Source organism: Pseudonocardia halophobica, from assembly GCF_027922425.1.
In the GTDB taxonomy this organism is placed as follows: Bacteria; Actinomycetota; Actinomycetes; order Mycobacteriales; family Pseudonocardiaceae; genus Pseudonocardia; species Pseudonocardia halophobica.
On the sequence record NZ_BSFQ01000016.1, the window covers coordinates 1 to 56,445 of the forward strand.

54 protein-coding genes, 1 rRNA gene, 1 other RNA gene and 1 pseudogene (1 of these 57 only partly in view) are annotated in these 56,445 nt (G+C 74.3%); 27 read left to right on the forward strand and 30 right to left on the reverse strand.

From position 1 onward, the window contains the following. Positions 1–85: ribosomal RNA gene (rrf, locus tag PKE99_RS19040) — 5S ribosomal RNA — on the forward strand; the annotation flags it as partial. A gap of 342 nt (positions 86–427) precedes the next feature. Next, on the forward strand, positions 428–1,894 hold the full coding sequence (locus PKE99_RS19045; RefSeq protein ID WP_197040684.1) for a heparan-alpha-glucosaminide N-acetyltransferase domain-containing protein: 1,467 nt from the start codon (positions 428–430) through the stop codon (positions 1,892–1,894). A gap of 19 nt (positions 1,895–1,913) precedes the next feature. On the opposite strand, the gene PKE99_RS19050 is transcribed toward PKE99_RS19045, so the two are convergent. Further along, positions 1,914–2,132: a hypothetical protein gene (locus tag PKE99_RS19050; protein WP_037047389.1), complete on the reverse strand. Its 219-nt coding sequence runs from the start codon at positions 2,130–2,132 to the stop codon at positions 1,914–1,916. 287 nt (positions 2,133–2,419) lie between these two features. On the opposite strand from PKE99_RS19050, the gene PKE99_RS19055 reads away from it, so the two are divergent. Genes PKE99_RS19055 through PKE99_RS19070 form a run of 4 tightly spaced genes read left to right on the forward strand, consistent with a single transcriptional unit; the run spans position 2,420 to position 6,036 of the window. Further along, positions 2,420–3,067 (forward strand): ABC transporter permease, encoded by a 648-nt coding sequence (locus PKE99_RS19055; RefSeq protein ID WP_037047387.1) that lies wholly within the window; start codon positions 2,420–2,422, stop codon positions 3,065–3,067. Between the two features lies 1 nt (position 3,068). Further along, complete coding sequence (locus PKE99_RS19060) at positions 3,069–4,262, forward strand: ATP-binding cassette domain-containing protein (RefSeq protein ID WP_037047384.1); 1,194 nt, start codon at positions 3,069–3,071, stop codon at positions 4,260–4,262. Next, the gene (locus tag PKE99_RS19065; RefSeq protein WP_037047382.1) at positions 4,259–5,065 is read left to right on the forward strand and encodes an ABC transporter permease; all 807 of its coding nucleotides are present in this window, start codon (positions 4,259–4,261) and stop codon (positions 5,063–5,065) included. Before PKE99_RS19060 ends, PKE99_RS19065 begins: the two co-directional genes overlap by 4 nt. Then, a complete protein-coding gene (locus PKE99_RS19070; RefSeq protein ID WP_037047490.1) occupies positions 5,065–6,036 on the forward strand; it encodes a glycine betaine ABC transporter substrate-binding protein in 972 nt (323 codons plus the stop codon). Before PKE99_RS19065 ends, PKE99_RS19070 begins: the two co-directional genes overlap by 1 nt. Before the next feature lie 113 nt (positions 6,037–6,149). Here PKE99_RS19070 and PKE99_RS19075 read toward each other — a convergent pair whose 3' ends face one another. From PKE99_RS19075 to PKE99_RS19120, 10 genes are all read right to left on the reverse strand, one after another. Next, positions 6,150–7,730, reverse strand: coding sequence for an alpha/beta hydrolase (locus PKE99_RS19075; RefSeq protein WP_037047380.1), 1,581 nt, complete (start codon positions 7,728–7,730; stop codon positions 6,150–6,152). 35 nt (positions 7,731–7,765) lie between these two features. After that, a complete protein-coding gene (locus PKE99_RS19080) occupies positions 7,766–8,530 on the reverse strand; it encodes a 3-hydroxybutyrate dehydrogenase (protein ID WP_037047378.1) in 765 nt (254 codons plus the stop codon). A 21-nt stretch (positions 8,531–8,551) separates the two neighbouring features. Next, positions 8,552–9,220 (reverse strand): alkaline shock response membrane anchor protein AmaP, encoded by a 669-nt coding sequence (amaP, locus tag PKE99_RS19085; RefSeq protein ID WP_156067688.1) that lies wholly within the window; start codon positions 9,218–9,220, stop codon positions 8,552–8,554. Further along, positions 9,217–9,762 carry a DUF6286 domain-containing protein gene (locus tag PKE99_RS19090; protein WP_037047375.1) on the reverse strand — a complete coding sequence of 182 codons (546 nt, stop codon included), beginning with the start codon at positions 9,760–9,762 and terminating at the stop codon, positions 9,217–9,219. The genes amaP and PKE99_RS19090 overlap by 4 nt, the downstream gene beginning before the upstream one ends. Before the next feature lie 10 nt (positions 9,763–9,772). Then, positions 9,773–10,180, reverse strand: coding sequence for an Asp23/Gls24 family envelope stress response protein (locus PKE99_RS19095; RefSeq protein WP_063739786.1), 408 nt, complete (start codon positions 10,178–10,180; stop codon positions 9,773–9,775). A gap of 23 nt (positions 10,181–10,203) precedes the next feature. Beyond that, positions 10,204–10,383, reverse strand: coding sequence for a hypothetical protein (locus tag PKE99_RS19100; protein WP_037047373.1), 180 nt, complete (start codon positions 10,381–10,383; stop codon positions 10,204–10,206). Beyond that, complete coding sequence (locus PKE99_RS19105; RefSeq protein WP_051737623.1) at positions 10,380–10,718, reverse strand: hypothetical protein; 339 nt, start codon at positions 10,716–10,718, stop codon at positions 10,380–10,382. The genes PKE99_RS19100 and PKE99_RS19105 overlap by 4 nt, the downstream gene beginning before the upstream one ends. Beyond that, a complete protein-coding gene (locus tag PKE99_RS19110) occupies positions 10,715–11,074 on the reverse strand; it encodes a hypothetical protein (protein ID WP_051737622.1) in 360 nt (119 codons plus the stop codon). Before PKE99_RS19110 ends, PKE99_RS19105 begins: the two co-directional genes overlap by 4 nt. Further along, entirely contained in the window at positions 11,071–11,592 is a 522-nt protein-coding gene (locus tag PKE99_RS19115; RefSeq protein WP_037047371.1) for an Asp23/Gls24 family envelope stress response protein, read from the reverse strand. The genes PKE99_RS19110 and PKE99_RS19115 overlap by 4 nt, the downstream gene beginning before the upstream one ends. Before the next feature lie 114 nt (positions 11,593–11,706). Continuing rightward, entirely contained in the window at positions 11,707–12,441 is a 735-nt protein-coding gene (locus tag PKE99_RS19120) for a pyrimidine reductase family protein (RefSeq protein ID WP_037047369.1), read from the reverse strand. A 239-nt stretch (positions 12,442–12,680) separates the two neighbouring features. On the opposite strand from PKE99_RS19120, the gene PKE99_RS19125 reads away from it, so the two are divergent. The 4 genes from PKE99_RS19125 to PKE99_RS19140 all read left to right on the forward strand — a co-directional run bounded on the left by PKE99_RS19125 (position 12,681) and on the right by PKE99_RS19140 (position 16,649). Continuing rightward, a complete protein-coding gene (locus tag PKE99_RS19125) occupies positions 12,681–13,727 on the forward strand; it encodes a FecCD family ABC transporter permease (protein WP_425566522.1) in 1,047 nt (348 codons plus the stop codon). Next, on the forward strand, positions 13,727–14,836 hold the full coding sequence (locus PKE99_RS19130; RefSeq protein ID WP_051737621.1) for a FecCD family ABC transporter permease: 1,110 nt from the start codon (positions 13,727–13,729) through the stop codon (positions 14,834–14,836). Before PKE99_RS19125 ends, PKE99_RS19130 begins: the two co-directional genes overlap by 1 nt. Continuing rightward, entirely contained in the window at positions 14,833–15,681 is an 849-nt protein-coding gene (locus tag PKE99_RS19135; protein WP_037047367.1) for an ABC transporter ATP-binding protein, read from the forward strand. The genes PKE99_RS19130 and PKE99_RS19135 overlap by 4 nt, the downstream gene beginning before the upstream one ends. A gap of 119 nt (positions 15,682–15,800) precedes the next feature. After that, complete coding sequence (locus PKE99_RS19140) at positions 15,801–16,649, forward strand: polyphosphate kinase 2 family protein (RefSeq protein WP_037047364.1); 849 nt, start codon at positions 15,801–15,803, stop codon at positions 16,647–16,649. 36 nt (positions 16,650–16,685) lie between these two features. Here the strand turns inward: PKE99_RS19140 and PKE99_RS19145 are convergent, their stop codons facing one another. The 3 genes from PKE99_RS19145 to PKE99_RS19155 all read right to left on the reverse strand — a co-directional run bounded on the left by PKE99_RS19145 (position 16,686) and on the right by PKE99_RS19155 (position 19,562). Beyond that, positions 16,686–17,684, reverse strand: a complete 999-nt coding sequence (locus tag PKE99_RS19145; RefSeq protein ID WP_037047360.1) for an inorganic phosphate transporter — start codon at positions 17,682–17,684, stop codon at positions 16,686–16,688. Then, positions 17,684–18,322, reverse strand: a complete 639-nt coding sequence (locus tag PKE99_RS19150) for a DUF47 domain-containing protein (protein ID WP_037047358.1) — start codon at positions 18,320–18,322, stop codon at positions 17,684–17,686. The genes PKE99_RS19145 and PKE99_RS19150 overlap by 1 nt, the downstream gene beginning before the upstream one ends. Positions 18,323–18,407: 85 nt before the next feature. After that, entirely contained in the window at positions 18,408–19,562 is a 1,155-nt protein-coding gene (locus tag PKE99_RS19155) for an acyl-CoA dehydrogenase family protein (protein ID WP_037047355.1), read from the reverse strand. Positions 19,563–19,634: 72 nt separating this feature from the next. On the opposite strand from PKE99_RS19155, the gene PKE99_RS19160 reads away from it, so the two are divergent. The 6 genes from PKE99_RS19160 (at position 19,635) to PKE99_RS19185 (ending at position 26,913) form a co-directional block, all read left to right on the forward strand. Further along, positions 19,635–20,711 (forward strand): alpha/beta fold hydrolase, encoded by a 1,077-nt coding sequence (locus PKE99_RS19160; RefSeq protein ID WP_231498262.1) that lies wholly within the window; start codon positions 19,635–19,637, stop codon positions 20,709–20,711. 42 nt (positions 20,712–20,753) lie between these two features. Then, positions 20,754–21,734, forward strand: a complete 981-nt coding sequence (locus PKE99_RS19165) for an aldo/keto reductase (protein WP_037047354.1) — start codon at positions 20,754–20,756, stop codon at positions 21,732–21,734. An 85-nt stretch (positions 21,735–21,819) separates the two neighbouring features. Next, positions 21,820–23,220, forward strand: coding sequence for an FAD-binding oxidoreductase (locus tag PKE99_RS19170; protein ID WP_197040682.1), 1,401 nt, complete (start codon positions 21,820–21,822; stop codon positions 23,218–23,220). 2 nt (positions 23,221–23,222) lie between these two features. Beyond that, on the forward strand, positions 23,223–24,467 hold the full coding sequence (locus PKE99_RS19175) for a class I SAM-dependent methyltransferase (RefSeq protein ID WP_037047352.1): 1,245 nt from the start codon (positions 23,223–23,225) through the stop codon (positions 24,465–24,467). A 21-nt stretch (positions 24,468–24,488) separates the two neighbouring features. Continuing rightward, positions 24,489–25,922 (forward strand): WS/DGAT/MGAT family O-acyltransferase, encoded by a 1,434-nt coding sequence (locus PKE99_RS19180; RefSeq protein ID WP_037047350.1) that lies wholly within the window; start codon positions 24,489–24,491, stop codon positions 25,920–25,922. Positions 25,923–25,974: 52 nt separating this feature from the next. Continuing rightward, positions 25,975–26,913 carry a GNAT family N-acetyltransferase gene (locus PKE99_RS19185; RefSeq protein WP_051737620.1) on the forward strand — a complete coding sequence of 313 codons (939 nt, stop codon included), beginning with the start codon at positions 25,975–25,977 and terminating at the stop codon, positions 26,911–26,913. Between the two features lie 4 nt (positions 26,914–26,917). Here the strand turns inward: PKE99_RS19185 and PKE99_RS19190 are convergent, their stop codons facing one another. Together PKE99_RS19190 and PKE99_RS19195 are read right to left on the reverse strand one after the other, a co-directional pair. Further along, on the reverse strand, positions 26,918–27,724 hold the full coding sequence (locus PKE99_RS19190) for a fructosamine kinase family protein (protein WP_425566521.1): 807 nt from the start codon (positions 27,722–27,724) through the stop codon (positions 26,918–26,920). Between the two features lie 5 nt (positions 27,725–27,729). After that, positions 27,730–28,188 carry a low molecular weight protein-tyrosine-phosphatase gene (locus PKE99_RS19195; protein ID WP_037047348.1) on the reverse strand — a complete coding sequence of 153 codons (459 nt, stop codon included), beginning with the start codon at positions 28,186–28,188 and terminating at the stop codon, positions 27,730–27,732. A gap of 24 nt (positions 28,189–28,212) precedes the next feature. Here PKE99_RS19195 and cobC point away from each other — a divergent pair, with 24 nt between their 5' ends. Genes cobC through PKE99_RS19215 form a run of 4 tightly spaced genes read left to right on the forward strand, consistent with a single transcriptional unit; the run spans position 28,213 to position 31,916 of the window. Beyond that, on the forward strand, positions 28,213–29,331 hold the full coding sequence (gene cobC / locus PKE99_RS19200) for an Rv2231c family histidinol phosphate aminotransferase CobC (RefSeq protein ID WP_063739782.1): 1,119 nt from the start codon (positions 28,213–28,215) through the stop codon (positions 29,329–29,331). A gap of 20 nt (positions 29,332–29,351) precedes the next feature. Beyond that, positions 29,352–30,482 carry a Nif3-like dinuclear metal center hexameric protein gene (locus PKE99_RS19205; RefSeq protein ID WP_306470743.1) on the forward strand — a complete coding sequence of 377 codons (1,131 nt, stop codon included), beginning with the start codon at positions 29,352–29,354 and terminating at the stop codon, positions 30,480–30,482. Positions 30,483–30,507: 25 nt separating this feature from the next. Beyond that, positions 30,508–31,245 (forward strand): zinc ribbon domain-containing protein, encoded by a 738-nt coding sequence (locus PKE99_RS19210; protein ID WP_037047344.1) that lies wholly within the window; start codon positions 30,508–30,510, stop codon positions 31,243–31,245. Continuing rightward, a complete protein-coding gene (locus PKE99_RS19215; RefSeq protein ID WP_037047341.1) occupies positions 31,242–31,916 on the forward strand; it encodes a histidine phosphatase family protein in 675 nt (224 codons plus the stop codon). Before PKE99_RS19210 ends, PKE99_RS19215 begins: the two co-directional genes overlap by 4 nt. On the opposite strand, the gene PKE99_RS19220 is transcribed toward PKE99_RS19215, so the two are convergent. From PKE99_RS19220 to PKE99_RS19230, 3 genes are all read right to left on the reverse strand, one after another. Then, entirely contained in the window at positions 31,913–33,148 is a 1,236-nt protein-coding gene (locus PKE99_RS19220; RefSeq protein ID WP_037047339.1) for an SLC13 family permease, read from the reverse strand. The two genes, PKE99_RS19215 and PKE99_RS19220, sit on opposite strands and share 4 nt — an antisense overlap. Continuing rightward, entirely contained in the window at positions 33,148–33,909 is a 762-nt protein-coding gene (locus PKE99_RS19225) for a sulfite exporter TauE/SafE family protein (protein WP_081924233.1), read from the reverse strand. The genes PKE99_RS19220 and PKE99_RS19225 overlap by 1 nt, the downstream gene beginning before the upstream one ends. A gap of 817 nt (positions 33,910–34,726) precedes the next feature. Next, a complete protein-coding gene (locus tag PKE99_RS19230; protein ID WP_231498261.1) occupies positions 34,727–35,089 on the reverse strand; it encodes a hypothetical protein in 363 nt (120 codons plus the stop codon). Positions 35,090–35,227: 138 nt separating this feature from the next. Here PKE99_RS19230 and rnpB point away from each other — a divergent pair. Together rnpB and PKE99_RS19240 are read left to right on the forward strand one after the other, a co-directional pair. Then, an RNA gene (gene rnpB / locus PKE99_RS19235) (RNase P RNA component class A) lies at positions 35,228–35,621 on the forward strand. Between the two features lie 168 nt (positions 35,622–35,789). Next, positions 35,790–37,013, forward strand: a complete 1,224-nt coding sequence (locus PKE99_RS19240) for a glucuronyl esterase domain-containing protein (protein WP_051737618.1) — start codon at positions 35,790–35,792, stop codon at positions 37,011–37,013. A gap of 7 nt (positions 37,014–37,020) precedes the next feature. Here the strand turns inward: PKE99_RS19240 and PKE99_RS19245 are convergent, their stop codons facing one another. The 7 genes from PKE99_RS19245 to PKE99_RS19275 all read right to left on the reverse strand — a co-directional run bounded on the left by PKE99_RS19245 (position 37,021) and on the right by PKE99_RS19275 (position 46,506). Further along, positions 37,021–38,910: a helix-turn-helix domain-containing protein gene (locus tag PKE99_RS19245; protein WP_051737617.1), complete on the reverse strand. Its 1,890-nt coding sequence runs from the start codon at positions 38,908–38,910 to the stop codon at positions 37,021–37,023. A gap of 91 nt (positions 38,911–39,001) precedes the next feature. Further along, the gene (locus PKE99_RS19250) at positions 39,002–40,948 is read right to left on the reverse strand and encodes a helix-turn-helix domain-containing protein (RefSeq protein ID WP_037047334.1); all 1,947 of its coding nucleotides are present in this window, start codon (positions 40,946–40,948) and stop codon (positions 39,002–39,004) included. A gap of 134 nt (positions 40,949–41,082) precedes the next feature. Further along, a complete protein-coding gene (locus tag PKE99_RS19255; RefSeq protein WP_037047332.1) occupies positions 41,083–42,324 on the reverse strand; it encodes an LLM class flavin-dependent oxidoreductase in 1,242 nt (413 codons plus the stop codon). Then, positions 42,321–43,103, reverse strand: coding sequence for an SDR family NAD(P)-dependent oxidoreductase (locus tag PKE99_RS19260; protein WP_051737616.1), 783 nt, complete (start codon positions 43,101–43,103; stop codon positions 42,321–42,323). Before PKE99_RS19260 ends, PKE99_RS19255 begins: the two co-directional genes overlap by 4 nt. Positions 43,104–43,117: 14 nt before the next feature. Then, entirely contained in the window at positions 43,118–43,891 is a 774-nt protein-coding gene (locus PKE99_RS19265; protein ID WP_037047330.1) for an alpha/beta fold hydrolase, read from the reverse strand. Between the two features lie 40 nt (positions 43,892–43,931). After that, entirely contained in the window at positions 43,932–44,723 is a 792-nt protein-coding gene (locus PKE99_RS19270; protein WP_037047328.1) for an SDR family NAD(P)-dependent oxidoreductase, read from the reverse strand. A gap of 199 nt (positions 44,724–44,922) precedes the next feature. Beyond that, positions 44,923–46,506 (reverse strand): ABC transporter substrate-binding protein, encoded by a 1,584-nt coding sequence (locus PKE99_RS19275; protein ID WP_156067685.1) that lies wholly within the window; start codon positions 46,504–46,506, stop codon positions 44,923–44,925. Between the two features lie 176 nt (positions 46,507–46,682). Here PKE99_RS19275 and PKE99_RS19280 point away from each other — a divergent pair, with 176 nt between their 5' ends. After that, positions 46,683–47,351, forward strand: a complete 669-nt coding sequence (locus PKE99_RS19280; protein ID WP_037047322.1) for a TetR/AcrR family transcriptional regulator — start codon at positions 46,683–46,685, stop codon at positions 47,349–47,351. Positions 47,352–47,401: 50 nt separating this feature from the next. Here the strand turns inward: PKE99_RS19280 and PKE99_RS19285 are convergent, their stop codons facing one another. Beyond that, positions 47,402–48,631, reverse strand: a complete 1,230-nt coding sequence (locus PKE99_RS19285; RefSeq protein WP_438865909.1) for a CaiB/BaiF CoA transferase family protein — start codon at positions 48,629–48,631, stop codon at positions 47,402–47,404. Between the two features lie 81 nt (positions 48,632–48,712). Then, a pseudogene (locus PKE99_RS19290) lies at positions 48,713–49,746 on the reverse strand (CaiB/BaiF CoA transferase family protein); the annotation flags it as partial. A gap of 186 nt (positions 49,747–49,932) precedes the next feature. Here PKE99_RS19290 and PKE99_RS19295 point away from each other — a divergent pair. The 4 genes from PKE99_RS19295 to PKE99_RS19310 are packed head-to-tail and all read left to right on the forward strand — an operon-like array spanning position 49,933 to position 53,792. Next, the gene (locus tag PKE99_RS19295) at positions 49,933–51,045 is read left to right on the forward strand and encodes an acyl-CoA dehydrogenase family protein (RefSeq protein ID WP_271214897.1); all 1,113 of its coding nucleotides are present in this window, start codon (positions 49,933–49,935) and stop codon (positions 51,043–51,045) included. Continuing rightward, positions 51,042–52,208: an acyl-CoA dehydrogenase family protein gene (locus PKE99_RS19300; protein WP_037047320.1), complete on the forward strand. Its 1,167-nt coding sequence runs from the start codon at positions 51,042–51,044 to the stop codon at positions 52,206–52,208. Before PKE99_RS19295 ends, PKE99_RS19300 begins: the two co-directional genes overlap by 4 nt. 31 nt (positions 52,209–52,239) lie before the next feature. Beyond that, the gene (locus PKE99_RS19305; protein ID WP_037047318.1) at positions 52,240–53,409 is read left to right on the forward strand and encodes a thiolase family protein; all 1,170 of its coding nucleotides are present in this window, start codon (positions 52,240–52,242) and stop codon (positions 53,407–53,409) included. Next, positions 53,409–53,792, forward strand: a complete 384-nt coding sequence (locus tag PKE99_RS19310; protein WP_051737614.1) for a Zn-ribbon domain-containing OB-fold protein — start codon at positions 53,409–53,411, stop codon at positions 53,790–53,792. Before PKE99_RS19305 ends, PKE99_RS19310 begins: the two co-directional genes overlap by 1 nt. 22 nt (positions 53,793–53,814) lie before the next feature. On the opposite strand, the gene PKE99_RS19315 is transcribed toward PKE99_RS19310, so the two are convergent. Together PKE99_RS19315 and PKE99_RS19320 are read right to left on the reverse strand one after the other, a co-directional pair. Beyond that, on the reverse strand, positions 53,815–55,353 hold the full coding sequence (locus PKE99_RS19315; protein WP_037047316.1) for an ABC transporter substrate-binding protein: 1,539 nt from the start codon (positions 55,351–55,353) through the stop codon (positions 53,815–53,817). 88 nt (positions 55,354–55,441) lie between these two features. Then, positions 55,442–56,445, reverse strand: partial view of an ABC transporter substrate-binding protein gene (locus tag PKE99_RS19320; RefSeq protein WP_037047314.1) — the 3' portion only. It continues 550 nt past the right edge of the window; only the last 1,004 of its 1,554 coding nucleotides appear in the window; the start codon falls outside the window, past its right edge — the gene reads right to left on this strand; its stop codon occupies positions 55,442–55,444.

A 56,445-nucleotide genomic window follows, 5' to 3' on the forward strand; every position in this document is an offset into this window, starting at 1 on the left:
TCCCATCCCGAACCCGGAAGCTAAGCCCTCCAGCGCCGATGGTACTGCACTCGCCAGGGTGTGGGAGAGTAGGTCGCCGCCGACATCAAACCTTGGGGAAGGCCCCGGAACTTCGGTTCCGGGGCCTTTCTCGCGTTCTCGGCTCGATTCCCGTCGTGAGTGGCGATAGCTGCTATAGCGGCTATCGCCACTCACAGGGAATCAGGCTGTGTCGGTTCCGTCGACCGCGGTGGGGGCCGGCACCCGGGGGTCCGGGGGTCCGCCCCAGCGACGGGGCCGTCGGGCGTTGCCAGGCTCGATCCCCGAGGCGCGCCCCGGGCGGGGCGCCGACCATCGGGGAGGACTCACTGTGTCGACGTCGTTCGTCCGGGCCGGGCCAGCATGGGCCGAGGCCCCCACCGTTCCGCTCACAACCGATCCGCCGACGGTGCCGCTCCGGGCACCGCGGACGCGGCCGGACGGGCGGGTGGTCGGGGTCGACGCCGCGCGCGGCGTAGCGCTGCTGGGCATGTTCGCCACGCACGTGTTCCCGGTGTTCGGTCAGGACGGCTCACCGACGGCGGCGACCGTGATCGCGGCGGGCCGGGCGGTGTCGACCTTCGTCCTGGTGGCCGGGGTGAGCGTGGCGTTCCTGGCCGGCAGCCGCGTCGGTGGGCGTGGGGCGGCCGCGGCCGGGCTCGTCGTTCGTGCGGTGCTGATCGGCTTGCTGGGCCTGCTGTTCGGTTTCGTCGCCCCGCTGAACGGCGTGGACGGGATTCTGCCCTTCTACGGCGTCTTCTTCCTGCTCGCGGTGCCCCTGCTCTGGCTGGGCCCGCGCGCCCTGGCCGCCGTGACCGCCGTGGCGTTCCTGCTCGGCCCGGTCGCGTTGGTGGCGACCGCGGGGCTACCGCGCGCGGCCACCGACCCCACGCTCCTCACACTGGTCCAGGACCCGGGCGGCCTCCTCCTGCAGCTGTTCGTGACGGGGGAGTACCCGGCGATCGTCTACGTCGGGTACCTCGCGGCAGGGCTCGCGATCGGGCGGCTCGACCTGTCGTCGCGCCGGGTGGGCTGGGCCCTGGTCGGCGGCGGGCTGGTGCTCGCGGCCGGGTCGCGGATCGTGTCGTGGATCCTGCTGTACCCGCTCGGCGGGCTCGCGGAGCTCACGGCGATGGTCCCCGCCGGCGACGCGTCCTCCGCGGAGGTCGCGCAGCGGCTGCTGTGGGAGGCCTACCCCATGCCGACGTGGTGGTACCTCGCCCTGCCCACGCCGCACGGGCACACGCCCGTCGACCTGGCGCACACCCTGGGCTGCGCGATGGCGCTGCTCGGCGCGCTCCTGCTGCTGACCCGCGTCGACGCTGTGCGCCGCCTACTGTCGCCGCTCGCCGCGGCGGGCGAGCTCTCGCTGACGCTGTACTGCGCGCACCTGGTGGTGCTGGCGAGCGGTGTCCTGTCCGACGAGCCGGTGCTGCTGCTCGTCTCGATGATCGTGGGGGCGCTCGCGGCGGCGTTGGCGTGGCGGCGGACGTTCGGCCGCGGCCCGCTCGAGACGCTCGTGTCGGTGCCCGCGAGTGCGGCGCGACGGGCCGTCGGAGGCCGGCGCCGCGCACACGGCGCGCCTGCCGCGAAGCCGACGCGGCGGCCGGATCCGGCGCGGATGGCGGCGATCGGGCTGGTGGTCGTGCTGTTCGGGCTGAGCGTCGCGGTCGTGCTCGGTACGAGCGATCGCGACGGCGGCGCCGAGCCCGCGGACGAGGTCGAGACGTTCGCCGAGGCCGAGGACCAGACCGACCCGCCCACGCTCGCGCCCCTGCCGCCCGACGAGACCGAGGACGTCGAGAGCGGTCAGGCCGACCAGGACGACCGTGGCGGCGACGCGCAGCAGGACGAGGAGGTCGAGCCGCCCCCGTGAGCCGCGCGCTGCGCGCGGGTCAGCGGCGGAAGAGCCGGATGCCGGCCGCGCGGCGGAAGCGCGGGCAGTCGCAGGTCACGCACTCGGTGCCGCGACGGTAGTGCTCGTGGGCCGTGGAGCCGTGCCCACAGCGGCAGGCGGTGTCGACGACGCCGGCCACCCGGGCTGAGGCCGGGGCGGCCGGCGTCGGCACGGCGACGTAGGGTGCGGCGGGGCGGTCCGGGAGGATCGCGGTCATGCTGGCTTCTACCCCCGAGGAGAAGTCCGATTGTTCTGTGTTCACCCAGGTCGTCGCGCTTCCGGCCCAGAACGTGTCGCCCGGTCGGCCGGTTTCATCACTGTTGACGACGGCGGCACCGTACTGGCCCGTCCGGGCGATCACGCCTGCCACTGAGGGGGACACGCCGCGACCGCAGGGCGTCGTCCACCGGGCAAGACCGTCTTCTTGGCCGTAAGTTCCCTCCCACATTCGAACGAAACCCGCTCCGGGTGAACGTTCTCGGACGTGACGAGAGGAGGGCGACGGTGAGCCTCTGGCAGTACGTCACCGAGAGGTGGGACCGGCTGTCGCTCCAGGCGTGGCTGCACCTGAGCGGCGTCGTGCAGTGCACGATCCTCGCAGCGATCATCGGCGTGGCCGTGGGCATCGCGGTCTACCGCAGTCCGGCCGGCTCCGCGGTCGCCACCGCACTGTCCAGCACGGTCCTCACGATCCCGTCGTTCGCGCTGCTCGGCCTGCTGATCCCGATCGTCGGCCTGGGCGTGACCCCGAGCGTGATCGCGCTGACCCTGTACGGCCTGCTCCCGATCGTGCGGAACACGATCGTCGGGCTGGCCGGGGTCGATCCCGCGGTCACCGACGCCGCCAAGGGCATCGGGATGAGCCGGACCGGCGTGCTGAGCCGCGTCGAGCTGCGGATGGCCTGGCCCGCGATCCTCACGGGCATGCGGGTCTCGGCCCAGATGCTGATGGGCATCGCGGTGATCGCGGCCTACGCCAAGGGCTTCGGGCTGGGCTCGGAGGTCTTCTCCGGGCTGACCCGGGCCGGCTCGGCGAACTCCCTCAACCAGGCGCTCGCCGGCACGCTCGGCGTCGTGATCCTGGCCCTCCTCCTCGACGGGGTCTTCGTCCTGATCTCCCGTCTCACCATCCCGAAGGGTGTGCGTGACTGAGATGACGACGTCGCCGACCACCGATGTGACCGCCAGCGACTCCCCGGGAGTCTCCGGAGCCGAGATCCGGCTGGACCGCGTCACCAAGCGCTACCCGAACACGGCGGCCCCCGCGGTCGAGGAGTTCACGATGACCATCCCGGCCGGGAAGGTCGTCGTGTTCGTCGGCCCCTCCGGCTGCGGCAAGACCACCACGATGCGGATGATCAACCGGATGGTCGAGCCGACCTCCGGCACGATCACGATCGGCGGCCGGGACGCGCTGCACATCGACCCCGACCAGCTGCGCCGCACGATCGGCTACGCCATCCAGCAGGCGGGCCTGTTCCCGCACTACACGGTGGCGCAGAACATCTCCGTGGTCCCCGGCCTGCTCAAGTGGGACAAGAAGCGCATCGCCGCCCGCGTCGAGGAGATGATGGACCTCGTCGGGCTCGACCCGGGGACGTTCGCGAACCGGCTGCCGCGCCAGCTGTCCGGCGGCCAGCAGCAGCGCGTCGGGGTGGCGAGGGCGCTCGCGGCCGACCCACCGGTGCTGCTCATGGACGAGCCGTTCGGCGCGGTCGACCCGATCACCCGCGGCAACCTGCAGGACGAGCTCATGCGGCTGCAGTCCGAGCTCGGCAAGACGATCGTGTTCGTGACCCACGACTTCGACGAGGCCGTGAAGCTCGGGGACAAGATCGCCGTGCTGGGGGACCGCTCGACGATCCAGCAGTACGACACCCCGGACGCGATCCTGGCCAACCCGGCCAACGACACCGTCGCCGGCTTCGTGGGCGCCGGTGCCTCGCTCAAGCAGCTCACGCTGATGCGCGTGCGGGACGTGGAGTACAGCACCGACGAGGTCATGGTCGTGACCGAGGACGAGCACCCGGCCACCGTGGCGGACCGGCTGACGAAGGCCGGGCGCACGTACGCCCTGGTCGTCGACGACCGCCACCGCCCGCTGCGCTGGGTGCACGTGCGGGAGCTCGCCGGGCGCAGCTCGCTGCTGCAGGTGGGCAAGCCCGTCGGCGACGCGATCAGCACCCAGTCCACGCTGCAGGACGCGCTGGAGGCGATCCTCACGGAGGGCGGCCGGGCGGTGGTGACGGGCTCGCGCGGCGAGGTCGTCGGCACCATCGACATCACCACGGTCACCGACGTGATCGCGGGCGTCCGCGAGGAGCACGGGGTGGGTGAGGCCGGATGACCGCGGTCGCGGAGGGCTTCCCCGGCGTCAGCAAGACCAGCGCCGTCGAGCGCAGGCCCAGCGTCACCTCGCGGTCCGACCGGTTCCGGCTGTTCTTCCAGCCGATCGCCGTCGTCGTCATCGTGGCCGCGGTCGTCATCTGGGCGCTGTCCAGCGAGCTCAACGCCAACGAGCGGGAGACCCTCAACCTCCCGACGATCATGACCCTGCTCGGCCAGCACATCCTGATCACGATCGTGGTCAGCCTGCTCGTGGTGGCCATCGCGGTGCCGCTGGGCATCGCGCTCACCCGGCCCGCCCTGAAGTGGCTCGCTCCGGTGTTCCTGGCGATCGCCAACATCGGGCAGGCCGCGCCCGCGCTGGGCGTGATCGTGCTGTTCTTCCTGTGGTCGGGCATCGAGGGCCTGTGGGCCGTGGCGATCCCGCTGGTCTTCTACACGCTGCTGCCGGTGCTGCGGAACACGATGGTCGGCATCCAGCAGGTCGACCGCTCGCTGATCGACGCCGGGCGCGGTATCGGGATGTCGGCGGGCGGCGTGCTGATGCGCGTCGAGCTGCCGCTCGCGGTGCCGCTGATCCTCGCCGGCCTGCGCACGGCGCTGGTGCTCGCGGTCGGCACGGCCACGCTGGCGTTCTTCGTCAACGGCGGCGGGCTGGGCGAGCTGATCGACACCGGCTACAAGCTGCAGCTCAACTCCGTGATGTACGTGGGCGCGGTCCTCGCGATCGGGCTGGCCCTCCTCGTCGACTGGCTCGGCGGCATGGCGGAGCGGTGGCTGGCCCCGAAGGGAGCGGAGCAGTGATCCGCAGGGTCGCCGCCGCCGTGGCCACGCTCGCCTCGGCGGCCGTGCTGGCCGGGTGCGGCCTCGAGACCAACACCGCCGTCCCCTTCACCGTCACGCCGGGGTCGATCAAACCCGTGCCCGCGCTCGAGGGGGTGACGCTCACCGTCGGCTCGAAGGACTTCACCGAGCAGATCCTGGTCGGCTACATGGCCGAGCTGGCGCTCTCGGCGGCCGGCGCCGACGTCCGCGACCTCACCAACATCCAGGGCTCGTCGAACTCGCGGCTCGCCCTGAAGACCGGGGACATCGACCTGACCTGGGAGTACACCGGCACGGGGTGGATCAACTACCTGGGCCACACCGACCCGATCCCGGACGAGCAGAAGCAGTACGAGGCGGTCCGGGACGAGGACCTGGCCCAGAACGGGCTGCGCTGGCTGCCGTACTCCGAGCTGAACAACACCTACGCCTTCGGCACCACCGAGGCCTACGCGCAGCAGCACAACCTCAAGAGCAACTCCGACATGACGGAGTTCCTCGAGCAGAACCCGGACCAGGGCGTGTTCTGCGTCGAGACGGAGTTCGCCAGCCGTCAGGACGGGCTGCCGGGTGTGGAGAAGACCTACGGGTTCCAGCCCACGGAGGTGAAGACCTTCGGCACCGGCGCGATCTACGCCGGCATCGCCAACGGCACGTGCAACTTCGGGGAGATCTTCACGACGGACGGGCGGATCGCGGGGCTGAACCTGGCGGTGCTCGAGGACGACAAGAAGTTCTTCCCGCAGTACAACATCGCCGTGGTGCTCCGGGAGGAGACCTACCGCGAGCACCCGGAGATCGAGCAGGTCATGCAGCCCGTGGCCATGGCCCTGAACAACGACGAGATGATCGAGCTCGGCAAAAGGGTCGACGTCGACGGCGAGGACCCGGGCATCGTCGCCCGGGACTGGATGATCTCCAAGGGTTTCATCGGCCCGGACACGTCGTGAACGCTCGCGTTATGGAACCATAATGCGCGATCGCGCCGCTCCTGATCGCATTATGGTTCCATAACGCGATCAGGAGACGTCAAAGAGCGCGTTATGGTTCCATACTGCGATTCTCAGGCGGGGCAGACGGTGCCGTCGCGGGGGACCGACCCCGCGACGAGCACCTGCTCGACCAGGGCGGTCACGCAGGCGTTGCGCGGGTAGGCCCCCTGCCCGGCCCCCTGCCAGCCGACGAAGGAGCTCCGGCCGAGCAGCTGCGCCACCCGGCGGGAGCCGTCCTGGGGGGCGCGCGGGTCGGCCGCCGTGCCCAGCACGAGAACCGGCGGGGTGTCCGCGGGCAGTGCGGTGAGGGTCGGCGCGCCCGTCGACGCCGGCCAGGGCCCGCACGCCAGCAGCCGCTGCGCCGCGGCGGCCCCGAACAGCGGGTACTGCCGCGACCAGCGGTCGGCGAGCTGCGCGACCTCGGGCGGGGCGAGCCGGCGGGTGGTGTCGTTGCAGGCGGTGGCCAGCTCGTCGTCGAACGTCCCGCCGGCGCCGAGCACCGGGGCGAGGAAGGCGATCAGGCCGGTGGGGTCGCCGGAGCCGGCCGCGGCCAGCCCGGCCGCGAGCGCCGGCCAACGGGCGGGTTCGCCCAGGCCCGCGCGCAGGGCGGCGAGCGCGCCGCCCGCGGTGAGCCGGTCGCCGTCGGCCGAGGCGAGCGGGCGCGTGCCCAGCCCGCTGACGACGCCGGCGACCGCGGCCCGCGGGTCGGACCCGAGCGGGCAGCCGCCCCGGGCCACGCACGCGGCCGCGAAGGCGTCGAAGGTGGCCTCGGCCGCCCCGGCCCGGGCCTCGCTGCGCTCCGGCTCGTCGGACACCAGGTCGACGGGGGAGTCCAGCACCACGCGGCCGACGGACCGCGGGTGCGCCGCCGCCCACGCCGCGACCGCGCTGGCCCCGTCGCCGATCCCGACGACGTCGAGCCGGTCGACGCGCAGCGCGGTCCGCAGCTGCTCGAGGTCCGCGGCGGTGGACGCGGTGCGGTACGAGCTGATCGTGTTGTCGAGCAGCAGGTAGCAGTCCTGCACGACCGAGCGCGCCTGCTCGAGCAGCGGGCCGAGGTCGGTCGCGCCGCCGACCGGCGGGGTGTCGGTGATCGCCGCTCGGGCCTCGGGCGGGGCACAGTCGATGAGGTCGCTGCCGGTCCCGCGCCGGTCCAGCCCGACGAGCTGGTACTGCGCCAGCACGGTGTCGGAGACCAGGGTGGCCAGGCGGCCGGCGGAGCGGGCCGAGCCGCCGCCCGCACTGTCCCCGACCACGACGAGCGCCGGGCGGGTGCGCGGGGCGCCGGCGGCCGCGACGCGCAGCACGCCGAGCCGCGACGCGCCGGCGGCGGGGCGGGCCGGGTCGGTGGAGACGGAGAGCTCGCCGCAGCTCGCGGAGAGCGCGCGGCCGGCCGGGACCGGGAACCCGGCCGCGGCCACCGCCTCGACCGTGTCCGCGGTGCAGTCCGCGTAGTCGACGAGCGGGTCCTGGTCCTGGGGCGCGGGCAGGGCGTCCGGGTCGGCGGGGACGGCCGCGGTGGTCGGCGGCGGCCCGGAGGTGGTCTCGCCGCGCACCGCGACCGGCGGGCGCTGCGAGGGCCCGACCGAGCACGCGGCCAGCACGAGCACGCCCAGGAGCGCGACGATCACGACGCGTGCCCGGGCCCCCACGCTCCCAGTCTGCCCGGCCACCGGTGAACCGGCGGTTAGTGGGCCGTCCAGCCACCGTCCTGGACGAGCGAGACGCCCGAGATGGACGCCGACGCGGGGCCCCACAGCACGCTCGCGAACTCGGCGACCTCCTCCGGCTCGATCAGCCGCTTCACCGCGACGGGGGTCAGCATGATCTTCTCCACGACCTCGTCCTCGTCGAGGCCGTGGTGGCGGGCCTGGTCGGCGATCTGCTTCTCCACCAGCGGCGTCCGGACGTACGCGGGGTTGATGCAGTTGCTGGTCACGCCGTGCGGCGCGCCCTCCAGCGCCGTGACCTTCGACAGCCCCTCCAGCCCGTGCTTGGCCGCCACGTAGGCCGACTTGTAGGGCGAGGCGCGCAGCCCGTGCGCGCTGGAGACGTTGACGATCCGGCCCCACTCCCGCCCGTACATGTGCGGGAGCACGCGCCGGACCAGCCGGAACGGCGCCTCCAGCATGATCGTGAGGATCTGGTGGAACAGGTCGGGGTCGAAGTCCTCGATGGGGGAGACGTGCTGCCGGCCGGCGTTGTTGACCAGGACGTCGACGTCCCCGGGCAGGGCGTCGACGGCCGCGAGGTCGGTGAGGTCGCAGGGCAGGGCCTCGATCCCGTCGACCTCGGCGGCCAGCGCCTTCACCGCGTCGACGGACAGGTCGACGGCGTAGACCCGCGCCCCGTCCGCGGCGAGCCGGCGGGCCATCGCCGCCCCGATCCCGCTCGCCGCGCCGGTGACGAGGGCGGTGCGGCCGGACAGGACCGGATCGGTGCTGCGCGTCATGCCGTCGAGGCTAACCAGAGGTCACGCGACGCGGGGAGCGTGCGTGACCGAGTCGAGCTCCAGCCGGACGGCGACCGGCAGGTGCGCGAGACCGAGCGAGCGCCGGGCCTCGGCGACGACCTCGTTCTCCAGCCGGCGGCACACCTCGGCGACGTCGGCCTCGTCGGTGACCCACACCGTCAGCCGCAACGCCGGGGTGCCGGACGAGCCGACCATCCGGGCCCGCGCCTTCCCGACGCCGGGCAGCGCGGCCGCCCGGTCGGCGACGGCCTCGGCGAGCGCCCCGGCCGTGACCAGGAGCTGGGTGTCCGGGTCCTCCTCGAGCAGCAGGTCGGGGCGGCGTTCCGGGCGCAGGGACCGCACGGCCCACCACAGCCCGAGCACCATGAGCACCACGCCGGCCGCGATCGCGACCCAGCGCCACAGCTGCTGCTGCGCGCGGAGGGCGTCGACGATCAGCGGGTCCAGCAGCGGCCGGGCGGCGCGGCCGGTGCCGAACACGCCGAAACCGAGCAGGGCCGCGAGGGTGCCCGCGGCGAGCAGCACGAACCCGAGCAGCGCGAGCCACACGCGATCGAGGTTGGCGGACCGGGCGACGGCCTTCCGGGAGCCGCGCAGGACCCGCCGCGGCGGGGCGGCGGTCTCCGTGCCCGGGTCGCTGCCTGCCGGCACCTCGGTCGGCGTGCTCATCGGGGCTCCTTCCGGCCGCGGGTGGACACGGCGACGCGCGGCCGCCGGGCGAGGGGCAGCTCGTCGAGCAGGGTCGAGACGCGGCCGCGGACGGTGTCGGTCAGCCCGGCGAACCCGCCGCCGGCGTCGGGCCACCCCTCGGCCCGGACCACGATCTTGCGGGCCGAGGCGCTCACGGTGGCCGCCGCGACGTCGTCGGACTCCCGGACGGTCCGCCCGACGAGGCGGGCGAGCACCCGCGGCGAGGTCGCCACGGTCATCTCCGGGGTGGGCGCGGTGAGCGCGACGTCGTGCCGGCGGGCGAGCAGGGCGATCAGCAGGAGCAGCAGCCCGACCACGGCCACGCAGATCGACACGACGATCACCGGTCGGGCGGACCAGGGCAGCCCGGAGAGCGCGGCCTGCCAGGCCGGCCACGGCACCACGAGCCCGCGGCCGGCGGGCCGGACCCAGGCGGCGACGACCTCGATCACGAGGATCACGCCGACCGCCGCCAGGGCCAGGCCCAGCAGCGGCGCCAGCGTGCGGAGCAGCACGCGCACGTGGACCTCCCTATCGGATCCGGGGCTGCGCGGGCCGGGTGGGCTCGCGCAGGCCGGAGACGGTGACGGCGAGCGAGCGGACCCGGTACCCGGAGATCCGCTCGAGCTCGGTGGCGACCATGTCCCGCACCGCCGCGACGGTCTCGCGCACGGGGGCGGGATAGGCGCAGGCCAGCTCGAGCCGGACGTCGACGGCGTCGCCGGTCGCGCTGACCCGCGCCCGCGGGCCGGCGTCGCCCACCTCGACCCCGGCCACCCGGCGCTCGCGGTGCAGCGTGCCGGGGACCAGGTCGGTCGCGTGCTCGACGATCTTGCGCAGCACGGCCGGCGCGATGTCCAGGTTCCCGCGCTCGTCCGCGTCGGGCGCCCAGCCGGGCAGCGCGACGGCGGCGGGCGGCCGGCTCGCGGGGGCAGGCACCGGGCCGGCCGCAGCCGGGGCGCTCACTTGTCGCGGGCCCGGCCGAGGACGCCGGACAGGTCGAGCTCGCCGTCGAGGAACCGGCCGACCGCGAGCCCGATCGCGCCGAGGACCAGCACGATGACGAAGGCGACGAACCCGCCGAAGGCGGCGGCCAGGCCGAGCAGGAGACCCGCCAGCAGGCCGGTCTGGGTGGCAGTCATTCTCGTTCCGCTCCTGGATCTGGGTCGGGGCGACCTGGGTGGGAGGTGGGCCGGTCCACGCGGGTGCGGGCCCGGGCGCGGGCGGTCCGGATCGCCGCGACGACGATCCGCACCGCCAGCGGCAGGTCGGGGACGATCTCGACCGGCGCGTCGTAGCGCCGGTCGTCGGGCGTCCCCGGGGCGGGCGCCGCCCGCGCCGCCCGGAGGCGGGCGAGGCCCTCGACGAACGCCTCGGGATCGCCGCCGCGGTCCGGGTGGTGGTCGCGGACGAACGCGCGGTAGGCCGCCCGTTCCTCGCGTGTCCACGCCTCCGGGCCGGAGTCCCCGTCGGTCACGGGCCGATCTCCACCGGGGCGACCGGCCCGCCCTGCGGGTCGGGCCCGGCGACGACGTCGGACACGGTGACGTCGACCGGGCGCCCGCCCGCCACCGCCGCCACCCGGGCCCGCAGCTGGGCCACGACCTCGGGGATCGGCGCGGCGAGGGACAGCACGACGGCGACCTCGACCGGCCCGCCGTGCTCGTCGACGCGCACGCCGACGAGCCGGTGCCCCGGCAGGTAGGTGGCGACGGCGCCGAAGATCCCGCCGTCGAGCCGGACGACCGCGGGGTGCGCGGCGACCAGCTCGGCGACCCGGCGGGCCAGCTCGTCGTCGGCCGCCCGCGAGCCGCTCGTCCCCGCGCCCGTCACTCGACGCGCGACGGCGCCGGCGTGGCCGGCACGGGCGGGGCCTCGGGACCGTCCTCCTCGGGCAGGTGGATGTCGTTGACCGCGATGTTGACCTCGATGACCTCGAGCCCGGTCATGCGCTCCACCGCGGTGATCACGTTGCGCCGCACGGCGCGCGCGAGGTCCACGATGGACGCACCGTACTCCACCACGATGTCCAGGTCGATCGCGGCCTGCTTCTCGCCGACCTCGACCTGCACGCCCGCGATGTTCGACGCGCCGGTGCCGCCGCCCGGGATGCGCTCGCGCAGCGCGCCGAACGTCCGGGACAGGCCGCCGCCCATCGAGTAGACGCCCGAGATCTCCCGCGCCGCGATGCCCGCGATCTTCTGGACGACGGACGCCGCGATCGTCGTGCGGCCCTGGGCGGTCTCCTCGGCCAGCCGGCCCGGGCTGCCCGAGGTGCCCGCGCCGGCCGAGGTCGACGGGGTGGCGGCGGCGGGGGTGCCGCCGGTGGTGCTGCCGGTGCTGCTGCTCATGCGTACTCCTCGGAGAACCGTGGGGTGCGCCGGTGTCCGGCGCCGTACACAGCATCCGACGGGCCGGGCTCCCGCACCCTCACGCCACATCACCCGATCGGCGGGTTGTCGCCCTCACGTCGCCGCGCGGACGTAGCGCAGCAGCAGCGTGCCGTCCTCCTCGAGGACCGACGCGAGCGCCATCCCCTCGGGGGCCCGGCCGCCGGGCCCGTGCGCGATGCGGCCGGCGTCGCCCGCGGCGAGCAGCGGGGAGAGGGTGAGACAGAGCTCGTCGACGGCGCCGGCGGCGATCAGGTCGCCGTGCAGCCCCGGGCCGCCCTCGCAGAGCACCCTGCGCAGCCCGCGCCGCTCCAGCTCGCCGAGCAGGGTGGCCGGGCCGAGGTCCGGCAGCTCGACGACGTCGGCGCCGGCTGCGCGCAGTGCCGCCCGTCGCTCGGCCGGGGCCTCGCCCGTGGTGAGCACGATGGTCGGCACGAACGTGTCCGTGAACAGCCCGAGGGACGGGTCGAGCCCGGCCGACCCGGTGACGACGGCGATGGGCGGGGGAGTGTCCCGGCCGATCGTGGGCCTCCGGGCCCCGCGGTAGCGCTCGGCCCGCGCGGTGCCGGCGCCGACGAGCACGACGTCGGCGAGCCGGCGCAGGGTGCCGAACACCGCCTTGTCCGCGGGCGTGCCCAGGCCGCCCGAGCGCCCGTCGACCGAGACGGCGCCGTCCAGGCTGGACACGAAGTTGACGCGGACCCACGGCCGGCCCGGGTCCGGCGGGTAGGCGTAGACCTCCGGCAGGTCCTCCGGGGCGAGCTCGGCGGGGTCGGCGGGCGCGGGGTCCCGCGGCAGCAGTCGGCGCACGGGCCCATCCCAGCACCCCGCGGCCGCGGGCGCGCCCTCGTACCGACCCGTCCAGCTGCACGGATGCACACGGGTGTGATCCACGGGAAGGGCGCCAGGGGTTTTCGCACGGACGGGCTAAGGATAGCCTCACCAGGACTGAGGGGTGCCGCACTGTGGTGACCCTGTGCTCACAGCCAGGTGTGCCTCACCTGTCCGGAGAAACGGGAGGGCGAGAAGTGACGGTCGGATCGGCGCCGGTGGTGCCGACCGCGGGCGGGCGCGGACGTGCCCGGTCGAAGCGGTCCCTGCGACGTCGCCGGCTGATCGGCCTCGGCGCGCTCCTCGTGCTCCTCGTCCTGGCGGTGCTGGCGAGCATCGCGTTCGGCACGAAGGTCATCCCGCTGTCGCACGTGTGGAGCGCGCTGGTCGCGCCGACGGGCACCGAGGACGACATCGTGATCCGCTCGCTGCGGGTCCCGCGCACCGTCCTGGGCGTGCTGGTCGGCATCGCGCTCGGGCTGGCGGGCGCCCTGATCCAGGGGCACACGCGCAACCCGCTCGCCGACCCCGGCCTGCTGGGCGTGAACATGGGCGCGGCGTTCTTCGTGGTCGTCGGGATCTACGTGTTCGGCGTGACCACGCTGTTCGGCTACGTCTGGTTCGCCTTCGCCGGCGCGATGGTCGCGAGCGTGGCGGTGTTCCTGCTCGGCTCCGCGGGCGGCCGCGGCGGCCCGACACCGGTGAGCCTCGCCCTCGCGGGCGCCGCCCTGTCCTTCCTGCTCAGCGGCCTGGTCTCGGCGATCATCCTGATCGACACCGACACGCTCGACGCCTACCGCTTCTGGAACGTCGGCTCGCTCGCCGGGCGCGACACCGCCGTCGCCGGGCAGGTCGTGTGGTTCATCGTGATCGGCGTGCTCATCGCGCTCGCCACGGCGCCGGCGCTCAACACGCTGTCCCTCGGCGAGGACGTGGCCCGCTCGCTCGGCCAGTCCGTGCGCCGCACCCGGGTGCTCGGGATCGTCGCGATCACCCTGCTCGCCGGCGGCGCGACCGCCGCGTGCGGGCCGATCGGCTTCGTGGGGCTGGTGGTGCCGCACGTCGTCCGGGCCTTCACCGGGCCCGACTACCGGTGGCTGCTGCCGGCGTCCGGGCTGCTCGGCGCGGTCCTGCTGCTCACGGCGGACGTGGTCGGCCGGCTGGTCGCCCGGCCCGGCGAGCTGCAGGTCGGCATCGTGCTGGCCCTGATCGGCGCGCCGTTCTTCATCGCCCTCGTACGCCGCCGGAAGCTGGTGACGATCTGATGGCGGCACCCACCCGGCCCACGCTGGACCCGGCCGCGCGCGAGGTCCTCGAGCGGGTGCCCGGCCGCCGCCCCTTTCGCCGCGGGCGGGTCTCGGGCGTCTGGCGCCCGCGCAACGTGCTGGTCCTCGTGGTGTCGCTCGTCGTGCTCGTGCTCGCGGTGGCGCTCAACGTGGGCCGCGGCGAGTTCCCCATCGGCATCCCGGACGTGCTCGCCACGCTCGTCGGCGGCGGCGACCCGAGCCAACGGTTCATCATCCTGGAGCTGCGGCTCCCGCGGTCGCTGACCGGCCTGCTCGTCGGCGGCGCGCTCGCGGTGTCCGGCGCGATCATGCAGTCGATCGCGCGGAACCCGCTCGCCAGCCCGGACATCATCGGCATCACCTGGGGCGCGAGCGCCGCGGCCGTCACACTCATCGTGCTGGGCGGCGCCGGCCTGGTCGGGGCCCTCGCCGCCGTCGGGCTCCCGATCGCGGCGCTGGTCGGCGGGCTGGTCGCCGCGATCGTGATCTACGGCCTGGCCTGGCGGAAGGGCATCCAGGGCTTCCGCCTCGTCCTGGTCGGCATCGGCATCAACACCATGCTGGTCGCCGTCGTGAACTGGCTGCTGATCGTGGCGCAGGTCTACGAGGCCGCGCGCGCCACGGTGTGGATCAACGGCAGCCTCAACGCCCGCGGCTGGGAGCACGTGGTGCCCGTCGGGATCGCCCTGCTGATCCTGGTGCCGGCCGCACTGGTGCTCTCCTTCGTGATGGGCGCGCTGCAGTACGGCGACGACACCGCCCGCGGGCTCGGCGTGCGGGTGGACCGCTCCCGGAGCCTGCTGCTGCTGGTCGCGGTCGTGCTGGCCGGTGTCGCCACCGCGTCGGCCGGCCCGATCGCGTTCGTCGCGCTGGTGTCGCCGCAGATCGCCCAGCGGCTCGTCGGCTCCTCGCGCCCGCCCATCGGCGCCTCGCTGGTGATCGGTGCCGCGCTGACCGTCATTGCCGACCTCGTGGCGCGCACGGCCTTCGGCGGCGTCGAGCTGCCCGTCGGCGTCGTGACCGCCGTGCTCGGCGCCCCGTACCTGCTCTACCTGCTCGTCACCCAAGGCCGGGAGGCCCGCGCATGACACCGAACGCCGAGACCGCCCTGGCGGAGGACACGCAGGCCCCCGTCGGGCCCGACGGCACGCGGGTGCGGCTGCGCGCGGAGGGCGTCCGGCTCGGCTACGGCGAGCGCGTCGTGGTCGACGACCTGGACCTCGACGTCCTGCAGGGCACGGTCACCGCGGTGATCGGACCCAACGGCTGCGGCAAGTCGACCCTGCTGCGCGCCCTCGGGCGGCTGCTCAGGCCCACCCGCGGGCACGTGCTGCTCGACGGCCGGAAGATCGACGAGATGCCCACGAAGCAGGTCGCGACCGTGTTGGGCCTGCTCCCGCAGGCCCCCACCGCGCCCGAGGGGCTCACCGTCGGCGACCTCGTCGCGCGCGGCCGGCACCCGCACCAGGCCTGGTACCGGCAGTGGTCGGGGGACGACGAGGAGGCCGTGGCCGAGGCGCTCGCCTGGACCGGCATCTCCGACCTCGCCGAGCGGCCGGTCGACGAGCTGTCCGGCGGCCAGCGGCAGCGCGCCTGGATCTCGATGGCGCTCGCGCAGGGCACCGACCTGCTGCTGCTCGACGAGCCGACGACCTTCCTCGACCTGGCCCACCAGGTGGAGGTGCTGGAGCTGGTGGAGCGGCTGCACGAGGAGCGCGGCCGGACGGTCGTGATGGTCCTGCACGACCTCAACCTGGCGGCGCGCTACGCGGACCGGCTCGTGGCGATGAAGGCGGGCCGGATCGTCGCACAGGGCGAGCCGGCCGACGTGATCACCGAGCCGCTGCTGCGCGAGGTCTTCGGACTGGAGGCCAAGGTCATCACCGATCCCGTCGCCGGCACCCCGCTCGTGGTGCCGGTCGGGACCCGCTGATCCGGCGCGGGGCGGCTCAGCCCGCCCGCGCGGTGCCCGCCGGGCCCGCCGGCACCAGGTGGTGTTCCCGCCCCGGCCGCCGGGCAGTGACCGCCACTCGGAGCCCGTAGGGTGCCGCCATGGCGACCGCGCGCGAGACCTTCCGGGTGCCGTCCGGACCCGTCGACCTGAAGGCGATCGACCCCCGCGGCCGCCCGATCGGCCCGCGCGACAAGGCCGACGCGGCGCTGGAGATGGAGGACCTGGGCGCGCGGCTCGACGCCCGTCAGGAGGCCCTCTACGCCGAGGGCGCCGCCGGCGGCCGGCGCGCGGTCCTGCTCGTCCTGCAGGGCATGGACACCTCGGGCAAGGGCGGGACGATCCGGCACGTCCTCGGGATGGTGAACCCGCAGGGCGTGCACGTCGCCTCGTTCAAGCGCCCCACCGAGGAGGAGCTCGCGCACGACTTCCTGTGGCGGATCCGCCGGCAGGTCCCCGTGCCGGGCCGGATCGGCGTCTTCGACCGCTCGCACTACGAGGACGTGCTGGTCGCCCGGGTGGACGGGCTCGTGCCCGAGGAGGTCTGGCAGGCCCGCTACGAGGCGATCGCCGACCTCGAGCGGGAGCTGTCCGACGGGGGCGTCACGATCCTCAAGTGCATGCTGCACATCTCGCCGGAGGAGCAGGCGGAGCGCCTCCTCGCCCGGCTCGACGACCCGCAGAAGCGCTGGAAGTACAACCCTGGCGACCTCGACGCCCGCGCGAAGTGGCCCGGCTACCAGGAGGCGTACGCCGCGGCGCTCGAGCGCTGCGACTCGGACGTGGCGCCCTGGTACGTCGTGCCGTCGGACCGCAAGTGGTACCGGAACTGGGCCGTCGCCGCGCTCCTGGCCGAGACCCTCGACGACCTGGCCCCGCAGTTCCCGCCGCCGGACTACGACCTCGAGGCCGAGCGCGCCCGGCTGAAGGCCTCGACCGGCCTCGGCTGACACCGGTCGACGGGCCGGCCGGGATCAGCGCACGTCTCAGTGCACGAAGATCAGGTGGAGCAACCAGTACGCCACGGCGGCGCAGAACCCGGCCGCCGGGAGCGTGACCACCCACGCCACCGCGATGTTGCCGGCCACCGTCCACCGCACCGCCGACAGCCGTTTGGTGGCGCCGACGCCCAGGATCGACGACGTGATCGTCTGGGTGGTGGAGATGGGCGCGGCGAACACGAACGCCGTGGTGTAGAGCACCGACGAGGCCGTGAGCTCCGCCGCGAACCCGCGCGGCGGGTCCAGGTCGATGATCCGCCGGCCGAGGGTGCGCATGATGCGCCAGCCGCCGGCGTAGGTACCGAGCGACAGCGCGCCGGCGGAGACCAGCACGACCCACCACGGCACCTCGCTGCCCTGGTGGAACCCGCCGACGACGAGGGCCAGCACGATCACGCCCATCGTCTTCTGGGCGTCCTGCAGGCCGTGCCCCAGCGCCATCGCCGCCGCGGACACGGTCTGCGCGAGCCGGAACCCGCGGGTGGTCCGCGCCGGCCTGCTGTCCTTGAAGATCCACAGCAGCACGATCATCACGATCCCGGCCAGGACGAACCCGACGACCGGGGACAGCACCATCGGGATGATCACCTTGTCGAGCACCCCGCCCCACTTCACGGTGCCCGCCGAGGCCAGCGCCGCGCCCACCAGCCCGCCGATCAGCGCGTGCGAGGAGGAGCTGGGGAGGCCGAACCACCAGGTGACGAGGTTCCAGATGATCGCGCCGATCAGCGCGGCCAGCACCACGGCGAGGCCGGGCAGCCCCTGGGGCGCCTCGATGATCCCGCTGCCCACCGTGGACGCGACCTCGGTGCCGAGGAAGGCGCCGACCAGGTTCATCACGGCCGCCATCAGCAGCGCCACCCGCGGGGACAGGGCCCGGGTGGCCACCGAGGTCGCGATGGCGTTGGCGGCGTCGTGGAAGCCGTTGGTGTAGTCGAACGCCACCGCCACCACGATGACGACGATGACCGACGCGAGGAGCATCAGGCTTCCTTGACCGCGATGCTCTCGACGGTGTTGGCGACCGTCTCGAAGGCGTCCGCGGCCTCCTCGAGGGTGTCCACGACCTCCTTGAGCTTGATCACCTCGAGCACCGCGGCCGGGTCGGTGATCGCCTCGTCCGGGGACAGCAGGCCGGCCAGCACGGCGTGGTAGGCCTCGTCGGCCTCGTCCTCGAGCGAGTTGACGTGGATCCAGAAGTCCTGCAGCTGGGCCATCTTCTCCAGCCGCGGCATCGCCTCGGCGGTGGCGGCCGCGGCCCGGCGCAGGACGTCGACCTGCATCGCGATGCCCGCGGGGAGCCGCTCCAGCCGGTAGAGCACGATCCGGTCCGCCGCCTCCTCGATGGCGTCGACGACGTCGTCGAGGGAGGAGGCGAGCCGGTAGATGTCCTCACGGTCGAACGGGGTGACGAACACCGAGTTCAGCTTGACCATGATCTCGTGGGTGACCTCGTCACCCGCGTTCTCGGCGTCCTTCACCCGCTTCGCGATCGCGGCGCGCTCCGGCGCCGGTGCGTCCACCAGCGCGGCGAGCTCGTCCGCCGCGAGCGCGATGTTCTCCGCGGCGCGGGTGAAGAGCGGGTAGAAGCCGCGCTCCTGCGGCGTCAACCGGAAGGCCATGGGGGGTTTTCTACCCGTTCACCCGCGTCTCATCCCGCGCGGGGCCGACCGGTGGCGTCCTGACGTCGGCCCCGTCCGCGCAGGTTCAGCCGATCAGGGCCCGCCCGATGATCTCCTTCATGATCTCGTTCGTGCCGCCGTAGATGGACTGCACGCGCGAGTCGACGAAGGCCTTCGCGATGGGGTACTCCATCATGTAGCCGTAGCCGCCGTGCAGCTGCAGACACCGGTCGACCACGCGCTTCTGCAGGTCGGTGGCCCACCACTTGGCCTTCGCGGCGTCGGCGACCGACAGGTTGCCGGTCACGTGCTCGGAGAGGCACCGGTCGACGTAGGTCTGCGTCACGTCGATCTCGGTGTCCATCTCGGCGAGCTCGAAGCGGGTGTTCTGGAAGTTCGCGACGGCGCGGCCGAAGGCCTTGCGCTCCTTCGTGTACTCCAGCGTCATCCTCAGCGCCGCGGCCGCGCCGGCCACCGCGCCGACGGCGATGGACAGCCGCTCCTGGGCCAGGTTCTGCATCAGGTAGATGAAGCCCTGCCCCACCTCGCCGAGGACGTTCGCGGCCGGCACGCGGACGTCGGTGAAGCTCAGCTCCGCCGTGTCCTGCGCCTTCATCCCGACCTTCTCCAGCCGGCGGCCGCGCTCGAAGCCCGGCATGCCGCGCTCCACGCAGAGCAGCGAGAAGCCGCGGGCCCCGGCCTCGGGGTCGGTCTTGGCGACCACGACCACCAGGTCGGCGAGGATGCCGTTGGTGATGAAGGTCTTGGCGCCGTTGAGGATCCAGTCAGCCCCGTCACCGGAGCCGTCCTTCTTGGCGTGGGTGGCGATGCCCTGCAGGTCCGACCCGGTGCCGGGCTCGGTCATGCCGATGGCCGTGATGATGTCGCCGGAGCAGAAGCCGGGGAGCCAGCGCTGCTTCTGCTCGTCGTTCGCGAGGCGCAGCAGGTAGGGCGCGACGACGTCGTTGTGCAGCGGGAAGCCCAGGCCGCTGGTGCCGGCCGCGGTGATCTCCTCGAGGGCCACCGCGTTGTAACGGAAGTCGGGGGTGCCGCCGCCGCCGAACTCCTCGGGGACGTCGGTGCCGAGCAGGCCGGCCCTGCCGGCGGAGAGCCAGATGTCGCGGTCGACCTGCCCGTCCTTCTCCCACTGCGCGTGGTGCGGGACGACCTCCTTCTCGAGGAAGGTGCGGACGAGGTCGCGGAACGCGTCGTGTTCGGCGTCGAAGATGTCGCGCTGCATGGCGGCAGTCTCACATACTCGTCGGTAACCCCGCGGGCCGTCCGCGGCCTGTGCGGGCCGTAGGCTGCCGCCGTGCTCCGTGCGTTGAGGGACGAGCTCGGCTCCCGCCTGGGGGCCGCCGCCGCGAACGCCTGGGACCGGACGGTCGCCGGCGGTGTCGCCGACCTGCGTCGCATGCCGCGCACCGAGGTCGCCCGGGACCCCGGCGGGACGCTGTACCGCTACGACCCGCTGCCCGGGGTGGCGCCGTCGGGACCCGCGGTCGTGCTCGTCCCGCCGCTCGGCGCCCCGGACTTCGCCTACGACCTGCGCCGGGACTGCTCGCTCGTCGAGCACCTGCTGGACGAAGGCCGGCCGGTGTACCTCGTGGACTACGGCCGGATCGCGTTCGGGCACCGCAGGCTGGGCATCGAGCACTGGGTCGACGACGTGGTGCCGCGGACCGTCCGGCGCGTCGCCGGGCTCACGGACGGTCCGGTGTACCTGGTCGGCTGGTCCCTCGGCGGGCTGTTCTGCCTGCTCGCGCTGGCCGCGGCGGAGGAGGCGGGGGAGCCGTTGCCGGTCCGCGCCGTCGCCGCGATCGGCAGCCCCGTCGACGTCACCGCGGTGCCCCTGGTCGCGCCCCTGCGGCCGCTGGCGGAGGTGGCCGGCGGCCGGGCCGTGTCGGCGCTCTACCGCGCGGTGGGCAGCTGGCCGGCGCCGCTGGTGAGCACGGTGTTCCAGCTGACCACGGTGGACAAGATGGTCACCCGGCCGCTGGCGATCCTGTCCCGGCTCGACGACCGGGACACGCTCGCCCAGATCGAGGCCGTCGACCACATGATGGCCAGCATGCACGGCTACCCGGGCCGGGTGTTCGGGCAGCTGTTCCACCTCTTCCTGCGCAGCAACGACCTCGCCGGCGGCAGCCTGCAGCTGGCCGGGCGGGAGGTCTCGCTGTCGTCGGTGAAGGTGCCCGTCCTGGCCGTCGGCGGGCGGGACGACGTCATCGCCCCGCTGCGGGCGGTCCGCCGGGCGGTCCCGCTGCTGACCGGCGCCCCCGAGGTGCGGTTCGCGACGGCGCCGGGCGGCCATCTCGGCGTCCTCACCGGGCGCAGGGCGCGCACCACCACCTGGCCCGCGCTGGACGCTTTCCTGAGCGAGCACTGAGTGATCACCGGCGGGCGGCCGTCGGGTGGGCACACTGGGTCCATGCGCCATGTGGAGAACGTGGGAACGGACAAACCGTACTCGGTGATCGGGCTCGGGACCTGGCAGTTCGGGTCCAAGGAATGGGGCTACGGCGGCGGGTACGACGAGACGGAGGCGGGCCGGATCGTCACGCGGGCCCGCGAGCTGGGCGTCACCGTGTTCGACACCGCCGAGGTGTACGGGTTCGGGCGTTCCGAGCGGATCCTGGGCAGGGCCCTCGCCGAGACCGGCGGGACGGACGACGTGGTGGTCGCCACCAAGATCTTCCCGGTGCTGCCGACCGCGGCGGTGGTGCAGCAGCGGGGAGTGGCGAGCGCCCAGCGGCTGGGGGTGAAGACCCTCGACCTCTACCAGGTGCACCAGCCGAACCCGCTGGTCAGCGACGGCACCACCATGCGCGGGATGCAGGCGCTGCGGGACGTGGGCGTGGTCCGGGACGTCGGCGTGTCCAACTACAAGCTGGCGCGCTGGAAGTCCGCGGAGGCGCGGTTCGGGTCGAAGGTGCTCTCCAACCAGGTGCAGTTCAGCCTGGTGCAGCGCGCGCCGCTGGCCGAGATGCTGCCGTGGGCCCAGCGCACCGGGCACGTGGTGATCGCCTACAGCCCGCTGGCGCAGGGCCTGCTGTCCGGCCGGTACGACCGCGACCACCGCCCGACCAACGGCGTGCGCGCGGCCAACGCGATGTTCCTGCCGGAGAACCTCGACGCCGCGAAGCCGCTGCTCGACACCCTCCGGGACGTCGCCTCGGCGCACGACGCCACGCCGTCGCAGATCGCCCTGGCCTGGGTGGTGCACCCGCCGAACGTCGTCGCGATCCCCGGGGCGTCGAGCGTCGCGCAGGTGGAGAGCAACGTCGCGGCGGCCCAGATCCGGCTGAGCGAGGAGGAGTACGCGGGGCTCACCGCCGCGGCCGAGGCCTACCAGCCGATCACCGGCTTCCCGGCGATCCCGAAGCTCGTCGCGTCCCGCCGGCGCGGGTGAGGTGTGTCCGTTTCGCCGTGCTTCCGCGCAGGTGAGTGACGCAGTACCCCTGACGGACGCGCCTCTGCGGCGTTAGCGTGGCCTCGTGGGCACGATCGAGCGGGTGGGGGCGGATCCGGCGGCGCGTTCGGGGGCACGGCGGCGGCACGACGCCGTCGTCGAGGAGCTCCTCCGCGCCTCTCGCGCGGTCCCGGCCGGCACCCCCGTGCGGCTCGGCAAGCGGACGTCGAACCTGTTCCGGTTCGGCACGCACGCCGCGGAGTCGGTGCTGCTCGACACCTCCGGCCTCGCCGGGGTGATCGAGGTGGACCGGGCGGCGCGCACCGCGGACGTGCAGGGCATGTGCACCTACGAGGACCTGGTCGCGGCGACCCTGCCGCACGGGCTGATGCCGCTGGTCGTGCCGCAGCTCAAGACCATCACCCTCGGCGGCGCCGTCACCGGGCTGGGCATCGAGTCGACGTCGTTCCGGCACGGGCTGCCGCACGAGTCCGTGCTGGAGATGGACGTCCTCACGCCGGCCGGGGAGCTGGTCACGGCCGCCCCGGACAACGAGCACGCCGATCTCTTCGCCGCCTTCGCCAACTCCTACGGCACGCTCGGCTACGCCCTGCGGCTGCGCATCGAGCTGCTGCCGGTCAAGCCCTACGTCAAGCTCACCCACCACCGCTTCCGCACCGCGGAGGAGGCCACGGCCGCGCTGGCGGAGTTCGCCCGGCCGGACGGCCCCGCGGACTTCGTCGACGGCACGGTGTTCTCCGCGGACGAGCACTACGTGAGCGTCGGCCGCTTCGTCGACGCCCCCACGCCGGGCGCGCAGGTCTCCGACTACACCGGCATGGACGTGTTCTACCGGTCGCTGCAGCGCCGGCCCGTCGACCACCTCACGGTGCATGACTACCTGTGGCGCTGGGACACCGACTGGTTCTGGTGCTCGCGCGCCTTCGGCGTGCAGGTGCCCGCGGTGCGCCGGGTGTGGCCGAAGCGGTACCGCCGGTCCGACGTGTACCGCCGGCTCGTCGCGCTCGACCAGCGGTACCAGGCGTCGAACACCGTGCGGCGCGCCCTCGGCCGGCCCGAGGAGGAGATGGTGATCCAGGACGTCGAGATCCCGACGCCGCGGCTGCCCGAGTTCCTCGCGGCCTTCCACTCCCACGTCGGGATCGCGCCGGTGTGGCTCTGCCCGCTGCAGCTGCGCGGGGAGCGCACCTGGCCGCTGTACCCGATGGAGCCGCACACGCCGTACGTGAACGTCGGCTTCTGGTCGTCCGTGCCGGTGGGGGCGGACCGCGAGGAGCACAACCGCTTCGTCGAGAAGCTCGTGGCCGACCTGGACGGCCACAAGAGTCTCTACTCGACCGTCCACTACGGCGAGACGGAGTTCTGGGAGCGCTACAACGGAGCGGCGTACCGGGCCGTGAAGCAGCGATACGACCCGGCGGGGCGGGTACCGGATCTGTACACGAAGGTCGGAGGGGGAGCATGAGCATGCGGGTCGCGGAGGTGTTCGGGCACGTCATCGGGGCGGACGCGGCCATCCGGCTGATCGCCTACGACGGCAGCAAGTCCGGTCCGGACGACGCCGAGGTGGCGTTGCGGATCGAGTCGCCGCGGGCGCTGGCCCGGCTGGCGTCGGCGCCGGGCACGCTCGGGCTGGCGCGGGCGTACGTCACCGGCGAGATCGAGGTGGAGGGCGACCTCTACGCCGCCCTGTCCGCACTGTCCGACGTGACCCTCCACGGGGTCTCCAAGGCGGACTTCGCGAAGCTGCTCGCGACCCTCGGTCCGGTCTGGCTGAAGTACCGGCCGGCGCCGCCCGAGCTCGAGGCGCGCCCCCGCGGGCGGCTGCACTCGAAGTTCCGGGACAGCCAGGCGATCTCGCACCACTACGACGTCTCGAACCGCTTCTACGAGTGGGTGCTCGGGCCGTCGATGACCTACACCTGCGCCGCCTACCCGCGTCCCGACGCGACGCTCGAGGAGGCGCAGGAGACCAAGTACGACCTCGTCGCCCGCAAGCTCGCGCTGGAGCCGGGGATGCGGCTGCTCGACGTCGGCTGCGGCTGGGGCGGGATGGTCCGGCACGCGGCGCGGATGGGCGTGCAGGCGCTCGGCGTGACGCTGTCCCGGGAGCAGGCGTCGTGGGCGCAGGAGGCGATCCGGTGCGAGGGCCTGCAGGAGCTCGCCGAGGTCCGGCACCTGGACTACCGGGACGTCCCCGAGACCGGGTTCGACGCCGTCAGCTCGATCGGGCTCACCGAGCACATCGGCCGGAAGCAGCTCGGCTCCTACTTCCGCTTCCTGTACGGGAAGCTGCGCCCGGAGGGCCGGCTGCTCAACCACTGCATCACGCAGCCGCGCACCGTGAACAAGCGCAAGGTCGACCCGTTCATCGGCCGGTACGTCTTCCCGGACGGGCAGCTCGAGTCGCCCGGCCTGCTGATGACCGAGATGAACGACGCCGGCTTCGAGATCCGGCACGAGGAGAACCTGCGCGAGCACTACGCGCTGACCCTGCGGGACTGGGGCACCAACCTCGAGGAGCACTGGGCCGAGGCCGTCGCCGAGGTCGGCGTGGGCCGGGCGCGGGTGTGGCGGCTGTACATGGCGGCGTGCCGGCTCGGCTTCGAGCTCGACAACATCCAGCTGCACCAGATGCTGGGCGTGAAGCTGGGGGAGCACGGCGCGTCGGGCATGCCGCTGCGGGGCTGGCGCGCCGAAGGGGTCTGGTGACCGCGCACTAGGGTTCCGCCCGTGCCCGAGCGCCTGACGCCCCTGGACGCCTCGTTCCTGTTCATGGAGGAGCGCACGACGGCGATGACCGTCGGCGGGGTGATGACCTTCGAGACGGGGTCCGACGAGGACGAGCCCTTCGACGTCGACGCCTTCGTCCGGCTCATCGGTGATCGGCTCGCCCTGGTGCCGCGGTACCGGCAGAAGGTGCGCGAGGTGCCCGGGCGGCTGGGCCTGCCGGTCTGGGTCGACGACCCGGACTTCGACCTGAGCTACCACGTCCGGCGCTCGGCGCTGCCTGCGCCGGGGTCGGACGTGGCGCTGCGCGAGCTGGTGGGGCGGCTGCTGTCCCGCCAGCTCGACCGGTCGCGGCCGCTCTGGGAGATCTACCTGGTCGAGGGGTTCGAGGGGCACCGGCTCGCGATCGTCACGAAGACCCACCACGCGATGGTCGACGGGCTGGCCTCGATGGACATCGGCGCCGTCCTGCTCGACACCACGCCGAAGCCCCGCGAGGTCGACCCGGACGACTGGCGGCCGGCCCGCGAGCCGACCGGGCTGGAGCTGGCGGCGTCGGCGGTCGTGGAGAACATGCTGCGCCCGCGCAGCGCCGTCGACGCGGTCGCGCGGTCGGCCGCGGACCTGCGGCAGGCCGCGTCGTCCGTCCGCCGCTCCCTCGGCGGGCTGGCCGACGCCGTGCGCACGGCCAGCCGCGGCCGCCCCGTCGGCGCCCTCAACGCGCCCATCGGCGAGCAGCGCCGTTTCGGGATGGCCAGGACCTCGCTGTTCGAGCACCGGGTGATCCGGCGACGGCACGGGGCCGGCGGCGGCTCGGTCAACGACGTCGTGCTCGCCGTGGTGGCGGGGGCGTTGCGGCGCTGGTTGGTCAGTCGCGGCGAGCCGATCTTCGCCGACTCGGTGGTGCGGGCGATGGTGCCGGTGAGCATGCGCGGCCGCACGGGCGCCGCGACCTCCGGCAACCAGATCTCCGCGGTGTTCGTGGAGCTCCCGGTGGGCATCGCGGACACCGTCGAGCGGCTGCGGTCGATCGCCGTGCAGATGGAGGCGCGCAAGCGGTTCGGCCGGTCGGCGGGCACCACAGCCGTGGTCGGGCTCGCGGGGCTGACCACACCCGCCGTACACCAGATGGGTGCGCGGCTGTCCTCCCGGCTCTCCTCGCGGCTGTTCAACGTCGTCGTCACGCACGTCCCCGGGCCGCCGCGGCCGCTGTACGCCATGGGCGCGCGGATGCGGGACATGTTCCCGGTGGTCCCGCTGGCCCACGGCCAGGCCGTCGCCATCGGCGTGACCTCCTACGACGGCACCGTCTGCTACGGGCTCAACGCGGACCGTGACGCCCTCCCGGACGTCGACACCCTCGCCGCCGCGATCGACGACTCGCTCGCCGAGCTCAAGGAGGCACCGGCTGCCGAGGCGGAACGCACGTCCGGCTGAACGGTCCATCGCAGCCCTTCCCGCGGGCCCGGTGCGCGTGCATCGTTCGCGCATGGGTCCTCACCTGCGCCGCCGGGCGGAGTGCGAGATCCGGCCGCTGCGCGAACCGGACCTCGACGCCGCCGACCGGATCCAACGCCGGGCCTTCGCCGCCCTCGTCGGTGCCGACGACCAGCGGGACGCCGAGCTCGTCCGCACCCGCTGGGCCGCGCCGAACACGGCGGCCCTGGGCGCCTTCGCCGGCACCCGGCTCGTCGGGTCGGTGTTCGCCACGCGGTGGGGGAGCGTCGGGTTCGTGGGGCCGCTGTCCGTGGAGCCGGAGTGGTGGGACCGCGGCATCGGGTCGCAGCTCTTCGCCGCGGCCGACGGCGTGCTGCGGGAGTGGGGCGTGGTCCGCCGCGGGCTCTTCACCTTCGCGCACAGCCCCCGCCACCACCGGCTCTACCAGCGCTTCGGGTACTGGCCGCGGTTCCTCACCGCGCTGATGTCCCGGCCGGTGCCCGCCGCGCCGCCGGCCGTGGAGTGGGCGCCGGGGTCGGCACGGGACCGGGAGGAGCTCACGGCCGCGGCGGGGCGGCTCGCCGGCGCGGTGTACCCGGGGCTCGACCTCGCGGGCGAGATCGCGAGCGTGCTGGACCAGAAGATCGGCGAGGTCGTGCTGAGCGGGCCGGCCGCCGCGCCCACCGGCGTGGCCGTGGTGCACGACGGTGCGGGGTCGGAGGCGGGCTCGGGCGTGGCCTACGTGAAGGTCGGCCTGGTCCGGCCGGGCGTCGAGGCGGACTTCGCCGCGCTCGTCGACGCGTGCCTGGCCCACGCCGCGGTGCTCGGGGCGGAACGACTGGTCGTGGGGGTCAACACCGCCCGGCACCGGGCCTACCGGCACCTCGTCGGGCGCGGGTTCGTCACGGACGTCCCGGGCGTCACGATGCACGCGCCCAACGACGCCGGCTACGACCGGGACGACGTGTTCGTGATCGACGACTGGCGCTGAGCCGTCACGCGCGGAGGGCGGCGTGCGCGGCGGCCATCGCCTGGCTCGCGTAGCCGCCGCCGAACAGCACGGTGTGCACGAGCAGCGGGAACAGCTGGTGCAGCGGCACGCGCGAGCGCCAGCCCTCGGCGATGGCAGCCGCCTCGTCGTAGGCCGCCACCACGCGGTCGAGGTGCGGCAGGCCGAACAGCGCCAGCATCGCGAGGTCGGTCTCGCGGTGGCCGCCGTGCGCGGCGGGGTCGATGAGCCAGGCGCCGTCGGCCGACCACAGGACGTTGCCGGACCAGAGGTCGCCGTGCAGGCGCGCGGGCGGCTCGGCCGGCCCGGCGAGCTCCGGCAGCCGGGCGCACACCTCGTCGAACACCGCGGTGTCCGGCAGGTCGGCGCGCCGGACGTAGGCGAGGACCCGGTGCTCGGCGTACCACTCCGGCCAGGACTCGGCGGGCTCGTTGCGCATCCCCGTGGCGCCGATCCAGGCGTCGGCGGGGCCGCCGGGCGGGGGAGCGCCGAAGGCGGGGGCGCCGGCCTCGTGCAGCACGGCGAGCCGGCGGCCGAGGTCCTCGGCGGCGGCCGCGGTGGGGCTCCCGGCCGGCACCTCCTGGCTGATCAGCCACTCCTCGTCGGCCGCGTACACCTCGGGCACGGGCGGCCCACCGGGCACGGCCAGCCACCGCAGGCCCGCGGCCTCGGCCGGCACGGACGGGTCCCGCTTGACGACGGCGGCCCGCCCGTCGGGCAGGGTCACCCGGCGGACCCCGCCACCCCGCAGGGCACCCGGGTCCAGCCCGACCTCCGCGAGCGCGCCGGTCACGCGGGTCAGACCTCCTTGCGGACCCGCTCCAGCAGGCCCGGGACGGCGGCCTCGATCATGCGCAGCACCTCGTCGAAGCCGTCCGGGCCGCCGTAGTAGGGGTCGGGGACCTCGGCGTCGTCGGTGGACCCGGGGTCGAAGGAGCGGAGCATCACGACCCGGTCCGGCTCGGGGACGGAGTCCCGCAGGGCGCGGCGGTGGCCGTGGTCGAGGGCGACGAGGACGTCGGCGGAGAGCGTGTGCGAGTCGATCTGGCGGGCCGTGTGGGCGGTGTCGTAGCCGTGCCGCTGCAGGACCTCGGCCGCCCGCGGGTCCATCGGCTCGCCGACGTGCCAGCCGCCCGTGCCCGCGCTGGTCACCGCCACGCCGGCGGCCAGGCCGGCCTCGTCCAGGGCGGCGCGGAACACCTTCTCCGCCATCGGGGAGCGGCAGATGTTGCCGGTACAGACGAAACTGACATGCACCCCGTCACCGTAGGGTGCCCCGGTATGGAGGGCGTCCCGGAGCCGCCGGAGGAGATCAAGGCCACTGTGTCCGGATCGCGTGCCGTCGCCGCGCGTCCGGACCTCGACACCCTGCGTCATCACGGTGACGCCGAGGCCACGCCGGGGCTGGTCGACTTCGCCGTCAACGTCCAGGGCGACGCTCCGCCGGCGTGGCTGCGGGCCCGGCTCGCGGCCGCGCTCGACGACCTGGCCCGCTACCCGTCGGCCGGGCACGACCGGCGCGCCCGCGAGGCCGTCGCGCGCCGGCACGGCCGGGAGCCCGAGGAGGTGCTGGTGCTGGCCGGCAGCGCGGAGGGGTTCGCGCTGCTCCCGGGCCTGGCGCCGCGCCGGCCGGTCGTCGTGCACCCGGGGTTCACCGAGCCGGAGGCCGCCCTGCGGGGCTCGGGGCTCGCGGTGGACCACGTGCTGACCTCCGAGGCGGACGGGCACCGGCTCGACCCGGCCGCCGTGCCGGAGGAGGCCGACCTGGTCGTGGTCGGGAACCCGACGAATCCGACCGGGGTCCTGCACCCCGCCGCCGACCTGCGGGCCCTGGCCCGGCCCGGGCGGGTGCTGGTCGTCGACGAGGCCTTCGCCGACGCCGTGCCGGGGGAGCCGGAGTCGCTCGCGGCGGAACGGCTGCCGGGCCTGCTGGTGATGCGCTCGCTGACCAAGACCTGGGCGCTCGCCGGGCTGCGGGCCGGGTACGCCCTCGGCGACCCCGCCCTGCTCGCCCGGCTGGCCGCCCCGCGGCCGCACTGGCCGGTCGGCACCCTCGGGCTGGAGGCCGTGATCGCCTGCTCCGAACCCGCGGCCGTCGCCGAGTCGGAGCGGGTGGCCGGGGAGCTGGCGGAACAGCGGAGTGCGCAGGCGGCCGCCCTGCGCGAGCTACCCGGCGTCGAGGTGCTGCCCGGCGCGGCGCCCTACCTGCTGCTGCGGCTGCCCGCCGGACGCGGCGCGGAGGTGCGGGAACGGCTGCGGCAGAACGGGATCGCGGTGCGCCGGTGCGACACGTTCCCCGGGCTGGGGCCCGACCACCTGCGGGTCGCGGTGCGCGAGCCGGCGCGGGTGGCGCTCCTGGTCGAGGCACTGGCCGCGGCCCTGGTAGGTGTAGCGGCGTGAGCGAGCACCCTCCGGCATCGCTGGCCGATGTCACCGCGGCCCTCGAGGCCGCCTACCCGCCCGGCCTCGCCCAGGACTGGGACGCCGTCGGCCTGGTCTGCGGCGACCCGGCGGACCCGGTGCGCCGCGTGCTGTTCGCCGTCGACGCCGTGGCCGAGACGGTCGACGAGGCCCTCGCCACCGACGCGCAGCTGCTCGTCACGCACCATCCGCTGCTGCTGCGCGGGGTGCACGGGGTCGGCGCCGACACCCCGAAGGGGGCGTTGCTGCACAGGCTGATCCGCGGCGGCGTCGGGCTGTTCACGGCGCACACCAACGCCGACTCCGCCGATCCGGGGGTGTCCGACGCGCTGGCCGAGGCCCTGGGGCTGCGGGTGGGAGCGCCGCTGCAGCCGCAGCCGGACCAGCCGCTGGACAAGATCGTCGCGTTCGTCCCGACCGGCCCCGCGCTGCGGAGCGTGCACGAGGCCCTGTCCGCGGCGGGGGCGGGGGAGATCGGCGACTACAGCCACTGCTCGTTCGCCACGGCCGGGACCGGCCAGTTCCTGCCGCACGCCGGCGCCCACCCGGCGATCGGCGAGGTCGGGAAGCTGGAGCGGGTCGCGGAGACCCGGCTGGAGATGGTCCTGCCGCGGCACCGGCGGCGCGCGGTGGTCGAGGCGCTGCGCGCGGCGCACCCCTACGAGGAGCCCGCCTTCGACGTGTTCGAGCTGGCGGCGCTGCCGTCGGCGCGCGGGCTCGGCCGGGTGGGGGAACTGCCGGAGCCGGAGCCGTTGTCCGCCTTCACCGAGCGGGTGGCGGCGGCCCTGCCGCGGACCGCGTGGGGGGTGCGCGCGGCCGGGGACCCGGACCGCCCGGTCCGGCGGGTCGCGGTGTGCGGCGGTGCGGGCGACTCGGCGCTGTCCGCGGCGATCGCGGCCGGGGTGGACGCCTACGTGACCGCGGACCTGCGCCACCACCCGGCGTCGGAGCACCTGCTGGCGGGGTCGCTGCCCGGCCGCCCGACGCCGGCGCTGGTCGACGTCGCGCACTGGGCGTCCGAGTGGCCCTGGTGTGCGCAGGCGGCGGCCGTCGTCGAGAAGGCCCTGGGGGGTAGCGTCGAGACCCGCGTGTCCCGGCTCCGGACCGATCCCTGGACCCTCGGCGCGTGACCACCCGAGAAGGAGGACGAGGGGCGTGAAGGCCGATCCCGCCGCGCAGCGGCGGCTGCTGGACCTGGCCGAGGTCGACGCGGAGCTCACGCGGCTCGCGCACCGCCGCCGGGCACTGCCCGAGCACGCGGAGCTGACCGAGGCCGAGGCGCGCGTCCGGGCGGGCAAGGACGCCGTGGTCGAGGCCGAGACCGCGGCGGGCGACCTGGACCGGGACATCCGCCGGCTGGAGCGGGACGTCGAGGGCGTGCGGGCGCGCACCGAGAAGGACCGGGCGGTGCTCGCGGGTTCCGGCGTGAGCGCCCGGCAGGCCGCCGACCTGCAGCACGAGCTCGAGACCCTCGCACGCCGCCAGGGCGTCCTCGAGGACGAGCAGCTGGAGGTCATGGAGCAGCGCGAGGCCCTGGGCGGCAACCTCGACCACTCCCGCCGCGTGCTCGCCGAGGCCGAGGAGCACCTGCAGGCCGTGACCGGGCGCCGCGACACCGCGCTCGCCGACATCGACGCGGCCGAGGGCGGCCGGCGCCGCGACCGCGAGACGATCCTCCCGGAGCTGCCCGAGGACCTGCTCGCCGTCTACGAGAAGCGGCGCGAGCAGGGGCGGGCCGGGGCGGGGCTGCTGCGCGAACGCCGCTGCGGCGCCTGCCGCCTCGAGCTGGACCGCACCTTCCTGGGCCGGGTCAAGGCCGCGGCGGCCGACGACGTCGTGCACTGCGAGGAGTGCGGCGCGATCCTGGTCCGGACCGGGGAGTCCGGGCTGTGACGGCCTCGACCCCGTCGGGCTCCGCCGCGTGGACCGGGCAGAAGGGCGCCCCGACCCGGATGCTGCTGCTCCGGCACGGCCAGACGCCGTTGTCCGTGGAGAAGCGCTACTCCGGCCTGGGCGACCCCGCCCTGACCGAGCGGGGCGAGGCCCAGGCGGCGAGCGCGGCCGAGCGGATCGGCGCCCTCGGCGGGGTCGACGCGATCCTCACCTCGCCGCTGCTGCGGGCGCGGCAGACCGCCGAGGCCGTCGCCGCGGTCACCGGGCTCCCGGTGGAGGTGCGCGACGGGCTGATCGAGACGGACTTCGGCGAGTGGGAGGGCCTGACCTTCGTCGAGGCCCGCGAGCGCGATCCCGAGGTGTTCGCCCGGTGGCTGGGCAGCACGGAGGTCGCCCCGCCCGGCGGCGAGAGCTTCGCCGAGGCCGGGGTCCGGGTCGCCGCCGAGCGCGCCAAGATCGTCGCGGACTTCCCGGGCCGCACGGTCGTCGTGGTCAGCCACGTCACGCCGATCAAGCTGATCCTGCAGGAGGCCCTGGCCAGCGGCAGCTCGATCCTCTACCGGCTGCACCTGGACCTGGCGTCGCTCTGCATCGCGGACTTCTTCCCCGACGGCGGGGCGTCCGTCCGGCTGGTCAACGACACGTCCCACGTGCCCGGCGACCCGTCCTAACCGACCAGGCTCCACACCGCCCACAGGGCCGCGGTGGCGGCGGTCAGGGCGACGGGCACGGTCAGCAGGCCGACGACGGTGAACGTGCGCAGGCTCGGCGTGCGGGGCAGGACCCGGCGCCACAGCAGCGTGGCCAGCGATCCCACGTAGGTCAGGTTCGGGCCGATGTTCACCCCGAGCAGCAGCGCCAGGACCAGCGCCGGGTGCGGCGCCGGTCCCAGCGCGGCGATGAGCACCAGGGTGGCCGGCAGGTTGTTGACCACGTTCGCCAGCACCGCGGCCACCGCCGCGACCCCGAGCAGCCCGGTCAGCGTCGGCGCGTCCGGCAGGATCCCGGCCAGCCACCCCGCGAGCCCGTGCGTGGCGACCGCGGCGACCACCACGCCGAGCGCCAGCACGAACACGCAGAACAGCGGGGACGTCCCGCGGACCAGCCCGGCCATCCCGATCTCCCGGCGGACGACGGCCCGCACCGCGAGCACCACGGCGCCGGCCGCCGCCACCCACACCGGCTCCACCCCCACCGTCGACGAGGCACCGAAGCCCGCCAGCGTGAGGGCGAGGACGACGAGCGCGAACCGGGGCGTGCGCTCGCCGTTGCGCCTCGCGGGCACCGGGACGGACTCGCCGAGATCACCGCGGAAGAAGCCGCGGAGCACGCCGTACTCCACGGCGAGCGTGACCAGCCACGGCAGCAGCATCAGGCCCGCGAAGCCGAGGAACGACAGCCCCGACGCCTCGAACACCAGCAGGTTCGTCAGGTTCGACACGGGCAGCAGCAGCGAGCCGGCGTTGGCGAGGTGGACCGAGGCGTAGGCGTGCGGGCGCGCGGGGAGCCGCAGCCGGGCAGTCGTCGCGAGGACGACCGGGGTCAGCAGCACGACGGTCGCGTCGAGGCTCAGCACCACCGTGACCGCCGTGGCCGCGGCGAAGACCAGCCCGAACAGCCGTGGGGCCCGGCCCCGGGCGGCCACCGCGAGCCGGGCCCCGAGCCAGCCGAACACGCCCTCGGCGTCGGCGAGCCGCCCGAGCAGCAGGATCGCGGCCAGGAAGCCGACGGTCGGGCCCAGGTCGCCGATCTCGGCCACGGCCGCCGGGAGGGGCAGGAGTCCGAGCGCGACGACCAGGACCGCCGCGGGCACGGCCGCGGCGGCCTCCGGCAGCCCGCGAGGGCGCAGGACCGCCGCGGCCAGCACCACCGCGAGGAGTGCGACCGAGAGGGCGAGCGCCATCAGTCGAGGAGCAGGTACACGCCGACGGCCAGGCCGAGTACGACCACGAACCAGCGCAGCACGGCGTCGGGCATCCGGCGGGCGATCCGGGCGCCGAGATACCCGCCGACGAGCGTCGTCGGCGCGAGGATCGCGACCGCGGTCCAGTCCACCGGCGCACGGAGCGAGAAGATCACCACGGTGACCGAGGCGGCCACGAGCGAGAGCAGGCCCTTGAGCGCGTTGAGCCGGACCAGGGTGTCGTTGGCCAGCAGCGACAGCACCGAGATCAGGATGACCCCGAGCGCCCCGCCGAAGTAGCCGCCGTAGACGCCGGCGAGGAACACCGCCGGCAGCAGCCACGCGGTGCGGTCCGGCGCGTCGGGGTCCGGGGTGCCGATCCAGCGTTTCAGGTACGGGCCGAGCGCCATGACGACGCTGGCCAGGATGACCAGTGCGGGTACGACGGCGTCGAACACCGAGCCGGGCAGGACCAGCAGCAGGACGCAGCCGACCACCGAGCCCAGTGCCGCCATGATGCAGGTCAGGACGATGCGCCGGCGCTGTTCGCGCAGCTCGCGCCGGTTGCCGACGACGATCCCGACGTAGCCCGGCCACTGCGCGATCGAGTTGGTGACGTTCGCGGCCAGCGGGTTCAGGCCGACCGCCAGCAGCGCGGGGAAGACCAGCAGCGAGCCGCCGCCCGCGATGGCGTTGATCGCGCCGGCCACCAGCCCCGCGACGAGGAGGAAGACCAGCTGACCCGGCGACGCGCCCACCACGGCCGGAACAGTAGACGGCCGCCCGGCGGGCCGCTCGGCCGTCGTCCGTAACGTCCGGGTGCCGCAGGGGCGAGTTACTGCATTGCGCAACGGTCGGGGGGCGGGAGCACGATGGGGTGAGGTCCCGGAGCCGAGCGGGGCCGTGGGGGGAGTCCGCGATGACGCAGCGGTGGGGTGTGGTCCTGGCGACGGTGCTGATCCTCGCCTGGTGCGTGGTGCCGATCTGGCTGCTGCTGCACCGGCCCGAGGGCGCCACGCGCGCGGTGCGGGCGGCGGTGGCCGGGGTGGTCGCGGTCGTCGGGCTCGGAGCGCTGCTGGCGGCCTGGGTGGGGACCTCTTCCGGGGAGGGCACGCTGCGGACCTTCGTGACCGGTCCGACGACGGCGGCCCGCCCGCCGTTGGCCGCCCCCGCGCCGGCACGCTCGTCCACGGCCTCGTCGGCGGCCTCGTCGACGTCGCCGTCCGAGGGCGCGACCGGGGCCGCACCGGTCGAGGCCGGTCCGGAACAGCCCGCCGCGCCCCCGCCGGAGCGGGTCCTCGCGGACTCCGGGGACTCGTCGGGGGCCGCAGAATCTGCGGACTCTGCGGACTCTGCGGCGGACTCGCCGGATTCCTCGGACTTCTCGGAGACGCCGGCCCAGGCGGACACGGGCGACCAGGCACCGCGGCCGCGGGCCGCGGCAGTACCGGCCGACGTGCGCAACGACGCCCCGCCGGCACGGAGCTCGGCCGGGACCTCGGCCGGCACCGAGGGTGAGCCGGCGACCCGCCAGGCCGCCCCCGCCCGGCCGGCCGTGCCCGTCGCGGCCCGGCCCGTTCAGGGGCCCGCCCCGGTCCAGAACGCGGGCCCGACGGAGCCCACCGCCCCGACAGGCCCGAAGCCCGAAGCCCCCACGCCCTCGCCGACCTCCACCGTGCCCAGCTCGCCGTCGAGCCCACCGTCGAGCCCGCCGTCGAGCCCCACGGTGGCGCCGGCACCGACGCCGACGCCGACGAAGTCCCGACCGCCCCGGCCGTCCACCACCCCGACGGCTCCCGCGACGGAGGGCGACACGGCGGCATCCACCCGAACCGCCTCGTCCCCGTCCACCCGGACGTGGACCAAGAAGCGGGTCGCGACCACGCCCACCCCACCGGCGCCCGTGACGACACCGCCCACGCCGCCCACGGTGCCGCTCACGACGACCACCACGACCCCGCCGCCCAGCTGACGTCCGCGCGTCCGCCCAGGTCGGGGGAGTGTCTCCGCGCCCCGCGCACCGCCCGCGGACACGCGTGCAGCGCGCCGTGATCCGCGCGCTACGATCCGTGGCGCGGACGAGCTGGCCGGGCGACCGCGTCGGCATCACGCCGCCGAGGAAAGTCCGGACTCCGCAGGGCAGGGTGGTTGTCAACGGCAACCCGGGGCGACCCGCGGGACAGTGCCACAGAAAACAGACCGCCGTGCGCCCCCGGGCGCGCGGTAAGGGTGAAACGGTGGTGTAAGAGACCACCAGCACCCCGGGTGACCGGGGTGGCTCGGTAAACCCCACCCGGAGCAAGGCCAAGAGGCCTCCCCCGGGAGGCTGCGCAGGTGTTCGAGGACGGCCCGTCCGAGCCTGCGGGTAGGCCGCTCGAGCCTGCCGGCGACGGCAGGCCTAGATGGATGGTCGCCGAACGGAGCGCCGCGAGGCGCCCGGGAACAGGATCCGGCTTACAGGCCAGCTCGTCCGCCCCACGCCCCGGAGGAGACCCCGGGGCGCGATCACTCTCTCGGTACCTGCACGCGTCATCCGATGGATGGCTCTGCGCCGAGAGTAGTTGCCGGGTGATCACGGGTGGGTAGATTCCGCCTCGTGCGTACCCCGAGCCCCTCGCGTCACCGCGACCGACTGCACATCGTGACGAGGTGTGCGACGTCGCTGGTCGTCGTCGCCGCCCTGTGCGCCGGCGGCGGCTCGGCCGTGCAGCCGCAGCCGGTCCGGACGGCGGCCGTGACACAGGCCGACAAGACGGTGACGATCGACGGCGAGGACTACCCGAACCCGCTGCGGCTGCACAGCGGCGCCGCCGTCACCACCGCCGCGGAGTGGGAGAACACGCGCCGCGCCGAACTGCTGGCCGACTTCCGCGAGAACGTCTACGGGCAGAGCCTGCCCGCCCCGACGGCGCAGACCTTCGACGTCGCGACGACCGACTTCCCGGCCGTGACCCGCAAGATCATCACGATCACGGTCACCGGCCCCGAGGGCACCGGCAGCTTCGACGTGAAGCTGTTCGTCCCGAAGACCGGCGCCAAGCCGCGGGGCACGTTCCTGATGATCGACCACCGAGGCGAGGTGGGGGACGACCCGGACCGGTCGTCGGGGATCGCACCGGTGTCGACGATCACCGAGGCCGGCTACGCGTTCGCGGCGTTCGACGCGGGCGAGGTCGCTCCCGACGACAGCGGCAGCTACCGCAGCGCGATGATCGACCTGTTCCACCCCGCGGACCAGGAGCTGCCCGCGGACGCGGGCCGGGCCATCAGCGCCTGGTCGTGGGGGGCCAGCCGGGCCATGGACTACCTGCAGACGGATCCCGACATCGACCCCACGAAGGTGGCGGTCATCGGCCACTCGCGCAGCGGCAAGGCGGCGCTGTGGGCCGGGGCGCAGGACACCCGCTTCGCGGTGGCCATCCCGAACAACTCGGGCTCGACGGGCACCAAGCTCGCCCGTCGCGGCGACGGCGGCGTCGGCGCGGAGACCGTCGCGCGCATCAACGGCTCGTTCCCGCACTGGTTCCCGCAGACGTACAAGGCCTACAACGACCGCGTGGACTCGCTGCCGGTCGACCAGCACGAGCTGGTGGCGCTGATGGCACCGCGCCGGGTCGTCGTCGCGAGCGCCACGGACGACGCCAACGCCGACCCCGAGGGCGAGTTCCTGGCCTACGTCGCCGCGGCGCAGGTGTACGAGCTCTACGGGCTGGGCGACACCGGTCTGCCGTCGACGAGCTGGCGACCGCCCACGGACGAGGGGTTCCGCGGTCCGGCGATGAGCTACCACCTGCGCTCCGGCGGGCACGGCCTGACCGGTGCGGACTGGGACATCTACCTGAACGGCGACCTGTTCTCGCGGTGAGCGTCCCTCACCCCAGCGGCTCGCCCATCTGCCGGTTCAGCGCGAGGGCCAGCTGCATCTCGACGGCGCCGTCCGGTTCGCGCCACCGCGTCCCGCCGAGGACGGCCGTGATGCGCTCCAGCCGCTGGTAGACCGTGTTGACGTGGATGCCGAGCGCCCGGGCGGTCGCGGGCGGACTCTGGCCCGCCGAGAAGTAGGACTCGACGGTGGCCAGCAGGGTCGACCCGGTCGCGCGGTCGTACTCCGTCAGCGGGCCGAGGGTGCGGTCCAGCAGACCCCGGACCTGCTGGGTGTCGGCGGTCTCGAGCACCGTGCCCAGCATCCCGAGCTCGGACAGCGAGGCGCCCTGCCCCTCCCGGCCGAGGGCGAGCAGCAGCCGCTGGCAGCGTGCCGCCGAGCGGTGCAGCCCCCGCACCACCCGGGCGGTCGCGCCGGGTCCGGCCGCCCCCGCGGTGACGGGCTGCCCGCTCGCGGTGGTCAGCTCGTGCACGACGAGGCGGGCGGCGTCGTCGGCCTCGAGCCCGGGGAGGACCAGAACGACGGTGTCGCCGTGCGTCCCGGCCAGCCCGCCGTGGCGCTCCGCGATGTCGACGGCCATGCCGAGGAGCGGGTGGTCCGGTTCGGGGACCCCGGCCGGGCGCTCCCCGGCCGCGGGCCCGCCGGCGACGACCACCGTGTGCGGCCGGTCGAAGTCCGCGATGCCCGAGCGGGCCGCGCGCCGCTGCAGGACGGCCCAGTTCGGCGCGCGGTCGGCCAGCAGGTCGGCCAGCAGCTCGGCACGCAGCTCGCGGGCGACCAGCGCGGTCTGGCGGCCCATGACGAGCAGCAGCGCCGCCGTCTGTGCGGCGCGTTCGAGGGTGCGTTCGTCGGCGGGGGAGAGGGGGCCGGGACGGACGAGCCGCAGCCGGCCGAGCGACTCCTCGCCCACGCGGATCTCGACCTCGTGCGTCTCCCGGTCGTCGGCGCCGGGCTCCTCGTGGCACCCGGCGAGCACCGTGCCGTCCGCGGCCAGGAGCGTCGCACTCCCGCCGAGGACGCGCCGCACGGCGCGGACGAGCTCGGACACGTCCGTCCGCTCGAGGGCGAGCGGCATGAGCTGCTCGTGGGCGAACGCCGCCCGCTCCAGCGCATGCCGCTGGGCCGCGAGCCGGGCCCCGGCCTCGCGCAGCTCGGCGGTGACGGTCTGAGTGCGCTCGTAGAGCCGGGCGTTCTCGATCACCACGGACGCGTGGGCGGCGAGCGAGGAGAGCAGGGCGATCTCGGCCTGGTCGAAGTGGCGACGGACCCGGTTCGCGGCGAAGAGGGCGCCGATCACGGTGGTGCCGGTCTTCATGGGCACGCCCGCGATGCTGACGATGCCGTCGGCCCCGACCGCGGCCGCCACCAGCGGGTCGTGCCGGATGCGCTCGTCGACGAGGTAGTCCGGGGTCGCCAGCGCCTGCCCGGTCTGGATCACGAAGCCTCCGACCCCGTACCCGGGCCGCTGGCGGACGGCCCGGATGCCCTCGGTCCGCGTGCCGGAGGTGACCCGCATGTAGGCGTCGCCGGTGGCCGCGTCGACCAGGGCGATGTAGGCGGAGTCCGAGCCGAGCAGCCGCCGGGCCCGCTCCACGATCGCCCGCAGCACCTCGTCGCTGCTGCGCAGCGAGGTCAGGTCGCGGGCCGTCGCGTAGAGGGCGGCGCCCTCCCGCTCCCGGCGGCGGCGCAGGTCGAGCAGGTCGCGGACGGCCAGCGCATCGGCGGCGGCGCTCGCCGCGGCGGGCGAGCGCAGCCCGGCGACCGCGGCCGTGACGGCCTCGGCCGGAGCGTCGTCGGCGAGCAGTTCGACGACGCGGGTCAGGGTGTCGGCGACGGTCGTCGCCGGGGCCGGTCGTTCGGGGGACTGCAGGGGGGACATCGTCGGCCCTCCGGGACGTGGCACGGACTTGACGAACGATCGTTCAGATAGTGTAGGCGGCCGGGAGCGCTCCGATCAACGGTGCGCGGGCTCAGCCGGGGACCAGGTCCTCGAGGGGGATGTGGTCGAGGATCCGGTGCAGCTGCAGGGCGACCTGGACGCTCAGGGAGCCGTCCGGCTCGCGCCAGCGCCGATGGCCCAGCACCCGGTCGATCCGGTCGATCCGCTGGTAGACGGTGTTCGGGTGGAGCTGCAGCGCCTTCGCGGCGGCGCGCGGGTTCTGGCCCGCGGCGAAGTACCCGTCGAGGGTCCGGAGCAGCTCCGCGCCGTGCTCCTCGTCGTACCGCTGCAGGGGGGCGACCGTCTGGGCGAGCAGCGCGCGGACCTGGGCCCGGGAGGTCCCGTCGAGGATCAGGCCCAGCGCGCCGAGCTCGTCCGTCGTCGCACCCTCGCCCTCCCGGCCCAGGGCGAGCAGCAACCGGTGACACCGGTCCGCCTGCCGGTGGGCGGCCCGCAGCTCGCGCGCGGAGGCGGCGGGCCCGGCGACACCGGCCGTGACCCGCGCCGACGTCGCGCGGCTCAGCTGTTCCGGGACCTCGCGGGCCGCGACGGCCGGGTCGACGCCGGGCAGCAGCACCACGACGTGCGCCCCGTGCTCCAGGGCGAGGCCGCCCCGGCGGGACGCCTGCGCGGAGGCCGCGCGCACCAGCGACCGGCGCCCGGAGCCCTCGGCCGTCACGACCAGGACCGTGTGCGGGCGCCGCAGGTCCAGCCCGCGCGGCCCGGCGCGGCGGGCCCGGCGGTCGAAGGCGGCCCAGTCCGGTTCGCGCTCGGCGAGCAGCTCCTCGACCACCTCCCCGCGCAGCCGCTGCTCGGTGAGCGACACCTGCCGTTCCATGAGCAGCAGCAGGGCCGCGGTCTGCGCCGCCCGCTCCAGGATCCGCACATCGGTGTCCGGCACCGGCCCCGCGGCCTCGAGGACGAGATGACCGAACCGTTCCCCGCCGGCGCGGATCGGGGCGGCCCACCTCGTGGGGCCGACGCGCACCGCGCCGGTCGCGTCCGCGGCGAGCCCGTCCGTCGGGTCGGGCGGCGGCACGGAACCGGGGCCGCCGGGCCGGGCCGCGGCCTCGAGCACCGCCCCGTCCGGGTCGACGGCGGCGACGTCCGCGTCGAGCATCTCGGCCACCGCGCCGACGAGGTCGGCCAGGTCGGCCCGGTGCAGCGCCATCGGGATGAGCCGCTCGTGCGCGGCGCTCGCGCGCTCGAGGGCCTCGCCGTGCCGGGCGAGCTCGGCGTTCGCGTCGCGCAGGCGGCGCGCAGTGGCTTCCGCGTCGCCGAACAGCCGCGCGTTCTCGATGACGATGGACGCGTGGTCGGCGAGGGCGGAGAGCAGCGAGATCTCGTCGCGTTCGAAACCGCGTTCGTGCCGGTTGGCCACGAACAGCGCGCCGATGACCTCGTCGCCGAGCCGCATCGGGACCCCGGCCATGCTCACGATGCCGTCCTGCACGACCGCATCGGCCACCGCAGGGTCCCGGGTGATGCGGGGATCGGCGAGGTAGTCGCGGGTCGCGAAGGGTTCGCCGGTGGCCACCACCATCCCGCCGACACCGGTGCCCTTCGGCTGGCGCACCGACTCGATCGCCCTGGTCACCGTGCCGAGCGTGATCCGCATGGCGACGTCGCCGCGGACCGGGTCGACGAGCGCGAGGTAGGTCGCGTCGGTGCCGAGGAGCTGGCGCGACTGCGCGACGATGGCGTTCAGCGCCTCGTCGACGTCCCGCAGCGCGGCCAGCCCGCGGGCGGTCTCGAGGAGGGCCTGGGTCTCCTTCTCCCGCCGCCGGCGGCGCTGGAGCCTCGTCCGCACGATCGCGCCGCGCCGCAGCGCGTGCAGCAGGGTCTCCCGCCCCGGCCCGGGTTCGCAGGCCTCGACGAGCTCCGCCAGCCGGTGGAAGGACTCGTCGGGCGCCTCCGTGGCGAGCAGGCGGAGCAACCTGGCGAGCGTCTCCTCGACACTGAGGTCCTCGTCGGGCACGGATCCCTCCGGCTACCGGTGGCTGATCGATCGTTCAGTCACCGGCAGCCTACGGAGCGTGCACCCCGAGCGGGATCCCACGAACAGCCCAATCCGGGCGACGGCTGCCGCAGACCGTGACGAGGCCGCGTCCGTCACACGGGCGCGGGCGCCCCGAACTTCGCCGCCACCCGCTCCTGGCTCACCTTCGGGGTCCAGCGGTCCTCCTCGTCCGCCCAGACGTCCCGGAGCTTCGGGATCACCTGCGTGCCGACCAGGTGGTTGTTCTTCGCCGCCACGTCCTCGGGCAGGTTCCCGACGTGCATGCACGTGATGAGCTGCCCGATCCGCAGGTCCGTGCACAGCGCCCGGACCCGCTGCTCGACGCGCTCGGGGGTGCCGGCGATGATGTAGCCCAGCTCGTCGTACTCCCAGAAGCTCAGCTCGCCGCGCTGCGCCTTCAGCCGCTCCTCCGCCGAGATCGTCTTCGCGCGGGTCAGGTTCTCCCGGATCGAGGCCTGGGAGGTGTACCCGGGCGGGGTGGCCTGCCAGATCGCCGTCGGGTTCTGCCGGTAGAAGTACTTGACCGCCTCGGAGTACTGGCGCTCCGCCTCCTCGTCGGTGTCCGCACAGCAGATGACCTGGGTGAAGGCCATCCGGTTCGGGTTCATGTTCCCGCCCGTGGCCTCGGTGTGCTCCCAGAAGCCCTTGACGATCGGCTCGGCGGACTGCCGGCCCGAGAAGGAGAGGTAGCCGTAGCAGTAGTCCAGCGCGTTGACCACGTCCCAGGTCTCGACGCTGCCGCTGCCCGGGATCCACACCGGGATCTCGTCCTGGACCGGCCGCGGCCACGGGTTCACGTACCGGAGCTGCGTGTACTTCCCGTTGAACGCGAAGGGCTCCGTCGCCTTCCAGGCCCGGGTGATCAGGTCGCGGGCCTCGTGGAACCGCTCGCGCAGCTCGACGGGCGGGACGCCGTAGGAGAAGGCGCTGTCCATGGGCGTGCCGAACACGATCCCGGCGATGATCCGCCCGCCGGAGAGCGCGTCGAGCATCGCGATCTCCTCGGCCACCCGGATCGGCGGGTTGTAGAGGGCGAGGGAGTTGCCGCACAGCGCGATCGCCGCGTTCTCCGTGGTCGCGGCCAGGATCGAGGCGATCAGGTTGGGCGACGGCGTCATCGCCAGGGACGTCTGGTGGTGCTCGTTGAGCAGCAGCGAGTCCCAGCCGAGGCCGTCCGCCTGCTGCATCAGCCGGATGTAGGTGTGGTAGTCCTCGCCGACCTGGCGCGGGTCCGCGTAGGCGGCCGGCGGGGTCACCCAGGAGCTCTCGACGGTGTCGCCGTACTCCGGCGGCAGCTTGCTGTAGTACTGCTGGGCGAACCAGTGGAACTTCACTTCTGCGTCTCCAGGGTGCGGTTGGCGGGTGCGGTGGCCATGGCGCCGCCGTCGACGCGGTAGGTCTCGCCGTTGACGAAGGCGGACTCGTCGGAGGCGAGGAACAGCACCATGTTGGCGATGTCCTCGGGCTCGCCGACGCGCGGCGAGGCCACCCCCTCGAGCGCGCGGACCGGCAGCTCGGGCACGGCGTCGAGCAGCTGCTGGGTCCGGATCACGCCGGGGGCGATGGCGTTGCAGCGCACACCGTCCTTGCCGTGCTGGGCCGCGACGAACCGGGTGAGGCCCACGACCGCCGCCTTGGTCGTGCCGTACGCGGTGAGGGCGGGGCTGCCGCGCAGCCCCCCGACGGACGCCATGTTGATGATCGACCCGCCGCCGTTCCGGACCATGTGCGGCAGCGCGAACTTGCACATCAGGAAGATGCTGCGGACGTTGGTGGCGAACGCCCGGTCCCACATCTCCAGGCTCGTGTCGATCACGGAGCCGTCGGTGAACCAGGCGTCCGGCCCCACGAGCGCCGCGTTGTTGTGGATCACGTCGATGCGGCCGTGCCGGTCGACGACCGCGGCCACGAGGGCCTCGATGGACTCCGCGTCGGTCGCGTCGAAGTGCAGCGCCTCCCCACCGATCTCCTCGGCGACGACCTTCGCCCGGTCGAGGTCGATGTCGGCGACGACGACGCTCGCGCCCTCGCGTGCCAGCGTGCGGGCCGTGGCCCGGCCGATGCCGGCGGCACCGCCGGTGACCAGGGCGATCCTGCCCTCCACTCGTCCCATGTGGATCCCCTCCCTCAGCCGGCCAGGAACGCGGACACGGCGGACACGAACTCGTCCTCCTGCTCGACCATCGGGTAGTGCCCGGCGGCCTCGATGCGGTGCAGCCGTGCGTCCGGGATCAGCCGCACGAACTCCTCGGCGTACGAGACGGGGAGCAGCCCGTCGGAGGTCCCGTGCACGACGAGCGTGGGCGCGTCGATCAGCGGCAGCCTGCGGCGCAGCCCGCGGTCGGCGATGGGCCACATGAACTTGGTGGCGGACCCGAGGTTGCGGGCCGAGAACAGGATGGGCGCGTGCGGGTCGTCCGGGTCGGGCACGAAGTTGGTGGGCTCGACGTCCGGCGGCCCGGCGTGCCACTTCGCGGCCTTGACCTGGTCGGCGGGCCCGAACGGGTCGAGCGTCGGCTCGTCGTCGAGCCAGAGGCCGTAGGCGTTGACGAGCACGAGGCGGCGCACGAGCTGCGGGGCGATCGCGGCGAGCTCGGCCGCGAACATCCCGCCCAGCGAGTGGCCGACGACGTCGACGGACCCGAGACCCCACGACTCGACCAGCTCGCGGTAGAACAGCGCGACGTCCTGGACGTCGGTGAAGTGCTCGAAGCCGGTCGAGTTCCCGTACCCGGGCTGTTCGGGCGCGAGCACCCGGTGGTCCGTGGCGAGCCGCTTCAGGAACCCGGCGCCGCCGGGATGGCGCTCGTACCCGTGCAGGTAGAGCAGCGGTGTGCCGGCACCCTCCTCCCACAGCTCGACGTCGAACGTCCCGATGTTCGGGATCTCCAGCGTGGTCATGTCGCTCCCGGTTCGTGAGCAGGTTCTGGTGTGGAGCAGGTCAGAAGTCCGGGCCGAGCCCGCCGATCGGCGGCATGCCCGAGTGGGCCCACAGCCCGCCGTCGGCGACCAGGTGGGTGCCGGTGACGAAGGACGCCTCGTCGGACGCGAGGAACAGCACGGCGTCGGCGATCTCCTCGGCCCGGCCGTACCGGCCCATCGGGATCGCCTCCCGGATGTCCGACCAGATCTGCGGGGCGGCGTCGTGGAGCCGGTCCATCGGCGGGGTGCCGATGGGGCCCGGGCAGACCGCGTTGCAGCGGATGCCCTTGCGGGCGTACTCGATCGCGGTGACCCGGGAGAGGTTGACGACGCCGGCCTTGAGCACGTTGTAGGCGCCCAGCCCGTAGTCGCCGGCGAGCCCGGACACCGAGGCGGTGTTGACGATCGCCCCGCGGCCCTGCGCCAGCATCGGCACCAGCGCGACCTTGATCGCGTACCAGTAGGCGACGAGGCTCGCGTCGAGCGAGCGCCGGAACCCCTCCAGCGAGAGGTCGCCGACACGGCCCGGCTCGAAGGCGACGTGGTTGTTGTGCAGCACGTCGAGCGCCCCGTGGCGGTCCAGCGCGAACCCGATCAGGGCGTCGATCTCCTCGGGCCGCGAGGCGTCGCAGACCCGCGCCTCGATCGTCCCGCCCGCCTCCCGGACCTCGGCCGCGACCTTCTCGGCCGCCGCCTCGTCGATGTCGGCGATCACGACGGCCGCGCCCTCCCGGGCGAAGGTCCGCGCGGTTGCCGCGCCAATGCCGGAGCCGCCGCCGGTGATCACCGCGACCTTGCCGTCGAGCCGCATGCCGGGCCTCCCGTGCTGGTGAGATGGGGTGCGGGGCCGGTCCTGACGAGCGTCGCCCCGCACCGAGTCTGCGATCGGCGCGGGGGAGGGACAACGGACGGATGCCCACCCCTCGGGCGGGATCCGTGGGTGTTCCTCCACCCGCGCCGCCGCGGTGGCCCGGCGGGGGTGCGCCCCGTCCCCACCGGGCCCGTCGGCGTCAGCCCGCGGTGACCCCGACGCCGTAGAAGGTCGGTGCGTAGGCGGGCCGGTAGCCCTCCGGGAACACCGCCTTGTCCGTCCATGCCGACGGCGGGTAGTGCGCGTGCAGCGGGAAGCTCTTGAGGATCTTCTTCTCCTCCTCGATCATCCGGTGCATCGCGGGGAGCCGGGCGTCCCGGGTCGCGCCGCTGAGCGCGTCGAGCCACGCCTTCTCGAACTCCGGGGTGGTGGTGTTCCACGGGTTGGCGTACTGGCCCGGAAGGCTCGCCTGGTACACGGTGGTCGGGTCCTGGAACGGCGCGCCCATGCCCGGGAAGGCGTTGCCCTCCTGGCGGCCGTAGAAGGTCTGCGGCGTGGTGGGCGACTCGATCACCCGGGTCGTGGCGCGCAGCCCGGACTCCGCCAGCATCGGCACCAGCGCCTCGGCCACCGCGCGGTGGTCGTCGAGGCTCGGGACGAGCATCTCGAAGTCGACGCCGTTCGGGTAGCCGGCCTGCGCGAGCAGCTGCCGGGCCTTGGCCGGGTCGTAGCTGTAGTCCGGGTTGTCCGGGGTCACGGCCTGGTCGAAGGCCCAGTAGTCGGGCGGCATGTACTGCGCGACCGGCTTGCCGAGGCCGAAGAACACGCCGTCGACGATCGCCTGGCGGTCGACCGCGTGCTGGAACGCCTGCCGCACCTCGAGCTTGTCGAAGGGCGGCTTGCCGGTGTTCATGTACATCGACATGATCGACAGGCTCTTGGACTCGGCGGTGTTGAGCCCGGCCCCCTTGGCCTGGTCGGCCTGGGACGGGTCCAGGTAGGTGAGCTCGGCCTGGCCGGTCTGCAGCATGTTCAGCCGGGTCGGCGCCGAGGTCTGCACGTAGATCTCGTAGTGCGCGGCCTTCGCGGCCTCCGGGTCCCAGTAGCCCTCGGTGCGGTCGTAGCGACTGACCTGGCCGGGGACGTAGTCGACCAGCCGGGCCATCCCGGAGCCGACCGGCTTCTGGTCGAGGTCGGGGTTCTTCATCGCGGCCGGGCTGATCATGCTGCCCGGGGTGCCGCTGAACAGCGCGGGGAGGTTGCCGCCGGGGCCGGACAGGTTGATCCGGACGGTGGTCGGGTCGACGACGTCGGCACCGGCGACGCGGGCCATCGCGCCCTTCTGCGTGCTGCCGTCGAGGGTCTTCATCCGCTCGATGTTCGCCTTGACTGCCGCGGCGTCGAACTTCGTGCCGTCGGAGAAGGTGACGTCGTCGCGCAGCTTCATGACCAGCGCGGTCTCGTTGTCGACGAACTCCCACGAGGTGGCGAGCTGCGGCACGAGCTCGCCGTTCTCGTTCTCCCGGATGAGCTGGTCGTAGACGAGCCGGAAGAAGATCATGTCCCACGGGTTGGCGGACTTGTGCGGGTCGAACGTGGACGGGTTCTGCACGAAGACGTAGCGGAACGTGCCGTTCGGGTCGATCGTCCCGCCCCCGGACCCGCCGGTTCCGCCGGAGCCGGCGGTGCCGCCGCCGCAGGCGGCCAGCACCACCGCCAGGACGGCCAGCAGGACCGCCACCACTCTCGAACGGGTGCGGCGCAGCGTCGTTGCTGTGGTCACACGGGTCTCCTCGTCTGAGCGGGCCGGGGAAGCGCGGGGCGCCGGACCACCCGGGTCCGCCCGCGCACAGGGACGTCCGCCACTGTGACCGCGGGCACGTCGGGGGACAACGGAAGTCCGACCAGCCGTGGGCCGCGTCGAATGGGCGGACGCACATCGGGTGCGATACTCCGGCCATGTCGACGAGTCCCGGAGCGGACGGGGCCGCGGACCGCGCCGGCGTCCCGGGCGGCGCGGCCGGGGCGCCCGCGCGTCGGGCCGGCCGCCCGCGCGACCCCGAGGTCGACCACAAGGTGCTCGAGGCCGCCCTGGAGGTCTACGCGGACCTCGGGTGGGCCGGGTTCAACTTCGAGGCGGTCGCCCGCCGCGCGGGTGTCGGCCGCCCCGCCCTCTACCGCCGCTGGTTGTCCGCGCGGGCGTTGCTGGTCGACGCGATCGAGCGCTCGGGCACCCGGATCGACGTGCCCGACACCGGCTCCGTGCGGGACCAGCTGGTGGTGCTCGCCCGCCAGCTCCTCGTCGAGTACCTGGGGGCGCCGGGGATCGCGGGGCTGCGGCTGCTGGTCGACGCCCGCACCCATCCCGAGGTGTTCGCCGACCTCTACGCGCGCCGCAACGAGGAGCGCGTGCGTGCCGCCCGGGCGATCGTCCGCCGCGGCATCGCCCGGGGCGAGCTGGCCCCGGGCACCTCGCCGACCCTCGTCCTCGACGCGGTGTGCGGCGCCATGCTCAACCACGCCCTCGCCACCCCGGACCGGCTGCGCAAGGTCGTGATCGCGGGCGGCGAGCGGTACGCGGCGGAGCTCGTCGACCTCGTGCTGGAGGGACGGCCCGGCGCGGGCTGAGGGGCAGGCCGAGGGCGCGGGCTCGAGCGCCGGCTGCGCGCGGAAACAGCTCAGCCGTTCCGGCGGGACTCCAGCACCCCGGACTCGACCAGCTCGTCGATCCGCTGTTCCGGCATGCCCAGCACCCGGCCCAGCACCTCCTCGGTGTGCTCGGCGCGCAGCGGCGCCGGGCGCAGCCGCGGCTCCGGCAGCCTGCGGAACACCGCGGGTCCGTTGACGGTGGGCAGCACCTCGTCGAGCTGGGGCTGGTGCAGCAGCCGGAAGTAGCCGCGGGCGCGCAGGTGCGGGTCGTCGGCGTGGTCGACCAGCCGCTGCATGGCCCCGGCGGGGATCCCCGCCCGCTGCAGCAGCTCCGCCACCTGCTCGGGCGGACGCGTCCGGGTCCAGGCCGCGACCCACGCCCCGATCTCGCCGCGCCGGGCCCGCCGTCCCGCCGCCGTCCGCAGGCCGGGATCGTCCGGCAGGTCGAGGACGGCCCGCAGCCGGGCCCAGTCGGCGTCGTCGCGGACCGCCACGACGCACCACTCGTCGTCGCCGGCGCAGGGGAAGGGGCCGCGCGGGGCGTCCGGGCCGGTCCGTGCCCACTCGACGCCGGAGCCGGGCACGTGCGACTCGAGGGCCAGCACCTCGGCGAGCTGGGCCAGGATGGTCTCGGCCTGGGACACGCTGACGCGGCGCCCCCGCCCGCGTCGCGGCCGGTCGAGCACCGCGGCCAGGGCGGCGAGGGCGCCGAGGCGCGCGGCGACGTGGTCCGGGTAGACCGTGGCACCGTCGCCGAACGCGCCGCCGTCGGCCGGGTCGTGCCGCCAGAGCGCGCCGAGTCCCGTCGACGCGCGGACCAGCGGCCCGTACCCCATGCGGTTGCTCCACGGGCCGGTCGCGCCCAGCGCGCTGGAGTCGACCACCACGATCCGCGGGTTGACGGCGGCGAGGTCGGCGTAGCCGAGGCCGAGCGACTCCATCGTCCCCGGCCTGAAGTTGGTGAGGACCACGTCGGACTCGGCGACGAGGGCCCGGAACACCTCGGTCCCCTCGGGACGGCGCAGGTCCAGCCCGAGCCCGAGCTTCCCGCGATGGCCCCAGACGAACGACGGGGTGATCGGGGTGTCGGTGACGGTCTGCCGACTGCCGTCCGGGAACGCCCGGTTCTCGATCTTGATGACCTCGGCACCCTGGTCGGCGAACAGCCGGCCCATCTCGGCGCCGACGACGATGACCCCGAGGTCGAGCACGCGCAGGCCCGCGAGCGGGGTGGCGGGCAGCGGGGGCGCGGGCCGCACCCACTCGGTCAGGACCTCGGCGGTGTGGGCGCCGAGGGCGGGGGCCGGGGTGCGCAGGCCCGCCCGCCGGCCGTCCAGCTCGACCGGACCCGCCGGGACGCGCAGGGGCCCGGCGCCGGTCGCCACCTCCGCCCAGGCGCCGCGTTCGGCGAAGTGGTCGGCCGCGAGGACCTCGGCGGGGGAGAGCACCGCGGCGGTCGGGACGCCCCGCTTCTGGCCCTCGTCCACCAGGTCGTCGCGGGTGCGCCCGGCGAACAGCGCCGCGATCAGCGGGTACAGCCGGTCCCGGGCCTCGAACCGGATCCCGATGTGCTCGAAGCGGGGATCGGCGAACTCCGGGGGCTCGCCCAGCCAGCCCCACATGCCGCGCCACTGCCGCCGCTGAGCACGCAGATGCGGACGTGCCCGTCGGCGCACGGGAAGATCGGGTAGAGGTGTGCGACGTCCGGCCGGTCCCGGGTGCCGATGGCGCGCGCCCCGCCGGTCGCGCTGCCGGAGATGCCGAAGCCCGGGTCCACGGCGTGGGTGAGGGCCTCGTGCAGGGACACGTCGACGAGATCGCCCACACCGGACTCCAGGGCCCCGGCGTAGGCGACGAGCGTGGCCCACGCGGCCTGGACGGCGGCGGAGTGGCCCGCGATCGCCGCGGGCGGCGGCAGCGGCGGCAGCCCCGGCCTGCCGGAGCGGGCGAGCGCGCCGCTCATGGCCAGCAGCACCTCGTCCGTGGCGACCCGGTCGCGGTAGGGCCCCGTCTGCCCGAACGGCGTCACCGCCACCACGACCAGCGCCGGGTTCAGCGCGTGGAGCTCCTCCGCCGTGAGCCCGTCGTCGGCGCCGGGCGGGCGGTCGTGCACCAGGATCGCCGCCGACCGGACGAGCCGGGCCAGGTCCGCTGCGTCGACGACGGCCGAGCGCTTGTTCGCGTCCTGCACCAGGTGTGCGACGCCGGTCCCGGCGACGACCGGCTCGCGGCGCCGCGCGGGCGCCCCCTCCGGGGGCTCGACCCGCACGACGTCCGCCCCGAGGTCGGCCAGCAGGCGGGTGGTGACCGCGGCGACGCCGTCGGCCAGGTCGAGGACGCGGACCCCGTGCAGGGGCAGCTCACCGTCGGTCATCGCGGAATGCCCACCTCGCCCCGTTGCGCCGGTCAGACAGCCTTCCGGACGCTAAAACGAACTCTTGTCGTCCGCAATAGACCGGCGAGGTGGCGGCCACCCGGGCCACTCTTGCGATGTCGCGCGGGCGGCGCCTACGGTCGGGTGATATCGGATGACGGTCGTCCGTAACCGACGGAGGTGGAGATGCCGGCCTTCGCCGTGCCGCCCGAGCACGCCGACCTGCGGGCGGCCGTGCGGCGGTTCCTGACCGAGTGCTCGCCGGAGGCCGAGGTCCGCCGGCTGATGGAGACCGGGGCCGGGCACGACCCCGCGGTCTGGAAGCGGATGGCGGGCGAGCTCGGCCTGCAGGGACTGATCGTCCCCGCGGACCACGGCGGCGCCGGCGCGGGGCGCGTCGAGCTGGGGATCGTGCTGGAGGAGGCCGGGCGCGCGCTGCTCTGCGCACCGCTGTTCGCCACCGTCGCCCTCGCCGCCACCCTGCTGCTGGAGTGCGACGACGCCGACGCGCAGGCCCGGTACCTCCCCGGCATCGCCACCGGCGACACCGTCGCGACCGTGGCGGTGTCGGCGCCCGACCCGGGCCGTCGTCCGCCCGGCTCGGGGGTCGCCGCGGCGGGCACCGCCGAGGGCTGGCGGCTGACGGGGGAGGAGCCGTACGTCGTCGACGGGCACGCGGCCGATCTCCTGCTGGTCCCCGCCCGCACCCCGGCGGGCCTCTCGCTCTTCGCCGTGGACGGCCGGCTCGCGCAGCGGCACCCGCTGCAGACCGTCGACCGGACGCGCAGGCTGGCGCGGGTGACGTTCGCGGACACCCCGGGCGAGCTGCTCGGCCGGGACGGGAGCGCCGGCCCGGTGCTCGACCGCACGCTCGACCTCGCCGCCGTCGCGCTCGCGTCCGAGCAGGCCGGTGCCGCGGCCTTCGTGCTGGAGCGGACGGTCGCCTACGCCAAGGAGCGTGTGCAGTTCGGGAGGCCCATCGGCGGCTTCCAGGCGATCAAGCACATGCTCGCGGACCTGCTGCTGGAGTCCGAGTCGGCGATCTCCGCGGCGCGCTGGGCGGCCGCGGCGGCCGACGAGGGCGACCCGGACCTGCCGGCGCTGGCGAGCCTCGTCCGCGCCTACTGCTCCGACGCCTTCGTGCGGATCGCGGCGGACTCGATCCAGATCCACGGCGGGATCGGCTTCACCTGGGAACAGGCGGCCCATCTCTACCTGCGCCGGGCCCGGACGAGCGCCCAGCTGCTCGGGGATGCCGCCTACCACCGGGAGCGCCACCTGCAGAGGAGCATGACATGAGCGTGCGCGCGGAGGTCGCCGCCTGGCTGGCAGCCGAATGGGACCCCGCGACGATGAGCGCAGGCCGACCCCGGACGGAGTTCGTCGCGGCGGTCGTCGAGGCGGGGTGGGCCGCGCCGCGCTGGCCGCGCCGCTGGTTCGGCCGCGGTCTGTCCGACGACGACGGCCACGTCGTCGAGGAGGAGTTCCGCCGCGTCGGCGCCCCGGGCTCCGGGCAGGACCGGCACAACCTGTACGCGGCCACCGTGCTGAGCTTCGGCTCGGACGCGCTGAAGGAGCGGTTCGTCGGCCCGATGCTGCGGGGCGAGGTGGCGATGTGCCTGCTCTACAGCGAGCCGGGCGCGGGATCGGACCTCGCCGCCGTCCGCACCCGGGCGGTCCCCGACGGGGACGAGTGGGTCGTCGACGGGCAGAAGGTCTGGACCTCGTCGGCCCGCACCGCGGACTACGGGATGTTGCTGTGCCGCACCGACTGGTCGGTCCCGAAGCACCGCGGACTGTCCTTCTTCCTCTTCCCGATGCGGCAGCCCGGTGTCGAGGTCCGGCCGCTGCGGCAGATCACCGGGGAGTCGGAGTTCAACGAGGTCTTCCTGACCGGGGCGCGCGTGCCGGACGAGCACCGGCTCGGCGGGCTCGGCGAGGGCTGGCGCGTGCTGCAGACCGCGCTGGCCTACGAGCGGTCGGTCATGGGGGACCGGGCCCGCGCGGGGCGCTCGGACAGGGGCATGGCCGAGGTGGGCGACGAGCTCGTGAGGCTGGCCGCCGAGACCGGCCGGCTCGGCGATCCCGTGGTGCGCCAGGACCTCGCCCGGGTGGCGGCCCTGCGCACGGTCAACGAGTGGAACGCGTTGCGCGCCAAGGCCGAGGTGGAGCAGGGCTCCTCGTCGTCGGTGATGTCGCTGGGCAAGCTCGCGATGTCCCGGATCCTGCACGAGAGCGCCCGGGTGCGCACCGCCCTGGCGGGCCCGCGGGCCATGGTGGAAGGCCCGGAGGAGCCGATCGGCGACGAGGCGACCTTCCTGGCGCTCAACGCCTACTTCACCTCGATCGGCGGGGGCACCGACCAGATCCAGCGCAACATCATCGCCGAGCGGATCCTCGGCCTGCCGAAGGAGTACGAGGTGGACCGCGACGTCCCGTTCTCGGAGGTGCGCGGTGGGTGAGGCGGCGGCTGATCCTCTGACACCCCGGACGATGCCCCGGGGCCGTACACCCGCGATCGTCGGGCTCGGGATGACGGAGATGGGCAAGGTCTACGACCGCACCGCCGCGGAGTTCGCCGCGGACGCCGTGCGGCTGGCGGTGGCGGACGCCGGGCTCTCGCTCGAGGACGTCGACGGCCTGCTCACCTCGGCCGGCGTCGGCGGCGGAGTCGGCCTGGGGCTGGCCCGCGACCTGGGCCTGCGCGACCTAGCGGTGCTGTCGGAGATGCAGTCGTACGGGTCGACGGCCGGGCAGATGGTCCAGTACGCCTCGCTCGCGGTGGCCTCGGGGATGGCCGGGACGATCGCGTGCGTGTTCGCGGACGCCCCGCTGCGCCAGGGCACGTCCACCGGCGCGGCCTACGGCTCGAGGGGTGCCGTGGGCTGGCGCGGGGTGCTCGGCGCGAGCGGGATCGCGGACACCACGTCGATGTACGCGCTCGCCGCCCGCCGGCACATGGACACCTACGGGACCACCCAGGACCAGCTGGGGCACATCGCCGTCGGGCAGCGGGCGTGGGCGGGCATGAACCCGCGCGCCCAGTTCCGGGACCCGCTGACCCTGGAGCAGTACCACGCCTCGCGCTGGATCACCGAGCCCTTCCACCTGCTCGACTGCTGCCTGGTGTCCAACGGCGGCATCGCCGTCGTCGTGACGTCGGCGGAGCGGGCCGGGTCCCTGGCCCGGCCGCCGGTGCACGTGCACGGCTGGGGCCAGGCGCACCCGGGCCGCTCGCTGCTGCGCCACGAGAACTTCGGGCTGGTCTCCGGCGCCGCCCGGTCGGGACCTGCGGCGTTGGCGATGGCGGGCCTGTCGGTGTCCGACGTGGACGTGGTGGAACTCTACGACTGCTACACGTTCACCGTGCTGATCACCCTGGAGGACTACGGGTTCTGCCCCAAGGGCGAGGGCGGGCGGTTCGTCGCCGACGGCACCCTCGGCCCCGACGGCAAGCTCAAGGTCAACACCGGCGGCGGCCAGCTGTCGTCCTACTACCTGTGGGGCATGACGCCGCTGTCCGAGGCGGTGCTGCAGGCCCGCGGGGAAGCGGGGGAGCGGCAGGTCGCCGACCACGACGTGGTCCTGGTGTCCGGCAACGGCGGCGTGCTCGACCACCACTCCACCCTCGTCCTGTCCCCGCACGCCCCCGGGAGGGCCTGATGGTCGGGAAGGTCGCACGGGACGCCGCGACCGCGGAGTTCTTCGACGGCACCGCCCGCGGCGAGCTGCTCCTGCGCCGCTGCCACGACGGTCACCTGTCCTCGCCGTACGCGACGGCCTGCGAGACCTGCGCCGCGGCGGACCTCACCGCCACCCCGGCCAAGGGTGGCGGCACGGTGGTGAGCCACGCCGCGGCGCACCGGCGGGACGGCACGACCCTCCCGCTGGTGATCGTCGAGCTGGACGAGGGGCCCTGGTGGTGGTCGTGCGTGGTCGGCGCGGAGCCGCACGAGGTCACCACCGGCGCGCGGGTGCGGCTGCACCACGAGCGGGCGGACGGCGGGTCGGAGGCCGTGCCGGTCTTCCGGCTGGTCGCCGCCTGACCGGCGGCGACCAGCCGGACCGTCAGGCCCCCACGCCGACCCCCCGGAGGCTGAACATGAAGTTCACCCGGTAGCCCTCGGACGGCAGCACCACCTTGCTCGTGAAGGCCATCGGCGGGGTGTGCTGGTGGATCGGCACGCGCTTGCGGATGTCCTTCTCGCTCTCGACCATCTGCCGCACCGCCGGGCTGCGGGCCTGCGGGTCGGTCCCGAGGAGCGCGGCGCCGTACGCCGTCACGAACTGCGGCGTGCTCACGTTCCACGGGTTGTAGAACTGGTCCGGCAGCTCCGGGAGATAGGCCGTCGTCGGGTCGCCCACCGGGGACCCCATGCCGATCAGCGCGTTGCCCTCCTCGCGCGCGAAGAAGGTGTCCGCCGTGGTGGCGGCGTCGATGACCCGCGGCTTCACCCGGAACCCGCCCGCCTCGAGCATCGGGATCAGGGCCTCGGCCGCCGAGCGGTGGCTGTCGATGCCGGGGATCAGGAACTCGATGTCGACGCCGTTCGGGTAGCCGGCCTCGACGAGCAGTTGCTTCGCCCGTGCCGGGTCGTGGTTGAAGCCCGGCGCGTCCGGCGTGACGGCCGGGTCGTAGCCCCAGTGGTCCGGGGGCAGGAACTGGGCGACGGGGGTCCCGTAGCCGAAGAACACGCCGTCGACGATCGCGGTGCGGTCGATGGAGTGCTCCAGGGCCTCCCGGGCCTCGAGCTTGTCGAACGGCGCCTTGCCCGGGTTCATGAAGAAGTTGAGGATCGCGGTGCTCGCCGAGGCCTCGGCGTTGAGCCCGGCCGCCTTCGCCTGGTCGGCCTGGGAGGCCTCGAGGTTGGCGATGTCCGCCTGGCCGCCGATCAGCATGTTCATCCGCGTCGTGGCCTGCGGCTGCACGTAGATCTCGTACTTGGCGGCCTTGGCCGCCTCCTTGTCCCAGTAGTTCGGGTTCCGCTCGAACCGCACGACCTGGTTCGGCACGTACTCGACCAGCGTGGCCATGCCCGACCCGACGGGCTTCTGGTCCAGGTCGGGGTTGTCGAAGGCCGCCGGGCTGATCATCACGCCCGCCGAGCTGGAGAAGAAGTTGGGCAGGTTCCCGCCCGGCCCGTTCAGGTTGATCCGCACCTGGGTCGGCGACACGACCTGCACGTCCTGGATCGCCCGGATCAGGCCCTTCACCGCGCTGGTCTCGGAGAACCGCGCCCGGTCGAGGTTCGCCTTCGCGGCGGTGGCGTCGAACTTCGTGCCGTCGACGAACGTGACGTCGTCCCGGAGGTCGAGCACCAGGGCCTTGCCGTCGTCGACGAACTCCCACTTCGTCGCGAGCTGCGGCTTGAGCTCGCCGAACGTGTCCGCCCTGATCAGGTGGTCGTAGGGCAGCTGGTAGACGACGTTGTCCCAGGGGTTGCCGGACCTGTGCGGGTCGAAGGTCGACACCGCCTGCGACCAGGCGAAGCGCAGGGTGGCGTTCGGGTCGGCCTGTGTGGCCTGCCCCGAACCCGTCCCGCCCCCGCTCCCGCCGCCGCACGCGGCGGCGAGCAAGGCCACCACGGCGACCAGCACCGCCAGCACCCTCGACGACGCTCTCCTGTCACGCCCCATTGCGCTCCTCGTCTCCCTCGTCTCCTCCGACCGACCGCCGCCGCCCGGCGGAGCCGGTTCAGCCCGCCGCCACCGCGATGCCGCGGAACACGGGCGCGTACGCGGGCCGGTAGCCCGGCGGGAAGATGACCTTGTCGGTCCAGACGCTCGGCGGCTGGGCCGCGTAGATGCCGAACTGGCGCCGCAGGTCCTTCTCGTCCTCGATCATCCGGTGCACCGCGGGCAGCCGCTCCTCGCGCGTCGCGCCGACCAGGGAGTCGTTCCAGGCCTGGGTGAACTCCGGCGACGTCGTGTTCCACGGGTTGGTGAACTGCCCGGTCAGGTTCGACTCGTACTGGGTGGACGGGTCGACGAACGGTGCGCTCGCACCGATGTAGGCGTTGCCCTCCTGGCGGCCGAAGAACGTGGCCGGCGTGGTCGCGGGCTCGATCACCCGGGTCCTGGGCCGCAGGCCCACGGCCTCGAGCATCGGGATGACGGCCTCGGAGACGGCGCGGTGGTCGTCGAGCGCGGGGATGAGCATCTCGAAGTCCGCCCCCGCCGGGTACCCGGCCTGCGCCAGCAGCTGCTTCGCCTTCTCCGGGTCGTAGGCGTAGTCCGGGCCGTCCCACGCGACCTTGTCGTCGTAGGCCCAGTGCCCCGGCGGGATCAGCTGCGAGGTCGGCGCGCCGATGCCGAACAGGACGCCGTCGACGATCGCCCGGCGGTCGATGGCGTGCTCCATCGCCTGCCGCACCTCGAGCTTGTCGAAGGGCGCCTTGGCGGTGTTCACGGTCATCCGGAAGATCGTCGTGCTCTGCGACGGCTCGACGTGCAGGCCCGCGGCCACCGCCTGGTCCTGGGTGGACGGGTCCAGGTAGGTCATGTCGATCTGGCCGGTGGTCAGCATGTTCAGCCGGGTCGGCGACGACGTCTGGACGTAGACCTCGACGCCGGCGACCTTGACGGCGTCGGGGTCCCAGTAGTTCGGCGCCTTCGTGTACCGGGTCACCTGGCCCGGCACGTACTCGGTCATGGTGAACATGCCGGAGCCGACGGGCTTCTGGTCCAGGTCGGGGTTGT

Bases quoted from the DNA above. Each gene is read 5' to 3' on its own strand.
- PKE99_RS19165 (WP_037047354.1), top strand. From the start codon at position 20,754: ATGCGCCATGTGGAGAACGTGGGAACGGACAAACCGTACTCGGTGATC.
- PKE99_RS19295 (WP_271214897.1), top strand. From the start codon at position 49,933: ATGCCGGCCTTCGCCGTGCCGCCCGAGCACGCCGACCTGCGGGCGGCC.
- PKE99_RS19080 (WP_037047378.1), bottom strand. From the start codon at position 8,530: ATGACGCGCAGCACCGATCCGGTCCTGTCCGGCCGCACCGCCCTCGTC.
- PKE99_RS19265 (WP_037047330.1), bottom strand. From the start codon at position 43,891: ATGACCACGCTGGAGATCCCGAACATCGGGACGTTCGACGTCGAGCTG.
- PKE99_RS19260 (WP_051737616.1), bottom strand. From the start codon at position 43,103: ATGGGACGAGTGGAGGGCAGGATCGCCCTGGTCACCGGCGGTGCCGCC.
- PKE99_RS19305 (WP_037047318.1), top strand. From the start codon at position 52,240: ATGCCCCGGGGCCGTACACCCGCGATCGTCGGGCTCGGGATGACGGAG.
- PKE99_RS19060 (WP_037047384.1), top strand. From the start codon at position 3,069: ATGACGACGTCGCCGACCACCGATGTGACCGCCAGCGACTCCCCGGGA.
- PKE99_RS19175 (WP_037047352.1), top strand. From the start codon at position 23,223: ATGCGGGTCGCGGAGGTGTTCGGGCACGTCATCGGGGCGGACGCGGCC.
- PKE99_RS19100 (WP_037047373.1), bottom strand. From the start codon at position 10,383: ATGACTGCCACCCAGACCGGCCTGCTGGCGGGTCTCCTGCTCGGCCTG.
- PKE99_RS19155 (WP_037047355.1), bottom strand. From the start codon at position 19,562: ATGCAGCGCGACATCTTCGACGCCGAACACGACGCGTTCCGCGACCTC.
- PKE99_RS19130 (WP_051737621.1), top strand. From the start codon at position 13,727: ATGGCGGCACCCACCCGGCCCACGCTGGACCCGGCCGCGCGCGAGGTC.
- PKE99_RS19135 (WP_037047367.1), top strand. From the start codon at position 14,833: ATGACACCGAACGCCGAGACCGCCCTGGCGGAGGACACGCAGGCCCCC.
- PKE99_RS19050 (WP_037047389.1), bottom strand. From the start codon at position 2,132: ATGACCGCGATCCTCCCGGACCGCCCCGCCGCACCCTACGTCGCCGTG.
- PKE99_RS19310 (WP_051737614.1), top strand. From the start codon at position 53,409: ATGGTCGGGAAGGTCGCACGGGACGCCGCGACCGCGGAGTTCTTCGAC.
- PKE99_RS19185 (WP_051737620.1), top strand. From the start codon at position 25,975: ATGGGTCCTCACCTGCGCCGCCGGGCGGAGTGCGAGATCCGGCCGCTG.
- PKE99_RS19150 (WP_037047358.1), bottom strand. From the start codon at position 18,322: ATGGCCTTCCGGTTGACGCCGCAGGAGCGCGGCTTCTACCCGCTCTTC.
- PKE99_RS19140 (WP_037047364.1), top strand. From the start codon at position 15,801: ATGGCGACCGCGCGCGAGACCTTCCGGGTGCCGTCCGGACCCGTCGAC.
- PKE99_RS19115 (WP_037047371.1), bottom strand. From the start codon at position 11,592: ATGAGCAGCAGCACCGGCAGCACCACCGGCGGCACCCCCGCCGCCGCC.
- PKE99_RS19220 (WP_037047339.1), bottom strand. From the start codon at position 33,148: ATGGCGCTCGCCCTCTCGGTCGCACTCCTCGCGGTGGTGCTGGCCGCG.
- PKE99_RS19300 (WP_037047320.1), top strand. From the start codon at position 51,042: ATGAGCGTGCGCGCGGAGGTCGCCGCCTGGCTGGCAGCCGAATGGGAC.
- PKE99_RS19270 (WP_037047328.1), bottom strand. From the start codon at position 44,723: ATGCGGCTCGACGGCAAGGTCGCGGTGATCACCGGCGGCGGCTCCGGC.
- PKE99_RS19145 (WP_037047360.1), bottom strand. From the start codon at position 17,684: ATGCTCCTCGCGTCGGTCATCGTCGTCATCGTGGTGGCGGTGGCGTTC.
- PKE99_RS19245 (WP_051737617.1), bottom strand. From the start codon at position 38,910: ATGTCCCCCCTGCAGTCCCCCGAACGACCGGCCCCGGCGACGACCGTC.
- PKE99_RS19280 (WP_037047322.1), top strand. From the start codon at position 46,683: ATGTCGACGAGTCCCGGAGCGGACGGGGCCGCGGACCGCGCCGGCGTC.
- amaP (WP_156067688.1), bottom strand. From the start codon at position 9,220: ATGAGCACGCCGACCGAGGTGCCGGCAGGCAGCGACCCGGGCACGGAG.
- cobC (WP_063739782.1), top strand. From the start codon at position 28,213: ATGGAGGGCGTCCCGGAGCCGCCGGAGGAGATCAAGGCCACTGTGTCC.
- PKE99_RS19065 (WP_037047382.1), top strand. From the start codon at position 4,259: ATGACCGCGGTCGCGGAGGGCTTCCCCGGCGTCAGCAAGACCAGCGCC.